Origin of the sequence: Pseudoxanthomonas suwonensis J47 (assembly GCF_000513955.1) — a bacterium.
Lineage (GTDB): Bacteria > Pseudomonadota > Gammaproteobacteria > Xanthomonadales > Xanthomonadaceae > Pseudoxanthomonas > Pseudoxanthomonas suwonensis_C.
Genome location: NZ_KI911329.1, coordinates 1 through 49,471, shown reverse-complemented (window position 1 = coordinate 49,471; position 49,471 = coordinate 1). Strand labels below are relative to the sequence as shown.

The 49,471-nt window shown below is 71.8% G+C and carries 44 protein-coding genes; 23 read left to right on the top strand and 21 right to left on the bottom strand.

The window, feature by feature from the left end; translation table 11 throughout:
• Positions 1–122 precede the first annotated feature (122 nt).
• From M503_RS16495 to def, 5 genes are all read right to left on the bottom strand, one after another.
• Positions 123–1,400: an O-antigen ligase family protein gene (locus tag M503_RS16495; protein ID WP_155952067.1), complete on the bottom strand. Its 1,278-nt coding sequence runs from the start codon at positions 1,398–1,400 to the stop codon at positions 123–125.
• 82 nt (positions 1,401–1,482) lie between these two features.
• The gene (locus tag M503_RS0112860; protein WP_028919952.1) at positions 1,483–3,201 is read right to left on the bottom strand and encodes an ArnT family glycosyltransferase; all 1,719 of its coding nucleotides are present in this window, start codon (positions 3,199–3,201) and stop codon (positions 1,483–1,485) included.
• Positions 3,202–3,222: 21 nt separating this feature from the next.
• Positions 3,223–4,587, bottom strand: coding sequence for a 16S rRNA (cytosine(967)-C(5))-methyltransferase RsmB (gene rsmB, locus M503_RS0112855; protein WP_081721045.1), 1,365 nt, complete (start codon positions 4,585–4,587; stop codon positions 3,223–3,225).
• Between the two features lie 3 nt (positions 4,588–4,590).
• Complete coding sequence (fmt, locus tag M503_RS0112850) at positions 4,591–5,514, bottom strand: methionyl-tRNA formyltransferase (RefSeq protein WP_024869865.1); 924 nt, start codon at positions 5,512–5,514, stop codon at positions 4,591–4,593.
• 118 nt (positions 5,515–5,632) lie between these two features.
• A complete protein-coding gene (gene def, locus M503_RS0112845; RefSeq protein WP_028919950.1) occupies positions 5,633–6,145 on the bottom strand; it encodes a peptide deformylase in 513 nt (170 codons plus the stop codon).
• A 132-nt stretch (positions 6,146–6,277) separates the two neighbouring features.
• On the opposite strand from def, the gene M503_RS0112840 reads away from it, so the two are divergent.
• From M503_RS0112840 to M503_RS0112800, 9 genes are all read left to right on the top strand, one after another.
• Positions 6,278–7,390, top strand: coding sequence for a LysM peptidoglycan-binding domain-containing protein (locus M503_RS0112840; RefSeq protein ID WP_028919949.1), 1,113 nt, complete (start codon positions 6,278–6,280; stop codon positions 7,388–7,390).
• Between the two features lie 75 nt (positions 7,391–7,465).
• On the top strand, positions 7,466–8,578 hold the full coding sequence (gene dprA, locus M503_RS16490) for a DNA-processing protein DprA (protein ID WP_231472373.1): 1,113 nt from the start codon (positions 7,466–7,468) through the stop codon (positions 8,576–8,578).
• A 67-nt stretch (positions 8,579–8,645) separates the two neighbouring features.
• Positions 8,646–9,119, top strand: a complete 474-nt coding sequence (locus M503_RS0112830) for a DUF494 family protein (protein ID WP_028918477.1) — start codon at positions 8,646–8,648, stop codon at positions 9,117–9,119.
• 97 nt (positions 9,120–9,216) lie between these two features.
• The gene (locus M503_RS0112825) at positions 9,217–9,876 is read left to right on the top strand and encodes a GYF domain-containing protein (protein WP_028919948.1); all 660 of its coding nucleotides are present in this window, start codon (positions 9,217–9,219) and stop codon (positions 9,874–9,876) included.
• Positions 9,877–9,916: 40 nt separating this feature from the next.
• Complete coding sequence (locus M503_RS0112820) at positions 9,917–10,873, top strand: RDD family protein (RefSeq protein WP_028919947.1); 957 nt, start codon at positions 9,917–9,919, stop codon at positions 10,871–10,873.
• Between the two features lie 213 nt (positions 10,874–11,086).
• The gene (locus M503_RS0112815) at positions 11,087–13,594 is read left to right on the top strand and encodes a DNA topoisomerase I (protein WP_028928297.1); all 2,508 of its coding nucleotides are present in this window, start codon (positions 11,087–11,089) and stop codon (positions 13,592–13,594) included.
• Positions 13,595–13,655: 61 nt separating this feature from the next.
• Positions 13,656–14,219 carry a Sua5/YciO/YrdC/YwlC family protein gene (locus tag M503_RS0112810; RefSeq protein ID WP_028919945.1) on the top strand — a complete coding sequence of 188 codons (564 nt, stop codon included), beginning with the start codon at positions 13,656–13,658 and terminating at the stop codon, positions 14,217–14,219.
• Between the two features lie 47 nt (positions 14,220–14,266).
• The gene (locus M503_RS0112805; RefSeq protein ID WP_231472372.1) at positions 14,267–15,073 is read left to right on the top strand and encodes a hypothetical protein; all 807 of its coding nucleotides are present in this window, start codon (positions 14,267–14,269) and stop codon (positions 15,071–15,073) included.
• Positions 15,073–15,837 carry a DUF4124 domain-containing protein gene (locus tag M503_RS0112800; RefSeq protein WP_051414602.1) on the top strand — a complete coding sequence of 255 codons (765 nt, stop codon included), beginning with the start codon at positions 15,073–15,075 and terminating at the stop codon, positions 15,835–15,837. Before M503_RS0112805 ends, M503_RS0112800 begins: the two co-directional genes overlap by 1 nt.
• Positions 15,838–15,880: 43 nt before the next feature.
• Here the strand turns inward: M503_RS0112800 and M503_RS0112795 are convergent, their stop codons facing one another.
• The gene (locus M503_RS0112795; RefSeq protein ID WP_231472371.1) at positions 15,881–16,687 is read right to left on the bottom strand and encodes a sulfite exporter TauE/SafE family protein; all 807 of its coding nucleotides are present in this window, start codon (positions 16,685–16,687) and stop codon (positions 15,881–15,883) included.
• An 87-nt stretch (positions 16,688–16,774) separates the two neighbouring features.
• Here M503_RS0112795 and M503_RS0112790 point away from each other — a divergent pair, with 87 nt between their 5' ends.
• The 6 genes from M503_RS0112790 (at position 16,775) to M503_RS0112765 (ending at position 23,201) form a co-directional block, all read left to right on the top strand.
• Positions 16,775–18,754: a transglycosylase SLT domain-containing protein gene (locus M503_RS0112790; RefSeq protein WP_028928295.1), complete on the top strand. Its 1,980-nt coding sequence runs from the start codon at positions 16,775–16,777 to the stop codon at positions 18,752–18,754.
• Positions 18,755–19,093: 339 nt separating this feature from the next.
• The gene (locus M503_RS0112785) at positions 19,094–20,332 is read left to right on the top strand and encodes a multifunctional CCA addition/repair protein (protein WP_028928294.1); all 1,239 of its coding nucleotides are present in this window, start codon (positions 19,094–19,096) and stop codon (positions 20,330–20,332) included.
• 169 nt (positions 20,333–20,501) lie between these two features.
• Positions 20,502–20,858 (top strand): DUF1428 domain-containing protein, encoded by a 357-nt coding sequence (locus M503_RS0112780; protein WP_028919939.1) that lies wholly within the window; start codon positions 20,502–20,504, stop codon positions 20,856–20,858.
• A 67-nt stretch (positions 20,859–20,925) separates the two neighbouring features.
• Positions 20,926–21,351, top strand: a complete 426-nt coding sequence (locus M503_RS0112775) for a YciI family protein (protein WP_028928293.1) — start codon at positions 20,926–20,928, stop codon at positions 21,349–21,351.
• Positions 21,352–21,466: 115 nt separating this feature from the next.
• Positions 21,467–21,877, top strand: a complete 411-nt coding sequence (locus M503_RS0112770) for a VOC family protein (RefSeq protein WP_028928292.1) — start codon at positions 21,467–21,469, stop codon at positions 21,875–21,877.
• A 49-nt stretch (positions 21,878–21,926) separates the two neighbouring features.
• Positions 21,927–23,201, top strand: coding sequence for an RNA polymerase sigma factor (locus M503_RS0112765; RefSeq protein WP_028928291.1), 1,275 nt, complete (start codon positions 21,927–21,929; stop codon positions 23,199–23,201).
• 9 nt (positions 23,202–23,210) lie between these two features.
• On the opposite strand, the gene M503_RS0112760 is transcribed toward M503_RS0112765, so the two are convergent.
• From M503_RS0112760 to M503_RS0112740, 5 genes are read right to left on the bottom strand one after another with little or no spacing between them, the layout of a single operon-like run.
• The gene (locus M503_RS0112760) at positions 23,211–24,293 is read right to left on the bottom strand and encodes an acyltransferase family protein (protein ID WP_037061401.1); all 1,083 of its coding nucleotides are present in this window, start codon (positions 24,291–24,293) and stop codon (positions 23,211–23,213) included.
• 22 nt (positions 24,294–24,315) lie between these two features.
• The gene (gene nagA, locus M503_RS0112755) at positions 24,316–25,467 is read right to left on the bottom strand and encodes an N-acetylglucosamine-6-phosphate deacetylase (RefSeq protein WP_028928289.1); all 1,152 of its coding nucleotides are present in this window, start codon (positions 25,465–25,467) and stop codon (positions 24,316–24,318) included.
• A complete protein-coding gene (locus tag M503_RS0112750; RefSeq protein ID WP_051414601.1) occupies positions 25,467–26,516 on the bottom strand; it encodes an SIS domain-containing protein in 1,050 nt (349 codons plus the stop codon). Before M503_RS0112750 ends, nagA begins: the two co-directional genes overlap by 1 nt.
• Positions 26,513–27,586, bottom strand: a complete 1,074-nt coding sequence (locus M503_RS0112745; RefSeq protein ID WP_024869886.1) for a LacI family DNA-binding transcriptional regulator — start codon at positions 27,584–27,586, stop codon at positions 26,513–26,515. The genes M503_RS0112750 and M503_RS0112745 overlap by 4 nt, the downstream gene beginning before the upstream one ends.
• Before the next feature lie 42 nt (positions 27,587–27,628).
• Positions 27,629–28,912 carry a sugar MFS transporter gene (locus M503_RS0112740; protein WP_028928287.1) on the bottom strand — a complete coding sequence of 428 codons (1,284 nt, stop codon included), beginning with the start codon at positions 28,910–28,912 and terminating at the stop codon, positions 27,629–27,631.
• Positions 28,913–29,289: 377 nt separating this feature from the next.
• Between M503_RS0112740 and M503_RS16485 the strand changes: the two genes are divergently transcribed.
• The 3 genes from M503_RS16485 to M503_RS0112725 all read left to right on the top strand — a co-directional run bounded on the left by M503_RS16485 (position 29,290) and on the right by M503_RS0112725 (position 35,730).
• Positions 29,290–30,336, top strand: a complete 1,047-nt coding sequence (locus M503_RS16485; RefSeq protein ID WP_051414600.1) for a glucokinase — start codon at positions 29,290–29,292, stop codon at positions 30,334–30,336.
• 120 nt (positions 30,337–30,456) lie between these two features.
• A complete protein-coding gene (locus M503_RS0112730) occupies positions 30,457–33,255 on the top strand; it encodes a TonB-dependent receptor (RefSeq protein ID WP_028919932.1) in 2,799 nt (932 codons plus the stop codon).
• 105 nt (positions 33,256–33,360) lie between these two features.
• Positions 33,361–35,730 carry a family 20 glycosylhydrolase gene (locus tag M503_RS0112725; protein WP_028919931.1) on the top strand — a complete coding sequence of 790 codons (2,370 nt, stop codon included), beginning with the start codon at positions 33,361–33,363 and terminating at the stop codon, positions 35,728–35,730.
• A gap of 48 nt (positions 35,731–35,778) precedes the next feature.
• Here M503_RS0112725 and M503_RS16480 read toward each other — a convergent pair whose 3' ends face one another.
• From M503_RS16480 to M503_RS0112710, 3 genes are read right to left on the bottom strand one after another with little or no spacing between them, the layout of a single operon-like run.
• On the bottom strand, positions 35,779–37,620 hold the full coding sequence (locus M503_RS16480; protein ID WP_051414598.1) for a glycosyltransferase family 41 protein: 1,842 nt from the start codon (positions 37,618–37,620) through the stop codon (positions 35,779–35,781).
• A complete protein-coding gene (locus M503_RS0112715; protein ID WP_428992220.1) occupies positions 37,613–38,002 on the bottom strand; it encodes a VanZ family protein in 390 nt (129 codons plus the stop codon). The genes M503_RS16480 and M503_RS0112715 overlap by 8 nt, the downstream gene beginning before the upstream one ends.
• Positions 37,999–39,183, bottom strand: coding sequence for a class I SAM-dependent methyltransferase (locus M503_RS0112710; RefSeq protein WP_028919930.1), 1,185 nt, complete (start codon positions 39,181–39,183; stop codon positions 37,999–38,001). The genes M503_RS0112715 and M503_RS0112710 overlap by 4 nt, the downstream gene beginning before the upstream one ends.
• 51 nt (positions 39,184–39,234) lie before the next feature.
• Between M503_RS0112710 and M503_RS0112705 the strand changes: the two genes are divergently transcribed.
• A complete protein-coding gene (locus M503_RS0112705) occupies positions 39,235–39,984 on the top strand; it encodes a pteridine reductase (RefSeq protein WP_028919929.1) in 750 nt (249 codons plus the stop codon).
• Between the two features lie 42 nt (positions 39,985–40,026).
• On the opposite strand, the gene folK is transcribed toward M503_RS0112705, so the two are convergent.
• From folK to tsaD, 7 genes are all read right to left on the bottom strand, one after another.
• Entirely contained in the window at positions 40,027–40,536 is a 510-nt protein-coding gene (gene folK / locus M503_RS0112700; RefSeq protein ID WP_051414596.1) for a 2-amino-4-hydroxy-6-hydroxymethyldihydropteridine diphosphokinase, read from the bottom strand.
• A gap of 12 nt (positions 40,537–40,548) precedes the next feature.
• The gene (locus M503_RS0112695; RefSeq protein ID WP_028919927.1) at positions 40,549–41,379 is read right to left on the bottom strand and encodes a 20S proteasome subunits A/B; all 831 of its coding nucleotides are present in this window, start codon (positions 41,377–41,379) and stop codon (positions 40,549–40,551) included.
• 83 nt (positions 41,380–41,462) lie between these two features.
• Positions 41,463–42,392, bottom strand: coding sequence for an alpha-E domain-containing protein (locus tag M503_RS0112690; protein ID WP_028919926.1), 930 nt, complete (start codon positions 42,390–42,392; stop codon positions 41,463–41,465).
• Entirely contained in the window at positions 42,392–43,837 is a 1,446-nt protein-coding gene (locus M503_RS0112685) for a circularly permuted type 2 ATP-grasp protein (protein ID WP_028919925.1), read from the bottom strand. The genes M503_RS0112690 and M503_RS0112685 overlap by 1 nt, the downstream gene beginning before the upstream one ends.
• 72 nt (positions 43,838–43,909) lie before the next feature.
• Positions 43,910–45,199, bottom strand: coding sequence for a mechanosensitive ion channel family protein (locus M503_RS0112680; protein ID WP_428992219.1), 1,290 nt, complete (start codon positions 45,197–45,199; stop codon positions 43,910–43,912).
• A 4-nt stretch (positions 45,200–45,203) separates the two neighbouring features.
• Positions 45,204–45,563 (bottom strand): dihydroneopterin aldolase, encoded by a 360-nt coding sequence (gene folB / locus M503_RS0112675; RefSeq protein ID WP_028919923.1) that lies wholly within the window; start codon positions 45,561–45,563, stop codon positions 45,204–45,206.
• Between the two features lie 92 nt (positions 45,564–45,655).
• Positions 45,656–46,699: a tRNA (adenosine(37)-N6)-threonylcarbamoyltransferase complex transferase subunit TsaD gene (gene tsaD, locus M503_RS0112670; protein WP_028919922.1), complete on the bottom strand. Its 1,044-nt coding sequence runs from the start codon at positions 46,697–46,699 to the stop codon at positions 45,656–45,658.
• 125 nt (positions 46,700–46,824) lie between these two features.
• On the opposite strand from tsaD, the gene rpsU reads away from it, so the two are divergent.
• From rpsU to M503_RS16475, 4 genes are all read left to right on the top strand, one after another.
• Positions 46,825–47,040: a 30S ribosomal protein S21 gene (gene rpsU, locus M503_RS0112665; RefSeq protein WP_024869901.1), complete on the top strand. Its 216-nt coding sequence runs from the start codon at positions 46,825–46,827 to the stop codon at positions 47,038–47,040.
• Between the two features lie 150 nt (positions 47,041–47,190).
• A complete protein-coding gene (locus M503_RS0112660) occupies positions 47,191–47,637 on the top strand; it encodes a GatB/YqeY domain-containing protein (protein WP_028919921.1) in 447 nt (148 codons plus the stop codon).
• A 170-nt stretch (positions 47,638–47,807) separates the two neighbouring features.
• A complete protein-coding gene (locus tag M503_RS0112655; RefSeq protein WP_028919920.1) occupies positions 47,808–48,308 on the top strand; it encodes a GNAT family N-acetyltransferase in 501 nt (166 codons plus the stop codon).
• Between the two features lie 64 nt (positions 48,309–48,372).
• Positions 48,373–49,278, top strand: a complete 906-nt coding sequence (locus M503_RS16475; RefSeq protein ID WP_037061399.1) for a YihY/virulence factor BrkB family protein — start codon at positions 48,373–48,375, stop codon at positions 49,276–49,278.
• The last annotated feature ends 193 nt before the right edge of the window (positions 49,279–49,471 follow it).

The window sequence follows — 49,471 nt, the reverse complement described above, 5'->3', positions numbered from 1 at the left end:
GCTGTTGCTTTTGGGCGTCCCACGGATCGGTTCGAAGCCAACGGCGTTGGGAATCGTGCACCGTGGCGATCCGGCCTCGTATCGGCCCCGGCCCCTCTCCCGGAGGAGAGGGGGAACTGGCATCAGCCGTTCCCGGCGCCTTCGTCAGCTGCCGGCGCGCCGCGGCCCCGGTGCGCCTCGCGCAGGGCCATGCCCAGCAGCAGGCCGCAGCCGGCGGCGTAGAGGCTGGTGGTGGTCTGGTGCGCGAACATCGACTGGGTCAGGCCGCAGAGCATGAACATCGCCACCATCATCGCCCCGGCCGCCGCCGAACCACGCAGCGGCCCCTGCCACTGGCCGCCACGCAGGCGCAGGCGCAGGAACAGGTACAGCGGCACCCCATAGAGCAGCGCCAGCGCCAACAGGCCAGGCAGGCCCATCGTCGCCGCCCACTCGGCCACGTCGTTGTGCGCATGCCCGTAGTGGCAGCGCTGCGCCTTCCGGCCTTCCTCGCCGCGGCACTCCGGCAGGCGCTGCATCGCCCGGTCGAAGCCGCCCACGCCGACCCCCGTCCACGGGTTCTCGGCGAAAGCGCTGCCCGCGACCTGCAGCCGCTCCAGCCGCGCACCGGCGGAGGAATCGTGGTCGCCACGGTCCATGCGCTCGATGTCCTGGCGCAGTTCCACCAGGCGCATCTGCTCGGTCAGCGCAGGCACCGAGGACAGCAGCACCACCACTCCGGCCACCACCGCCCCCAGCACCAGGCTGCGGCTGCGCCGGTTCCGCCAGCCACTGCCCAGCACCAGCACCAGCAGCAGCAACAGCAGGCCCGGCCAGGCGCCGCGCGTGCCGCTGAGCAGGATCGCCAGCACGCCCACGACCAGGCCCAGGCCGGTCCACTGCCAGCTGCGCGGCGGCCGGCAGAACACCACCAGCACCATCAGCACCAGCACCACGTCGGCGAAGACGATCGCGTTGAGCCAGCCGCCCGGCCGCGCCTGCCCGCCCAGCACCTGGACCAGGGCCAGCACCGCCGCGGCCAGCAACCCGGCCAGCGCGCCGCGCCACAGCATCACCCGGGATGGCTGCAACGCCCAGGCCCAGGCCATCAGCCAGGGCATCGCCAGCCACCGGTCATGGCTGCGCAGGTCGGGCTCGGCGTCGAAGAGGCGGGAGGACGTGGCGACCACCGCCAGCACCAGCGCGACCATGCCGGCCACCAGGAACCAGGGCCAGCCGATCCGGCGCACCGCACCGCCGACGCGCAGCGGCACCAGCAGGGTCGAGAGCAGGAACAGGATGCCGGCGGGCAGCAGGCCCTTGGGCATGGCCAGGACCAGCGCGGCCAACGACCAGACCGCCACCCCCGCGCAGGCGCGCGCCCAGCGCAGTCGGATCGGGTCGGTGTTGTCGCCACTCATCAGGTGCATCCGCCATCCCAATCCGGCGCCGGGAAGCGGCGCATCTTGCGTGTCCCTTCCCGAACACGCGCTGACCCTTCAGTCAGTCTGCAATCTCGCGCGCTTGACCTGCAGCGGCACGTTCCAGTTCTTCGGCGCTCGGCACACATTCGCCGGTCACCGCCCCCGGCGGCACCAGCCACCAGCGGCGCCGGTTGGAGATCCCGGCCAGCTCGATCCGCTGCGGATCCAGGCAGGACTCCAGCGCGTCCTCCTGCACCAGCAGCCAGCGGTCGGGCGCCTGCGCCTGCCAGGCCGCGGCGGCACGCAACTGCTCGTCCCAGGGCACCTTGAAGCCGAAGTTGGCCGCGGGACGGTCGGCCATCAGCAGGTTCTGCTCCTTCCACGCGACCAGGCCCAGCTCGGCGTCCGGGCCGATCCGGGCGCCGGCGGCGGCCATCACCCCGCGCGCCGAACTGGCGTCGTTGAGGATCGGGTAGCCCACCAGACCGAACGCCACCCACAACCCGCCCAGGCCAGCGAACAGCACCACCACCGGCCGCCGCCACAGCGCCAGCAGCGCCGCGGTCGCCCAGGCGCCCATCGCCAGCAGCATCCACGCCGCCGCGCGGACGCCCGCCGGGTCCAGGCCGCGCTGTTCCTGCAGGCGCACCGCCATCGACCCGGCCTCGCGCAGGGTGGAGGCGCCAAGCCCCAGGAACAGCAGCGCCAGCAGCGCGGCCAGCGCCAGCACCACGGCGCGCGCGAAGCGGCGGCGCAGCAGCCCGGGCAGCAGCGGCGCCAACGCCAGGCACATCATCGGCAGCGCCGGCATGATGTAGACGTCGCGCTTGCCGTGCGGGATCGAGAAGAACACCACCAGCAGCAGCCACCACGCCAGCGGCAGCAGGTAGCGCGGATCGCGGCGGCGCAGGCGGCGGCGCCAGGCGCCGAGCGCCCAGGGCAACGCCAGCACCGGCGGGATCCACATCGTCGCCATCACCCCCAGGTGGTACCAGGCCGGCTGGTGGTGGTCCCAGGACTGCGAATAGCGCTTGGCGGTCTGCCGGAACAGGATGTCGTCGAGGTAGGCGCGGTACTCGGGCAGGTCGCGCGACAGCGCCACCGCCACCACCGGCAGCAGCCACAGCGATACCGCCACCAGGAACGCCAGCGGGCCCAGCCAGAAGCGCGGGTCGCGCGCGTGCACGCGCACCCGCGGCCAGCCGCGCACCGAGGCGATCGCCGCCGGCAGCAGCATCAGCAGCGCCAGCGCGCCCACGCCCTTGGTGATCGTGCCCAGCCCGGCGGCGAACCAGCCGATCGTCCACCAGCGCCAGTCGCCGCCCAGCAGCAGGTGGCGCAGCAGGAGGTAGTTGGCGAAGGTGATGAAGAAGGTGACCAGCGGGTCGATCTGCGCCTTCTTCGACTGCCAGGTGAACTGGAAGGCGAACAGCAGCGCCCACGCCGCGTACAGGCCGACCCGCCGGGTCCACAGCCGCCGGCCCAGGTCCTGCACGCACCACAGCGTGCCCAGCGCGGCCAGCAGCGAGGGCAGCAGGAACGCCACCCGCCAGTTGCCGAAGATCGTGAAGAACATGGCCTGCAGCCACATCAGCATCGGCGGCTTGTCCGAGTACAGCTCGATGCCGCGATGCGGGAACAGCCAGTCGCCGCTTTCCACCATCTGCTTGGCGACCAGGGCGAAGCGTGGCTCGTCGGCCGGCCAGGGATCGCGCAGGCCCAGCCCCGCGCCGAGCACGAGCAATGCGGTGATCCAGAACAGCCAGGTGTCGCGCGTGCGCGGGTCGAAAGTCGGCATGGCCCCGATCATAGCGACCGCTCAGTCGGACTTTTGTAGGCGTGCGTGGAAGAAGCCGTCCATGCCGTCCTCGCCGGGCAGGCGCTGGCGGCCCGGGCCGGCGGCATGGCCGAAGGATTCGGGCAGCGCCACGGCGCGCGCATCGGGCGTGCGTTCAAGGAAGGCGGCGACCTGGCGGGAATTCTCCTCGGCCAGGATCGAGCAGGTCGCATACAGCAGCACGCCGCCCGGACGCAGCATCGGCCAGGTGGCGTCGAGCAGGCGCGACTGCGCCTGCGCCAGCGCGGCGATGTCCTCCTCGCGCCGGTGCAGTAGGATGTCCGGCTGGCGCCGGACCACGCCGGTGGCCGAACACGGCGCGTCGAGCAGGATCGCGTCGAAGGTGAAGCCGTCCCACCACAGCGCCGGCAGGGTCGCGTCGGCGGCGCGCACCTGCACGTTGCCGCCGGCCACGCCGGAACGCCGCAGGTTCTCCTCGATCTTCGGCAGCCGGCGCGGATCCACGTCCAGCGCCAGCAGTTCCAGGGTGGGATCGCGTTCGAGCAGGTGCGCGGCCTTGCCGCCGGGTGCGGCGCAGGCATCGAGCACGCGCGCGCCGCGGTCCGGCGCCAGCGCGTCGGCGGCCTGCTGCGCCGAGCCGTCCTGGACCGAGACCAGGCCCTCGTCGAAACCCGGCAGCGCGGCGACCGGCACCGGCGCGTCCAGGCGCAGCGCGTCAGCCAGCTGCGGCACGGCGACCGCCTCGATGCCGGCGTCGTGCAGGCGCGCGAGGTATTCGTCGCGCGCCACCCGCTGGCGGTTCACCCGCAGCCACAGTGGCGCCGGTTCGGCGCTGGCCGCGAACACCGCGGCGGCCTGTTCCGGCCAGTCGCCTTCGATGCGGCGGCGCAGCCACTGCGGCCAGGCCCCGGCCGGGTCGGCCGGCGGGAAGCCTTCGCGCTGGGCGCGGCGCAGCAGCGCGTTGACCAGGCCGGCCTGGTGCGGACGGCCCATCGCGCGCGCCGCCTCGACGGTGGCGTCCAGCGCCGCGTGCGGCGGCAGCTGCAGCGCGTCCAGCTGGGCGCAGCCGGCCAGCAGCAGGGCCAGTAGCGGGCGGTCGGCCGGGCCGGGCGGCTTCTGCATCCAGCCCTGCACCGCCGGGCCGTAGCGGTAGCGGCCGCGCAGCGCGGCGAAGGCGATCGCCTCCAGCAGCGCGCGGTCGCGCGGGTCGGCCAGGCGCGGCAGTGCGGCGGACAGCTCGGATTTCAGCGAACGGCCGCGGTGCACGACCGCGTCGAGCACCTGCGCGGCGAGCACGCGCACCTCGACGCCCGGGGCCAGCGGCCGCCGTTCCTGCGGCGGGCGCGACGGGCGCGGACGGTGGGCGGGTGGACGCGGTCCGGCCATCGGTCAGCCGGCCCGGGCGAGGTCGCGACGGGCGTTGAGCCAGTCGGCGGCGGTGATCGCGCGGCCGCCGTCGCGCTGGACCACGCGCAGGCGCAGCACGCCTTCGCCGCAGGCGATGTCGATGCCGTCGCGGCTGGCGCCCAGCAGGGTGCCGGGGGCCGCGTCGTGGACCTGGTCCAGCGCCACGGCGCCATGGATGCGCAGGCGTTCGCCGGCCACCTGGCCTTCGGCCACCGGCCAGGGATTGAAGGCGCGCACGGTGCGGGCCAGCTCGGCCGCCGGGCGGCTCCAGTCCAGCCGCGCCTCGGCCTTGTCCAGCTTGTGCGCGTAGGTGACGCCTTCGGCCGGCTGCGGCTGCGGCACCGGCAGCAGGCCGGCGCGCAGCAGGCCGAGGCCGTCGGCCAGCACCTGCGCGCCGAGCTCGGCGAGGCGGTCGTGCAGCTGGCCGCCGGTCTCCTCGGCGCCGATCGCGGTGGCCTGCGAGAGCAGCACCGGGCCGGTGTCCAGGCCGGCTTCCATGCGCATCAGGCACACGCCGGTCTGGTCGTCGCCGGCCTGGATCGCGCGCTGGATCGGCGCGGCGCCGCGCCAGCGCGGCAGCAGCGAGGCGTGCACGTTCCAGCAGCCGTGGGTCGGGATCGCCAGGACGGCCTTGGGCAGGATCAGGCCGTAGGCCACCACCACCATGAGGTCCGGTTCCAGCGCGCGCAGCTGGTCCTGCGCGGCGGGGTCGCGCAGGGTCTCCGGCTGGAACACCGGGATGCCGCGGGCGATCGCCTCCAGCTTCACCGGCGACATCGCCACGCCGCGGCCGCGCCCGGCCGGGCGGTCCGGCTGGGTGTACACGGCGACCACTTCGTTGCGCTGCGCGGCGGCGCGCAGCGAGGGCACCGCGAATTCCGGGGTGCCGGCGAACACGATCCTCATCGGGTCAAACGCTCCAGGGGCCGCGCTGCGGGCATCGCGGCCGCAGGCCGGCGCGGGCGCCGGCAGGTTCGGACGGGAAACGGTGCGTGGCCATTACCGGCAGGCGCACCGCGGCAGATCAGGCGGCGTGCCTGCGCTGCTTGGCCAGCTTCTTGCGCACCATCTCGCGCTTGAGCGGCGAGAGGTAGTCGACGAACAGCTTGCCTTCGAGGTGGTCCATCTCGTGCTGGATGCACACCGCCAGCAGGCCGCCGGTGGTCAGCTCCTGCTCGCGGCCCTCGCGGTCCAGGTAGCGCACGGTGATGGTGTCGGCGCGGGTGACGTCGGCGAAGATGCCCGGCACCGACAGGCAGCCTTCCTGGTAGACCTGCTCGCCCTGGCGGTCCTGGATCTGCGGGTTGACGAAGACCATCGGCTGGTCCTTGCCCTCGCTGACGTCGATGACCATGAAGCGGTGGTGGGCGTCCACCTGGGTCGCCGCCAGGCCGATGCCCGGGGCGGCATACATGGTCTCGAACATGTCGTCGATCAGCCGCTGGAATTCCGGGGTCGCCAGCTGGGCCGGGTCCACCGGCGCGGCCACGGTCCGCAGGCGCGGATCGGGGAATTCGAGGATGGGGAGCTGGGCCATGGGGATACTCCGGGGATGGGGGGCCAGGGCAAACCGGCCGGCCGTCGCAATTCTAGCGCGGAAGCTTGCGCCAAGGCCTGAATCCTAGGCTATAGTCCGCCAACCTGTTGGGGAATCAGGCGGATCGCAACCATGCTCACTCGCCTTCGGACGGTGCTCGCCGTCGCGATGCTGACCGTCGCCACGTACGCCACCGCGGTGGAAACGCGCGGCTCCCACCCGGAAACCTACGTCGTTGTCAGGGGCGACACGCTCTGGGACATCGCCGGACGTTTCCTCGGCAAGCCCTGGCTCTGGCCGGAAATCTGGCAGGCCAATCCGCAGGTCGCCAACCCGCACCTGATCTACCCCGGCGACGTGCTCAGCCTGGCCTACCTGGACCGCGTGGCGGTGCAGCCCGGTCCGCGCGAGGAGGCCCCGATCGGCGCCATCCCGCTGTCGGACATCGAGCCGTTCCTGAAGAACCTGCGCGTGGCCGATTCCTTCGAGCACCTGCCCTACGTGGTCGGCTTCGAGGACAACCGCCTGCGCGGCAGCGCCGGCCAGGCCGCCTACATCAAGGGCCTGGCGGGGGCGCAGGCCGGCCAGCGCTACGCGGTGCTGCGCCCGACCGTGCAGTTCGGCCACCCGCGCCCGACCCGCGACCTGCAGGCCAACGGCCGCCCGCTGGCGCTGGACGGCGCCCTGTGGCGCGAATACCTGCCGCCGAACGACCGCAGCGCCTTCCTCGGTTACGAGCTGGCCCAGGTCAACGTCGGCACCATCACCGGCGTGCCCTCGGGCGACGTCGAGGTCGCCACCCTGCAGCTGGAGGACAGCGGCCGCGAGGTGCGCGCCGGCGACCGCCTGGTCCCGGTGGAGCCGCAGCCGTACGACCTGCAGTTCTTCCCGCACGCCCCGGCCGGGCTGCCGGCCGACGTGCGCGTGCTGGCAGTGGCAGATTCGTTCACCGCCGCCGGTCCGCGCGACGTGGTCGCGCTGTCGGCCGGCCGCCTCGACGGCATCGACAACGGCACCGTGGTCTCGCTGTGGCGCCAGGGCCGCCACGTCAACGACCGCGTCACCGGGCGCGCCACCTCGCGCCAGGACGACCGCTTCAGCGGCGCCGGCGTGGTCCTGCCGGACGAGTACGCGGCCCACGCCATGGTGTTCCGCACCTTCGACAAGGTCAGCTACGCGCTGGTCATGGACGGGGTGAAGCCGGTCCGCGTCGGCTACGAGGCGCTGCATCCGGACGCGCAGTAAGCGCGGCGGTTTCCTACAGCAGCACGCGACGGCGCCCTAGGGCGCCGTCGTCGTTTCCGGGGCAGCATGCGCGGCATGGATGCCCCCTCCCCTGCGCTGGACGGACCCGAAGCGCTGCTGCGGCGCGTGCTGGCCCTGGCCGCCCCGACCCGGCCAGGCGCCGGTCCCCGCGACGGCGACACCGCCGGGCGGGAGGTGCCGGCCCAGCGCCTCGAAGACGCCCTGCGCTGGCTCGACCAGCCCGGCCACCACCTGCTCGGCCGCGATGATCCGCGCTACCCGCCGCTGCTGCACGAGACCGCCGGCGCGCCGCTGGCGCTGTTCGTCGACGGCGACCCGGACCTGCTGTGGCAGCCTTCGCTGGCGATCGTCGGCAGCCGCGGCGCCAGCGCCGGCGGCCGTGAGCATGCCCGCGCCTTCGCCACCGCGCTGTGCGGCGCCGGCATCGCGGTTGCCAGCGGCATGGCCGCCGGGATCGACGCGGCCGCGCACGAAGGCGCCCTGGCCGCACCGGGCGGGCGGACCATCGCCGTACTCGGCACCGGCCCGGACCTGGCCTACCCGCCACACCTGGCCGGCCTGCGCGACCGCATTGCCGCCACCGGCGCGGTGGTCAGCGAACACCCGCCCGGCACGCCGGGGCGGCCATGGCACTTCCCGGCGCGCAACCGGATCATCGCCGGCCTGTCGCTGGGCACCCTCGTGGTGGAGGCGGCGCTGCGTTCAGGCGCGCTGATCACCGCCCGCCAGGCGGCCGAGGCCGGGCGCGAGGTCTTCGCCATCCCCGGCTCGATCCACCACCCGCTGGCCCGCGGCTGCCACCGGCTGATCCGCGACGGCGCCCAGCTGGTCGAACACCCGGACGAGGTGCTGGCCGGGATCGCCCCGCTGGCCGGCCGCCTGGCCCTGTCGCTGGCCGCCCCGGAACCGCCCCGCGCCCGCATTCATACGGGTCATGACAGGCTCAGGAAGAGGCGTCGCGCCGGCGCCACCGACCACGACAGGTTGTGGAACGCACTGGGCCACGACCCCATCCCTATGGATGTCCTGGTCGAGCGGACCGGATTGACGCCCGCCGCCCTGTCCCCCATGCTGCTGGCCATGGAACTGGACGGGCGGGTGGTGGTCGAACATGGCCGCTACTCGCGCAGCTCCGCCGGCGGCAGGCCCGCCGGGCGCTGCGGCTGAACACGAACGTCGGCAGCGGCGGTTCCCCACCCCCACGGCGCTCCTTGCGGGGCGCAGGCCGAGGGCAATGAAAGAAAGCATTCTGGACGTACTGCTCTACCTCTTCGAACACTACATCGGCGACGATGCGGACAGCCTCCGCGACCGCGATCCCTTGCAACAGGGCCTGATCGAGGCCGGTTTCAGCCCCAGCGAGATCAGCAAGGCCTTCGACTGGCTCGACGGCCTGGCGCAGCAGCGCCCGGCGGGCGGCGAGGCGCGCGTGAACGGCCCGGTGCGGGTCTACCACGGCCCCGAACTCGACCGCCTCGACGTCGACTGCCGCGGCTTCCTCCTGTTCCTCGAGCAGCAGGGCGTGCTCGACGCCGGCCAGCGCGAGCTGGTGCTGGACCGCGCCATGGCCCTGGACCAGGACGAGCTGGACCTGGACGACCTGAAGTGGGTGGTGCTGATGGTCCTGTTCAACCAGCCTGGCGCCGAAGCGGCCTACGCCTGGATGGAAACGCAGATGTTCGGCGAGGAGCCGGAACCGGTGCACTGAGCACCACGCGAACAGCCCGCAACGACGGAAGCCGGCGCAAGCCGGCTTCCTTGCGTCAGGGGCTTCGGTTAAGTTTCACACCTGCTTGGGGGATCGAATGAATCACTGGTATTACGCCGACGCCGGCGGGCACCGCCATGGCCCGGTGACGGCGGACGGGCTGCGCGCGCTGGCCATGCGCGGGACGGTCGGGCCGCAGACGCTGGTATGGCGCGAGGGCGAGGCGCAGTGGCGCCCGCTGCACGACTTCGCCACGACGCTTGGACTGCCGCCGCCGATGCCGGCGACGCCGGCCGCGCCGCAGCCGGCGCCGCGCGGGCTGTCCGGTTGCGCCATCGCCGCCCTGGTCGGCGTCGCCGGCGTGGTCCTGCTGGGGGTGCTGGGCATCCTCGCGGCGGTCGCGCTGCCGGCCTACAACGATTACGTCCTGCGCTCGCAGGCCACCCAGGCGATCCTCGAAGCCGGCATGCACAAGGGCGCGGTGGTCGCCTTCATGGAGGCCAACGGGCGCTGCCCGGGCAACGACGACGAAGGCTTCGAAAGCGCCGGAAGCTACGCCGGCGCGCACCTGGCCTCGATCCGCTTCGGCCAGTTCGAGGAAAGCACCCTGTGCGGCCTGTCCGCCGAGATTTCCGCACCGGGCAAGGACCAGCTCGACGGCCAGCCGGTCTGGCTGGAATACAACCCGGCGGTGGATACCTGGATGTGCTCTTCCGCCGTCGAGGACCGCTACCTGCCCCACGACTGCCGCGGCTGACACCGGGGCCCCTGGCCGCCACACGACGAGGAATGGACGCATGACCCAGTGGTATTACGCCGATCGCCAGCGCCGCCAGCTCGGCCCGCTGCCCGCCACCGAGATCGCCCGCCTGTTCCACGGCGGCGAGGTCGACGCGGCCACCCTGGTCTGGCGCGACGGCATGGCCGCCTGGCAGCCGCTGGGCACGGTGCGCGCCGAACTGGGCCTGGACGAAGCCCCGCCGCCGACCCTGGACTTCCGCGCCGGTCCGGAGCCGGTGCCGGCCGTCGAGACGACGCCGGCCGACGCCATCCCGGCCGTGCCGCAGGTCCCCGCCCACGCGGCCAGCGGCGGCCATGCCGGCTACACCTACGCGGCGGCCGCGGCGACCGTGGATGCCGACGACGTGGTCCATGCCGGCCTCTGGCGCCGCTTCGCCGCCAGCGTCCTGGACGGCTTCATCACCGGCATCATCAGCTACGCCCTGCTGATCCCGCTGATGCTGGTGTTCGGCCTGAGCATGTCCAACCTGGCCAGTGGCGGTTTCGCCGAAACCGGCATGAGCGTCGGCTTCCTGACCCTGAACTATGCGATCAGCTTCGGCGTGCCCGCGCTGTACTTCGCCTGGATGCACTCCTCCAGCAGCCAGGCCAGCCTGGGCAAGATGGCGGTCGGGGTGAAGGTCGTGCGCGGCAACGGCGATCCGGTCGGCTTCGGCCGCGCGCTGCTGCGCTACGTCGCCTACCTGGTGTTCGCGATCTTCACCTGCGGCGTGGGCGTGCTGGTATCGGGCCTGATGGTCGCCTTCACACAGCGCAAGCAGGCCCTGCACGACATGCTCTGCGACACCCTGGTGGTCGACCGCTACGCCTTCACCGCCCAGCCGCAGATGCAGAAACGCGGGCTGGACACGGTGACCGTGGTGGTCCTGGTCATCTTCGGCCTGCTGATGGTGCTGGGCATCATCGCCATGGTCGCCTTCATCGGCATGCTGTCCTCGATGCGCTGGCACTGAGCCACGCGCCGGGGGGCCGTCCTGGCGGCCCCCCGCCCGGCCGGCCGGCTTGACACGGCCGGCCGCGGCGTGATTCACCTATAAAAAGGACAGTGACCGCGCCCGGGGGCCCCCTCCCGGGCGTCGGCATCTCTGGCGGGCGCGTTCTTCACGCCGCCCTCACCGCCCGCACGCGTCCCGGAAGGACGCCGCAGCAGCACAGAAACGGACCCCATGCCCAAGCACCTGCTCATCGTCGAATCGCCCGCCAAGGCCAAGACGATCAACAAATACCTCGGCAAGGACTTCACCGTCCTGGCCTCCTACGGGCACGTGCGCGACCTGGTGCCCAAGGAGGGTGCGGTCGACCCCGAGCGCGGCTTCGCCATGCGCTACGACCTGATCGAGAAGAACGAGAAGCACGTCGAGGCGATCGCCAGGGCGGCCAAGGCCGCCGACGACATCTACCTGGCGACCGACCCGGACCGCGAGGGCGAGGCGATCAGCTGGCACATCGCCGAGATCCTCAAGGAGCGCGGCCTGCTCGACGGCAAGCCGCTGCATCGCGTCGTCTTCACCGAGATCACCCCGCGCGCGATCCGCGAGGCGATGACCCAGCCGCGGCAGATCGCCGGCGAGCTGGTCGACGCGCAGCAGGCGCGCCGCGCGCTGGACTACCTGGTCGGCTTCAACCTTTCGCCCGTGCTGTGGCGCAAGGTGCAGCCGGGCCTGTCGGCCGGCCGCGTGCAGTCGCCGGCGTTGCGCATGATCGTCGAGCGCGAGGAGGAGATCGAGGCGTTCAGGGCGCGCGAGTACTGGAGCATCGGCGCCGAGCTGGCGCACGCCTCGCAGCCGTTCACCGCCAAGCTGGTGAAGCTGGACGGGCAGAAGTTCGAGCAGTTCACCATCACCGACGGCGAGACCGCCGAGGCCGCACGGCTGCGCCTGCAGCAGGCCGCCGCCGGCGCGCTGCACGTCACCGACGTGGCCAGCAAGGAACGCAAGCGCCGCCCGGCGCCGCCGTTCACCACCTCGACCCTGCAGCAGGAAGCCTCGCGCAAGCTCGGCTTCACCACGCGCAAGACCATGCAGGTGGCGCAGAAACTGTACGAAGGCGTCAGCCTGGGCGACGAGGGCACGGTCGGCCTGATCACCTACATGCGTACCGACTCGGTGAACCTGTCGCAGGAAGCGGTGGCCGAGATCCGCGACGTGATCGCCCGCGACTTCGGCACCGCCTCGGTGCCGGACAAGCCCAACGTCTACCAGACCAAGTCGAAGAACGCCCAGGAAGCGCACGAGGCGATCCGCCCGACCTCGGCGCTGCGCACCCCGGCTTCGGTCGCCCGCTACCTCACCGACGACGAGCGCAAGCTCTACGAACTGGTGTGGAAGCGCGCGGTGGCCAGCCAGATGGTGCCGGCCACGCTCAACACCGTCTCGGTCGACCTGGCCGCCGGCAGCGAGCACTCGTTCCGCGCCAGCGGCACCACCGTGGTGTTCCCGGGCTTCCTCGCCGTGTACGAGGAAGGCAAGGACACGAAGACCGCCGAGGACGACGACGAGGGCCGCAAGCTGCCGCCGCTCAAGCCCGGCGAACGCGTGCCGCTGGACCGCATCCACGCCGACCAGCACTTCACCCAGCCGCCGCCGCGCTACACCGAAGCGGCGCTGGTCAAGGCGCTGGAGGAATACGGCATCGGCCGCCCGTCGACCTATGCCTCGATCATCCAGACCCTGCTGTTCCGCAAGTACGCGGAAATGGAAGGCCGCGCGTTCAAGCCCACCGACGTGGGCCGCGCGGTCAGCAAGTTCCTGGCCGGCCACTTCACCCGCTACGTGGACTACGACTTCACCGCGCGCATGGAGGACGAGCTCGATGCCGTCTCCCGCGGCGAGGAGGAATGGGTCCCGCTGATGGAGAAGTTCTGGGGCCCGTTCAAGGAACTGGTCGAGGACAAGAAGGAATCGCTGGACCGCACCGACGCCGGCAGCTCGCGCTCGCTGGGCGTGGATCCGGAGACCGGCAAGGAAGTCAGCGCGCGCATCGGCCGCTTCGGCCCGATGGTGCAGATCGGCACCGTCGAGGACGAGGAGAAGCCGAAGTTCGCATCGCTGCAGCCGGGCCAGAGCATCTACTCCATCACCCTGGAGGAGGCGCTGAAGCTGTTCGACATGCCGCGCATCCTCGGCGAGAGCAACGGCCAGCAGGTCAGCGTCGGCATCGGCCGCTTCGGCCCGTTCGCCAAGCGCGGCAGCACCTACGCCTCGCTGAAGAAGGAGGACGATCCGTACAAGATCGACCTGGCGCGCGCGGTGTTCCTGATCGAGGAGAAGGAAGAGATCGCGCGCAACCGCGTGATCAAGGAATTCCCCGGCAGCGACATCCAGGTGCTCAACGGCCGCTTCGGCCCGTACATCAGCGACGGCAAGCTCAACGGCAAGATCCCCAAGGACCGCGAGCCGTCCTCGCTGACCCTGGAGGAGGTGCAGCAGCTGCTGGCCGAGACCGGCAAGCCGGCGCGCCGCGGCTTCGGCGCCAAGGCGGCGAAGAAAACCACCGCGAAGAAGGCGGCGGAGAAGGAAACGACGGAAAAGCCGGTGAAGAAGGCCACGGCAAAGAAGGCCGCAAAGAAGGCGACGAAGAAGACCGCGGCGAAGAAGGCGGCGAAGACCACCGCCGGCAAGACCGCGGCGAAGAAGGCCGCCCGCTCCGCCGCCGACGACGCGCCGCCGTTCTGAGACCGGCGTCACCCCGGCCCTTCATCCGCCGGCCGGATCGCTGTGGCTAACATCGCCACCCATGGCACGCACCCTCGACATCGATGACGCCGCCGCGCTGCTGCAGCGCGGCGGGCTGGTCGCCTACCCCACCGAAGCGGTGTGGGGCCTCGGCTGCGATCCGGACAACGAGACCGCGGTGCTGCGCCTGCTGCGTCTCAAGCAGCGCCCGCTCGAGAAGGGCCTGATCCTGGTCGCCGCGCACATCGATCCGCTGCGCCGCTGGCTGGACCTGGCGGCCCTGCCGGCCGAACGCCTGGCCGCGGTGCTCGCCACCTGGCCCGGCCCACACACCTGGGTGATGCCCGCCGCCGAAGGCGCGCCGCGCTGGGTCACCGGCGGCCGCGACAGCATCGCCGTGCGGATCAGCGCGCATGCGACCGTGGTGGCGCTGAGCGAGGCCTTCGGCGGCCCGCTGGTGTCGACCAGCGCCAACCTCGCCGGCAAGCCGCCGGCGCGTTCGCGCGCCCAGCTCGACCCGGCGCTGCACGATACCCTCGACGGCATCGTCGCCGGCGAGACCGGCGGCCTGGACCGGCCCACGCAGATCCGCGTGGCGCTGGACGGCAGCGTGTTGCGGGACTGAGCGGCACCGGCGATCTTCCGTCCTGGCTGCCCTGCAAGGAGATGGCCATGTCGAAGTGCCCGCTGCGCGATCCACCTGCAACCCCGGTCGCTGGCCCCATGCGCGCGACCTCCTGCCTGCGGGTGGCGTCGACCGGCGCTTCCGCCGCACTCGCGCTGCTCTGCGCCTGCCTGCCCGCGTTGGCGGCCGACGCAGCCGGGCCGGCCGCCGGCAAGGTCACCGTCTACCGCTGCCTCGACGGCAACGGCCGCCTGGTCGCGCTGCGCGATTCGCCGTGCCTGGCCGGCGAGAAGTCCGAGGTGGTGCAGATGCAGCGCCCGCAGGATCCGCCGCCGCGTCCCGCCGTTCCCGCGCCCGCGCCGACCTCCGGAGCGGAATCGCCGGTGCGCGAAGTCCATACCGTGCACCTGCAGCCGCCGCGGCCGATGTTCGAATGCACCGCGCCGGACGGCACCACCTATACCAGCGACGACGACGACGGAAACCCGCGCTGGGTGCCGCTGTGGACGCTGGGTTTTCCCGTGGCGTCGCGGCCGCCGGTGCGGCCACCGGTCGTCCCGCCGGGCGGGAGCGGGCCATCGCCACGCCCACCGCATCCGCCGGGCAACCCGCCGCGCCCGCCGCATCCACCCGGCCTTCCGCAGCATCCGGGACCGGTGCCGGTCATGGCCGGCGGCAGCTGGGTGCGCGACGCCTGCGTGCGCCTGCCGCAGGAGGACGTGTGCCGGCGCCTCTCCGACCGCCGCTACGAGATACTGCGCGTCTACCACGCCGCCATGCCCAGCGGCCGCGCCGAACTCGACCGCGAGCAGGCGCTGATCGACGAGCGCATGGCCAGCGACTGCCGCTCCTGATGGCCCTGCCGATCCGCGCCACGCTCCTGTCCTGCGGCTGGCTGTTCGCGCTGGCCGGCACCGCGCCGGGCGACGCGCGCGCCCAGGCGGTGACGCTGTACCGCTGCACCGACGCGGCCGGCAACCTCACCATCCAGAGCCAGCCCTGCCCGCCCGGGACGACCCAGCGCGAGCAGCCGGTGGCGGAGGTCCCGACCAGTCCGGGAGCCGCCGCGAAGGTGGCTGGCGCGACGCCACCACCACCGCCGCAGGCCGTGCCGCGCGCCGGGGCCGCAGGGGCCGCGCCCGTCGTCACCGCGCCGTCCGCGCGGCCGGAAATTCCGCCGGGCCTCCAGCGCTCCCGCGACGGCGGCTTCGTCACCACCAGCGTGGGCCCGGAGCCGCGCATCCTCGACAGCGCCGACCTGGTCCGCGAAGCGCCACCCGCCGATGCACCCGCGCTGCCGCCACCGCCGCCGCTGTTCCAGTGCGCCAGCCGCGAGGGCGACCGCTACCTGTCCGAGCAGGCCGAGCCGGAGCCGCGCTGCGTGCCCCTGCGCACCGTCGGCCTGGACGGCAATCCCGCCACCGGCGCCGGCACCGCCTGCGAGGTCATCCGCGACCCGTGCACGCCGGTGCCGGCCGAAGGCGCCTGCGAAGCCTGGCGGCGCCACGCGCGCGAGGCCGAAGCGCGCTGGCGCTTCGCCCATCCCGACAACGTCGAATGGCGCCGCGCCGAATACCAGCGGCGCCGCGGGATCGTGGCGCAGAGCTGCGGCGACTGAGCCTGGGTGCGCGAGGTGTGGCAGCGCGCGGCGGCCGGCACGCTCAGCCGGACCAAGGCACGCTCAGGCCCACCAGCAGCAGGAACAGCGCGAACACCTTGCGCAGCGCGTTGCCGCTGAGCCGGTGCGCCAGCCGCGTGCCCCAGGGCGCCGCCAGCACCGAGGCCACCGCCACGCCCAACGCCGCCGGCAGGTACACGTAACCGATCGCGTATTCCGGCAGCGCGCCCGCCGGCGCATGCAGCGCATAGCCGAGCGCGCTGGCCAGGCCGATCACCACGCCACAGGCGCTGGAAGTGCCCACCGCGCGCACGGGCACCACGCCATGCCAGACCAGCACCGGCACGGTCATGCTGCCGCCGCCGATGCCGACCACTGCCGACAGCGCGCCGATGCCGCCACCGGCAAGGGTCATCGGCCAGCCACGCGGCGGCGCCACCTCGCTGCCATCGGCCGGCGTGCGGGTGCGGCCGAAGCCGATCTGCCAAGCCGCCAGCAGGCAGTAGCCGGAGACGATCCAGCGCAGCACCGTGTCGTCCAGCGCCACCGCCAGGCCGCTGCCCAGCCAGCTGCCCAGCAGCAGGCCCGGCACCATCCACGCCACCGTCGGCCACAGCACGCTGCCGCGCCGCGCATGTGCGCGCGCCGAGGAGGCACCGGTGAGCACGATGCTCGCCAGCGAACTGGCCAGCGCCGCGTGCATCGCCGATTCCTGCGGCACGCCGGCCAGCGGCAGCAGCCACGCCAGCGCGGCGACCAGGACAAGTCCGCCGCCGATCCCGAGCAGGCCGGCGAGGATGCCGGCGACCACGCCGAGCACGGGGAACAGCAGCAGGATCAGCAGCGACACGGAACGCTCCAGCAGTGGGCGGCGGCCACGACGCGCCATGCCGGCCGTCGTCACGGCCGTTCAGGCCCGTTGGGTATATTCGAACGCATGTCGCGCCGCGCCACCATCTTTTCCTCGCGAAGCCTGCGCCAGCCCTGGCTGGCCCTGCTGCTCGCGCTGTCCCCGCTGTGCGCGCAGGCGCAGGTTGCCGCCCCCGGCGCCGCCAACGACGCGGCGATCCGTTCCGCCATCGCCGCCGCCCAGCGCGGCGAACCGGCCAGCGCGTCCGACGCGTCGCTGCGCCAGGATCCGCGCTGGCCATGGGTGGAATTCGCGCGCCTGTCGCGCGACCTCGACCGCGCCGATGCCGCGCAGGTGCGTGCCTTCCTGCAGCGTTACGACGGCCAGGCCGTCGCCAACGCCCTGCGTCCGCTGTGGCTGGCCTCGCTGGCGCGGCGCGAGCAGTGGAGCGATTTCCTCGCCGACTGGCGCCCGCTCGAGGATCCGGCGCTGCGCTGCTCCTGGCTCAACGCGCAGGCCGCGCTGGGCCGCACCGACCCGGACTGGAACGCGCAGGCCCAGGCACTGTGGCGCAGCGGCAAGTCGCTGCCCGACGCCTGCGACCGCACCTTCGCCAGCCTCGCCGCGCGCGGCGGGCTGGACGATGCGCTGCGCTGGGAACGCTTCGACCTGGCCGTCGCCGAGGGCGAACCCGGGGTGATGCGCGCCGCCGCGCGTGGCCTGCCGAGCCAGGCGCAGGCGCTGGCCCAGGACTACGCCGCCTTCGTGCAGTCGCCGCACGCGCGCACCGCGCAGTGGCCGCGCGACACGCGCAGCCGCCAGGTCGCCGCCGCCGGCCTCGCCCGGCTGGCGAAGAACGCCCCCGATGCCGCCGAGCGCCACCTCGCGCAACTGGCGCCGCAGCTGGGCATGACCGAAGCCGAGCGCGGCAAGGTGCTGTACCAGGTCGCGTTGTGGACGGTGGCCTCGTACCTGCCCGATTCGGCGCGGCGCCTCGCCGCGGTGCCGGCCGCGTCGTACGACGAACGCCTGCACGAATGGCGCGCGCGCGAGGCGATGGCGCGCGGCGACTGGGCCGCGGCGCTGGAGGCCATCCGCCTGATGCCGGCGAAGCAGCGCGCGGATGCGCGCTGGCGCTGGTTCGAAGGGCGCATGCTGGAGAAGACCGGCCGCGCCGCCGAAGCGCAGGCGCTGTTCCGCGCCGCCGCCACCTCGCCCAGCTTCCACGGCTTCCTCGCCGCCGACCGCCTCGGCCTGCCCTATGCGCTGTGCCCCTGGCAGCCGGGCGATCCGCCGTCGCTGCGCACCGAGGTCGCGCGCGACCCGGCGTTGCAGCGCGCCTTGGCCCTGTACCGCATCGACCAGACCGGCTGGGCGACGCGCGAGTGGAACGACGCGCTGTCGCGCTTCGACGACCCGAGGCGTCGCGCCGCGGTGGCGCTGGCACAGGAACACGGCTGGTTCGACCGCGCCGTGTTCTCGCTGGGCAAGGTGCCCGAGGAGCAGCGCCTGTACGAGCTGCGCTTCCCGCTGCACCACGACGCGGACATCCGCGCCGCCGCGAAGCGCAATGGCCTGGATCCGGCGTGGATCGCCGCCGAGATCCGCGCCGAAAGCATCTTCACCCCGACCGCGCGCTCCTCCGCGAATGCCCGCGGCCTGATGCAGCTGCTGCCCTCCACGGCCGCCGCCGTGGCGCGCCGCACCGGCCTGCCCTATTCCGGCGCGGACAGCCTGTACGACTCGTCCGTCAACATCGCCCTGGGCAGCGCCTACCTGCGCGAGATGGAGGACAAGTACGGCGCTACCTACCAGGCCATCGCCGCCTACAACGCCGGCCCCACGCCCACCGCGCGCTGGCTGTCGCAGCGTCCCGCGCACGATCCGGACCTGTGGATCGAGACGATCAGCTACAAGGAAACCCGCGACTACGTCGCCCGCGTGCTCGCCTTCAGCGCCATCTACGACTGGCGCCTCAACGGCGACGCCCTGCCGGTGAGCGACCGCATGCTCGGCCGCACCGAAGGCAAGCGCAAGGCGTTCGCCTGCCCGACACCGGCGTCGTAACTGCCAGGCGCTTCTCCCCTACGGAGAAGGGTCGGGGAAAGGGCCGGCATTCCGACGCCTCCAGGGTCCCGACCCTCACCCCCTGCCCCTCTCCCGTGGGGAGAGGGGAGATGGAACCCGCGCCCCCGACGCACCCGAAGACGCGGCAGCGCGGGGGTATGCCGCAAGCGGCTCTGGATGTGCCGGGTTCGCAGTCGCTGTGGTAGCGGTGAGGCAGCAAGCGCGTGGCGACGCGGCAGACGGCGCCAGCGCCCTGGTGCATTCCCGGCGGCGCGTGGCGACGCGCCAGAGGTTGCCAGCGCCCTGCTTCACCACCGGCGCCCACGCTACGATGCGCGCATGGAAACCTACCTGGTCGGCGGCGCGGTCCGCGATGAACTGCTGGGGCTGCCGCCCGGGGACCGCGACTGGGTCGTCGTCGGCGCCACCCCGCAACAGATGCTCGACGCCGGCTTCCGCCCCGTCGGCCGCGACTTCCCCGTGTTCCTGCATCCCGACACCGGCGAAGAACACGCCCTTGCCCGCACCGAACGCAAGAGCGGCCGCGGCCACCGCGGCTTCGTCGTCGACGCCGATCCCTCGGTGACCCTCGAAGAAGACCTGCAGCGCCGCGACTTCACCATCAACGCCATCGCGCGTGACGCCCGCGGCAACCTCATCGACCCCTACGGCGGCACCGACGACATCGAACGGCGTGTGCTGCGCCACATCGGTCCCGCCTTCGCCGAGGATCCCCTGCGCGTCCTGCGCGCCGCCCGTTTCATGGCCCGTTTCGCACCGCTGGGCTTCAGCGTCGCCCCGGAAACGATCGAGCTGATGCGGCGGATGGTCGCCGGCGGCGAACTGGAAACCCTGGTCGCCGAACGCGTGTGGCAGGAACTGCGCAAGGCGCTGGCCGCGCCGAAGCCCTCCGCCTTCCTCTCCACCCTGCGCGCCAGCGGCGCCCTGGCCGTGGTCCTGCCCGAGGTCGACGCTTTGTACGGCGTGCCGCAGCGCGCCGAGTTCCATCCCGAAGTCGACACCGGCACCCACCAGGAACTGGTCAGCGACATGGCCGCCCGCCTCGCGCCTGGCGACGACATGGTGGGCTTCGCCGCGCTCACCCACGACCTCGGCAAGGCGCTCACCCCCGCGCACGTGCTGCCGAAGCACATCGGCCACGAAAGCGCCGGACTGAAGCCACTGGCCCGGCTGTGCGAGCGCCTGCGCATCCCCACTGCGCACCGCCGCCTGGCCGAGGCGGTGTGCCGCGAGCACCTCAACGTGCATCGCCTGGCCGAACTGCGCGACGACACCGTGCTGCAGCTGCTGGAACGCTGCGACGCCTTCCGCCAGCCCGGACAGGTCGCACGCATCGCCCTGTGCTGCGAGGCCGACAAGCGCGGCCGCCTCGGCAGCGAGGACGCCGACTACCCGCAGGGCCCGGAGCTGTGCCGCCTGCATGCCGCCGCCGCGGCGGTCAACGCCCGCGACCTGGCGCTGGCCGAAGGCCTCACCGGCCCGGAGGTCGGCCGCGCCGTGCAGCGTGCACGGGTGGCGGCGATCGCCGCGGCACGCACCCTGCGTCGTCCCGGCTGACGCGGAGCGCCCGCAACGGATTGCCCCGCGGCGGGACCGGCGTCCTCGCCCGTACCGGCCCAGGCCCATGCACGGCTGCGACCTGCCAGGGACGGTGTCGATTTCCGCCCTGCGGGCCCGTCGTCGTTGCAACAGGAGAATGGATCCCTGGCAGCGAGGAGGAACGGCGATGGCTTACGTGGACGGTTTCGTGCTTCCGGTCCCGGCGGACCGGGTCGAGGACTACCGCAAGCTCGCGCGCAAGGCGGGAAAGATCTGGCTCGAGTACGGCGCGCTCGAGTACGTGGAATGCGTGGCCGACGACGTGCAGCCAGGCAAGCGCACCTCGTTCCCGCAGGCGGTGAAGCTCAAGCCCGGCGAGGTCGTGGTGTTCGCCTGGATCCGCTTCCGCTCGCGCGCCCACCGCGACCGGGTCAACGCCAGGGTGATGGCCGATCCGCGCCTGTCCAGCCTGGATCCGGCGACCCTGCCCTTCGACGGCAAGCGCATGTTCTGGGGCGGCTTCAAGCCGATCGTGCAGTTCTGAGCGAAGGCTGTCGATTGCGGCACCGGGCATCCGTCGTGGGAGGAAACGGCAACGAGGAGACAGCGACATGCGCGTGATGGTGATGGTCAAGGCGACGCCCAGCTCCGAAGCCGGGGTCATGCCCAGCGAACAGCTGCTGGCGGACATGGGCCGCTACAACGAGGAACTGGTCAAGGCCGGGGTGATGCTGGCCGGCGAAGGCCTGCACCCGAGTTCGAAGGGCGTGCGGGTGCGCTTCTCCGGCAAACAGCGCAGCGTGGTCGACGGTCCGTTCACCGAGACCAAGGAGCTGGTCGCCGGGTTCTGGCTGTGGCAGGTGCGCTCGATGGAGGAAGCCATCGAATGGGTGCGGCGCTGCCCCAACCCGATGCCCGAGGACAGCGAGATCGAGATCCGGCCGGTGTTCGAGGAAGAGGACTTCGGCGAGGAGTTCACCCCGGAACTGCGCGAGCAGGAACGGCGCCTGCGCGAGCAGATCGGCAACCGCGGCTGAGCCGCACTGCAAGGCCGGCCGGGCGCTGCGGCCGCCTCATCGACCGTTACGGCGTGTGCTGGACGGTCAACTGCTCCGGTCCGCGCCCCGGATCCTGACCGGAAAGGAACGCACCATGGCCAGCCAGATCTTCGTCAACCTGCCGGTGAAGGACCTCGACCGCTCGGTGGCGTTCTTCACCGCGCTGGGTTTCAGCTTCAACCCGCAGTTCACCGACGAGAACGCCACCTGCATGCTGGTCGGCGAGAACATCTTCGTGATGCTGCTGGTGGAGCCCTACTTCGCCACCTTCACCGGCAAGCCCGTCAGCGACGCCACCCGGCAGACCGAGGTGCTGGTCGCGCTGGCGCTGGAAAGCCGGGAGGCGGTCGATGGGATGGTGGCGAAGGTCGTCGCCGCCGGCGGTACCGTCACCCAGCCGGCGCGCGACCTCGGCTTCATGTACCAGCAGAGCTTCGCCGACCTGGACGGGCACCAGTGGGAGCCGTTCCACATGAACCCGGACGCACTGCCCCCGCAGGGATGAATGTCGCGGGACTTGCCCGCGGCGCATGCGGATGGTGTGATCGGCCGCCATGAGCCCCGCAGCCCACCACGCGGAGATCCATCGCACCATCGACGCGGTCTGGCGGATGGAGTCGGCGCGCGTCATCGCCGGCCTGACCCGGATGGTGCGCGACGTCGGCCTGGCCGAGGAGCTGGCCCAGGACGCGCTGGTCGCAGCGCTGGAGAAATGGCCGGACACCGGCGTGCCCGACAATCCGGGCGCGTGGCTGATGACCACCGCGCGCAACCGTGCGATCGACCGCCTGCGCCACCTCAAGCTGCGCGAGCAGAAGCACGTCGAGGTCGCCTACGAGCTGGAGCAGTGGCAGGAGGGGGCCGGCGAACGCGACGAGCTGCTGCTCGACGATCCGGTCGGCGACGATGTGCTGCGGCTGATGTTCATCGCCTGCCATCCGGTGCTGCCGCCGGAATCGCGGGTGGCGCTGACCCTGCGCCTGCTCGGCGGCCTGGAGACCGGCGAGATCGCCCGCGCCTTCCTCGCCAGCGAGCCAACCATCGCCCAGCGCATCGTCCGCGCCAAGCGCACCCTGGCCGAGGCCAACGTGCCGTTCGAGATCCCGCGGCGCGAGGAATTGCCCGAGCGCCTGTCGGCCGTGCTCGGCGTGATCTACCTGGTGTTCAACGAAGGCTACGCGGCCACCAGCGGCGACGACTGGGTGCGTCCGGCGCTGTGCGAGGAAGCGCTGCGCCTGGGCCGGGTGCTGGCCGGGCTGATGCCGCGCGAGCCGGAGGTGCACGGCCTGGTCGCGCTGATGGAGATCCAGGCCTCGCGCCTGCACGCACGCACCGGCCCCGACGGCGAACCGGTGCTGCTGCTGGACCAGGACCGCTCGCGCTGGGACCGCCTGCTGATCGGCCGCGGCCTGGAAGCGCTGGAACACGCGCGCCAGCTCGGCGGCACGCTGGGGCCGTATGCGCTGCAGGCCGCCATCGCCGCCTGCCACGCGCGCGCGCCCACCGCTGCCGATACCGACTGGGCGCGCATCGTCGCCCTCTACGACGCGCTGGTGCAGCTGGCGGCGTCGCCGGTGGTCGAGCTCAACCGCGCGGTCGCCGTGTCGATGGCTTCCGGCCCGGAAGCGGCGCTGGAAAGCGTGGATGCGCTGCGCGACGAACCGAAGCTGGCCAACTACCACCTGCTGCCCAGCGTCCGCGGCGACCTGCTGTTCCGGCTGGGCCGGCTGGACGAAGCACGCGTGGAATTCGAACGCGCCGCGGAGCTGGCGGGCAACGCCCGCGAGCGCACGCTGCTGCTGCAGCGCGCCGCGCAGTGCACGGCGTGAGTGCGCCGGTCAGATCCGCAGGTGCCAGCCGCGCCGGTCCATCCAGCGCACGACCAGCCACCAGAACCCGGTGAACGCCAGGGCGAAGGCCAGCGACGGCAGGTACGGCCCGAAGCGCGGCGTCATCCAGCCGGCGAAGAGCGTGGCGTAAAGCCACGACCACGCACCCGACGCCGCCAGCGCGTAGACCATCAGCGCCGATCCGGCATACGCGGCGATCGCGTTGACGCCGAAGCTGCGTCCCAGCGCCGGCCAGCCGCGGCGGTCGACGAGCACGTGCGCCGCGGCCAGCGCCAGCATCGCCCAGCCACCGGTCCAGGCCACGTAGGACGAGGTCCACAGGTTCTTGTTCCAGGGCAGCAGCAGCGACCAGGGCAGGCCGAGCAGCAGCAGTGCGAGGCCCGCCTGCCACAACCGCTGCGTGGCGCCACGACGCAGCCAGTCGCCGGCGCGCAGTCCCAGCAGCGTGGTCGCCAGGGCGCCGAGGGTGCTGGGCAGGCCTTCGGGATCGTGGCCGCGGCCGCTGGCCGGATCGTGCTGGTACAGCCACGGCCCGGCGAGCGCATCGTCGATGCGGCTGGCGAGGTTGTCCCAGGGCTCGGAGCTGCCGCCAAGCGCCAGCAGTGCCCACCCGCCCAGCAGCAGCACGGTGAGCAGGATCCACTGCGCGCGCGGCTTCAGCCACAGCGCGACCATGCCCGCGCCAAGGAAGCACAGGCCGATCCGCTGCAGCACGCCCCATGGACGGAAGTACGCCTGGTCGAGCCACCACCAGGCCGTCAGGTGCAGCAGCAGGCCCAGGCCGATGATGCGCAGCGAACGCAGCACGACCGCGCGTGCCAGCGGCGCGCGCCCGGCGCCGCGCTCCAGCCGCGGCACCACGCCCAGCGCGATCGACACGCCGACGATGAAGAGGAAGAACGGGAACACCAGGTCGGTCGGCGTGCAGCCGTGCCAGGGCGCATGCAGCAACGGCGCGTAGACGTGGCCCCAGTCGCCGGGCGTGTTCACCAGCAGCATCGCCGCCACGGTCAGCCCGCGCAGGGCGTCGACCGAGGCGAAGCGCGGCGGCGTGGCCGGACCGCCGCCCATCAGGCCGCGGCCGGCGCCGGGGTCATGCCACGTCCTCGCGCGCGCCGCCGATCCAGGTCGCGCGCACCTGCAGCGCCTCGTCGAGCAGCACCAGGTCGGCGCGGTAGCCTGCCGCGATGCGGCCCAGGCGATCATCCAGGCCGAGGAACCGTGCCGGATAGGTCGAGGCCATGCGCGCGGCCTCCTCCAGCGGCAGGCCGAGCAGGCGCACGCTGTTGCGCACGGCGGTGGCCATGTCCAGCGCCGAACCGGCCAGCGCGCCGGCGGCATTGCGGACCACGCCGTCCACCGCGGTAATCACCTCGCCGTACAGCGCGAACGAGGGATCGTCGGCGCCGACCATCGGCATCGCATCGGTGACCAGGTACAGCTTGCCGCGCGGCTTGGCCGCCAGCGCCACGCGCAGGCTGGCCGGGTGCACGTGCACGCCGTCGACGATGATCCCGCACCAGGCCTCGCGGTCCTCCAGCGCGGCGCCGACCGCGCCCGGCTCGCGTCCCTGCAGCGGCGACATGGCGTTGTACAGGTGGGTGAAGCCGCGCAGGCCGGCGTCCAGGCCCGCACGCGCCTGTTCATAGGTCGCGGCGGTGTGGCCGGCGGCGACGATGGCGCCGCGCGCGACCATGGCGCGGATGGTGTCCAGCGGCACCTGTTCCGGCGCCAGGGTAACCAGGGTGACGCCGTTGTCCAGCGAGGTGGCCATCGCCACCTCCGCCGCGTCCGGCACGCGGAACTTGCTGGCGTCGTGCGTGCCCTTGCGTGCCGGCGCGATGTACGGGCCTTCCAGGTGCACGCCCAGCACGCCGGGGACGCCGGCGGCGATCGCCTCGCGCGTGGCCGCCACCGCGCGCGCCATCACCGGCGCGTCGTCGCTGATCAGCGTGGGCAGGAAACCGGTGGTGCCGAAGCGCCGGTGCGCGCGGCCGATCGCGGCGATCGCACCGGCCGTGGTGTCGTTGTTGAACAGCACCCCGCCGCCGCCGTTGACCTGGGCATCGATGAAACCGGGGAGCAGGATGCCGCCATCGAGGTCCTGCACTTCGTCGGTCTGCACGCGCGCCTGTTCCGCCGGCAGCACGGCGGCGATGCTCCCGTCGCGGACGAGCACGGCCAGGCCGTCCTGCAGGGTTTCGCCGGCAAGCACGCGTGCGTTGAGCAGGGCGGTCGTGGCCATCACACCGTCTCCGTGACCTTGTTGAGGTGCGGTGGCAGGTCCGGGTTGTGGCCGCGGCGCAGCGCCAGCGCGTTGATCGCGCGGTAGAAGGCCTGCACGGTGAGCAACGGCGCCAGCGCCGGATGCGGCGCGGCCGGCAGCGGCAGGCGTCCATCCACCCCGCCCTGGCCTGCCACCCACACCTGCGCGCCGCGCGCGCGGAATTCGTCGGCGACCGCGACCGCGCCGGCGCCGGTTTCGTCCGGCTGGGCGAACACCAGTACCGGGAAGCCGGCGCCGACCAGGGCCATCGGCCCGTGCTTCACCTCGGCCGAGCTGTACGCCTCGGCGTGCAGGCCACAGGTTTCCTTGAACTTCAGCGCCGCTTCCTGCGCCGCGCCGAGGCCCAGGCCGCGGCCGAGCACGAACAGGTTGCGCGCCTCCACCAGCCCGTCGGCCAGCGGCGACCAGTCCTGCTGCCACGCCTCGCGCAGCGCATCGGGCAGCGCATCCAGTGCCGCCAGCAGCGCCGCGTCGCCGGACCAGTACGCGCCCAGCTGCGCGATCGCCGCCAGCGAAGCCAGGTAGCTCTTGGTCGCCGCCACGCTCCGTTCCGCACCGGCGCACAGCGGCAACACCGTGTCGGCCAGCGCCGCCAGCGGCGACTCCTCGACGTTGACCAGGGCCAGCACGTGCGCGCCCGCGACCTTCGCCGCCTCGGCATTGCGCAGCAGGTCCGGGCTCCTGCCCGACTGGGACACGGCGATGAACAGCGCCCCGCGCAGGCGCAGCGGCGCCTCGTAGACCGACCCGACGGAAGGCGACAGCGAGGCGGTGACCACGCCCAGCCGCGTCTCGAACAGGTACTTGGCGTAGGTGGCGGCATGATCGGAGCTGCCGCGCGCGCAGGTCGCCACGAACGGCGGCGGCGCATCGCGCAGGCGCGCGGCCAACGCGGCGACGGTGTCGCGGTTGCGCGCGAACTGGGCGGCGACGACGTCGGCCGCCTCGGCGGCCTCACGGTGCATCAGCGTTGCGTTCCCGGCGGGCAGTTGCGCTGGCATGGTCATGCTTCGGAAGAGGGCGTGGCGGGTCGCGGCCGCGCCTGCAGCGGCGCCGGCGCGGTGGAGCCGCGCACCACCAGCTGCGGCACGAAGCCCTGGTTGGTCACGGCCAGCGGGTGTTCGGCATAGGCGTCCTGGCGCAGGCTGCCGATCAGCAGGCGCGCGGCGTGGCGGGCGATGTCCTCGGTGGCCTGCTTGGCGGTGGTCAGCGGCGGCCACGACTGGCGCGAGAACGGGCTGTCCTCGAAGCCGGCGATCGACAGGTCGTAGGGCACGTTGAGGCCCACCGACTTGGCCGCCGCCAGCACGCCGGCGGCGATCTCGTCGTTGCTGCCGAAGATCGCGGTCGGCGGTTCGCGCAGCGCCAGCAGGCGGCGCGCGCCGCGGAAACCGTCGTCGAAGGTGTAGTCGCCCGGCACCACCAGATGCTTGTCCAGCGGGATGCCGTAGTCCTTCAGCGCCGCCTCGTAGCCGGCGTAGCGCTCGCCGGAGGAACGGTGCTGCGCCCCGCCCCAGAGGAAGCCGATGCGCTGGTGGCCGAGCTGGATCAGGTGTTCGGTGACTTCGTATGCGGCGTCGCGATCATCGATGTAGACGCAGGGACCATCGCCGGGATCCCCGGTGGCGGCGATGATCCGCACCACGCGGATGCCGCGCGCCACCAGCGCGGCGACCAGGTCGGCGCGCTCGGACATCGGCGCGGTCAGCACCAGCCCGGCCAGGCGCGAGCGTTGCACGAACTCGGCCAGTTCCTCGGCCAGCAGCGGCGAGGTGGAGTCGCAGGGCTGGATCTGCAGGCCGAAGCCGGTTTCCCGGCAGGCCGCCAGCACGCCGTTCTGCACGCCGATGATGTGGTACGGATTGGGGTTGTCGTAGACCAGCCCGATCACGAAGGGCGTGCCGCTGCGCAGGTTGCGCGCGGTGGCGTCCGGCTCGTAGTCCAGCTCGGCGATGGCGGCCAGCACCCGCGAGCGCGTCGCCTGCATCACCGACGGCTCGTTGTTGATCACCCGCGACACGGTCTTCAGCGAGACCTTGGCCCGCTCGGCGACGTCCTTGATGGTGGGCCTGCGCATCGGTTCTTCGTCCAGCTCCTGTCCGCCTTCAATGATGCGCGATCAGCGACCGCCGGTCAGCCCGGCGCGGTGGCCGCGCAACGCGTAGAACAGGATGTACAGGTAGCAGGGCACCGCCAGCCCGGCGAACACCCACTGGAAGTCGAAGTGCTGCTTCAGCACGGCGAAGGCCTGCGGGATGATCGCGCCGCCGGCAATACCCATGATCAGCAGCGCCGAACCGGTCTCGGTGAAACGGCCCAGCCCGCGGATCGCCAGCGGGAAGATCGCCGGCCACATCATCGCGTTGGCGAAGCCCAGCGCGGCGACGAAGCCGACCGAGACATAGCCGTGGGTCAGCAGCGCGCCCACCGCGAACAGCATGCCCAGCAGTGCCGACACGCTCAGCCAGCGTTCCTGCGAGACGAAGCGCGGGATCAGCACCAGCCCGGCCAGGTAGCCCAGCAGCATCGCGCCGAGGGTGAACGAGGTGAAGAACTTGGTCTGGTCCAGCGGCAGGTGGAAGCCGCGGCCGTAGGTGCCGATCGCGTCGCCGGCCAGCACTTCCACGCCCACGTAGACGAACAGGCACAGCACGCCCAGCCACAGGTGCGGGAACTGGAACACGCTGCGCCGCTGCGTCGCCGCGCCGGCCGGCACCGCGTTGGCCTCCTCGCTGCGCAGGTCCGGCAGCGGCGAGAACAGCACCGCCACGGCCACCAACAGCAGCACGCCGGCCATCACCAGGTAGGGTGCGTGGATCTTGGCGGCGAAGCCGTCGAGCAGCTGCGCGCGCGTGGCGGCGTCGGCCGCCTGCACCTGCGCCTCCAGGTCGCCGACGCCGTGCAGCACCAGCGAGCCGAGCACCACCGGCGCGAGCATGCCGGCGACCTTGTTGCAGATGCCCATCAGCGCGATGCGCCGCGCCGCGCTGTCGATAGGGCCGAGGATGGAGATGTACGGGTTCACCGCGGTCTGCAGCAGCGCCAGGCCGCCGCCGATCACGAACAGCCCGCCCAGCGCGCCGCCGAACCAGCGCTGCGTGGCGAACTGGCCGAACATCGCCGCGCCGCCGGCCATCACCGCCAGGCTCAGCGCCAGGCCCTTCTTCATGCCGGTGCGGCGCAGGATCCACGACGCCGGCAGCGCGAGGAAGAAGTACGACAGGTAGAACACCATCAGTACCAGGAACGCCGAGATCTCGCTGACGTCGAAGGCGAGCTGGACGAAGCTGATCAACGGCCCGTTGATCCAGGTGAAGAAGCCGATGATGAAGAACAGGCCGCCGACGATCGCGATCGACGTGGCCAGTCCGCTGCGCGCCTGCGCGGTGGTGGTCGCTGACATTCCTGCACTGCCTCCCCGGGTTGGGCGTGGCCCGTGGCGGGCCAATGCTGGGAACAACGTTGTCACATTTATTCGTTCGTGGCGGCCCCCTTGTCAACCTGGCGACGGCGCGACAGGCGCGGATTCCGCTGCAATGCAGCAGGCGATGGGGGCTGGCGGTTCAATCTGAATACGGCTATGTGCTTGTTTTGACGTTGCTATTGCTCGCAATCCCGGAAGGACGCCCTCCACCGTTCCAGTTTTCACCCGGATCGCCCCGGCGCAAGGTGACGCCTGCCCGGAAAGTCTTGACATCGTTGTCAAGGCAATCCCAGACTCGGCCCCGTTCCGTGCCCAGGGCAGGACGTCCGGGCACACACAGCGACGGGGAAAGACGCGTGCCAGCAGCCGCTACCGCATCACTTACGCCAGTCCATCCGCCCCGGCCGTTCATCGCGGCCGACGTCGGCGGCACCCACGTGCGCATCGGCCTGGTCGAGGCCGCCGCCGCGGGTGTGCCTCTGCAGGTCATCGCCTACAGCAAGTTCCGCTGCGCCGACTACGCCGGCCTGGACGCGATCCTGCGCGAGTTCATCGAAGGCATCGCCAAGGCCCGCGGCGAAGCCGCCGCGCCGCGCGTGGCGGTGATCGCCAGCGCCGGCTATCCGCTGGACTACGGCACGGTGATCGCCGCCAACCTGCCCTGGCCGCTGTCGCCTTCGGCGATCCGCGACGCACTGGGCCTGGACGCCGTGCATCTGGTCAACGACTTCGAAGCGGTGGCGCACGCCGTCGCCCACCTCGGCGACAGCGAGGTGCTGCAGCTGGCCGGCCCCGCCGACACCGCGCGCGGCCCGGTGCTGGTGCTGGGCCCGGGCACCGGCCTGGGCGCGGCGGTGTGGATCCCCACGCCCACCCGTCCGGTGGTGCTGGCGACGGAAGCCGGCCAGTCCGCGCTGGCGGTCGGCACCGAGCTGGAGATGGCGCTGCTGCGGCAGATGCTGGCCCAGCGCAGCCACGTGCCGGTCGAGCACGCCCTCTCCGGCCCCGGCCTGATGAACCTCTACACCGCGCTGTGCGCGCTGCGCGGCAGCGCGCCGGTGCATGCGCGCCCGGGCGACGTCACCGCCGCGGCGCTGGCCGGCACCGATCCGCTGGCGCGCGAAAGCCTGGAGGTGTTCTGCGGGCTGCTCGGCAGCACGGTCGGCGACATGGCCCTGCTGTACGGCGTGCAGGGCGTGTACCTGGCCGGCGGGATCCTGCCGCAGATCCGCGAATTCCTGGTCCACAGCGATTTCGTCGCGCGCTTCCTCAACAAGGGGCCGATGCGCGAGGCACTCGAGCGGGTGTCGGTGCGGCTGGTCGAACACGGGCAGCTGGGCGTGATCGGCGCCGCCAGCTGGTACCTGGGCTCGGGCCTCATGGAGAACGAACAACACGGCTGAACAGCGCCGGGAGCAGTGCGTCGTTGGGTTGTCCCGGTGTTTCCGGGTCGTGTCACAGAAGGCAGTCGTCGCCGGAGGCGGGGTCTCCGGTGCAATCCAGACAATGATGGGAGAGACATCATGAAGCACCGCAAGTCCATTCTTTCCGTCGCCATCGCCACCTGTATGGGCTTCGCCGTGCAGGCCAGCGCGCAGGAAGCCACTGCGCCGGCGAACGACAGCGCCACCGAACTCGATACCGTCACCGTGGTCGGCATCCGCGGCAGCCTCAAGCAGGCGCTGGACGCCAAGCGCGACGCAGACGCCATCATCGACGTGGTCACCGCCGAGGACGTGGGCAAGTTCCCGGCGACCAACGTGGCCGAGGCGATCACCATCATCCCGGGCGTGACCATCGACAAGGCCTTCGGCCAGGGCGAGAAGGTCTCGATCCTCGGCACCGACCCGGCGCTCAACCGCACCCTGCTCAACGGCCAGACCGTGGCCTCGGCCGACTGGTTCATCACCGACCAGCCCGGCCGTACCTTCAACTACTCGCTGCTGGCGCCGCAGATCGTCGGCCGCGTCGAGGTGTTCAAGTCGCCCGAGGCGCACATCGACGAAGGCTCCATCGGCGGCACCGTCAACATCGTCACCCGCAAGCCGCTGGACCTGGAGAAGACCACCATCTCCGGCCAGATCGGCTACCTGTACAACGACCGCATCGGCAGCGGCGACCCGCAGGCCTCGCTGCTGCTGGGCTGGAAGAACGACGCCGACACCTTCGGCGTGATCGTCGCCGCGCAGCGCGCGCAGGAAAGCATCCGCCGCGACGGCATCGAGTCCTACGGCACCGTCACCGGCCGCGACTACGCCTACGGCCAGGGCGGCGGCGGCTCGATCTTCAACCTGCCGGCCGACTGGTCGCAGGCGCCCAATCCGGACGGCAGCCAGCCGACCCTGCCGGCGTCCTGCACCGGCGCCTGCGCCACCACGCTGATGGCCAACCTCGACGCGGTCGGCCCGAACTCGGTCAGCGCCCACTACTTCGAGCAGCAGCGCAACCGCGACACGGTCTCCGTCGCGCTGCAGTTCAAGCCGGTGGAACAGCTGGACATCGAGTTCAACGCGCTCGACGTCCGGGCCGAGTTCGACAACATGAGCCACTCCATGTTCGCCTTCAACGGCAACGCGTGGAACGGGCTGATGAAGCTGACCGACCTCACCGTGGACGGCGGCGTCATCACCAGGGCCACCTTCGACAACGCGCTGGTGGTCTACGACCTGATCAACCGCCAGTCGACCATCGACACCGATTCGTACGACCTGAAGGCCACCTGGAACGAGGACCGCTGGTTCGCCTCGACCCACTTCGGCCGCTCCAAGGCCACCGGCGGCACCGGCCGCCAGGTCTACGGCGAATTCCTCAACTGGTCCGACTACAGCTACGACATCAGCGGCGACCGCAGCCTGACCTTCCACGCCGCCAACCCGTTCCTGGATCCGTCCGCGTTCCAGATCGACGGCGGCTGGGGCGCCGATCCGTCCAGCGCGGCGACCTGGAACCCGGGCTGGGGCGGCAACATCGTGTTCAAGCCGACCTGGGACGAGGAGAAGTACGGCCAGGTCGACTTCGGCATCCGCCTCGACTCGCCGGTATACCAGCTGCGCTTCGGCGCCAAGCGCCGCGAGCACGAGACCGGCCAGCGCATGGGCGGCGTCTCGCTGGCCACCGTCGCCGGCTACGGCAATGCCACCGCCGACCAGTTCAGCCCGCGCCCGCTGCCGGGCAACTACCTCAGCGGCTTCCCGAACACCGGCGACCTGTCCGAGCGCTTCACCATCGACGGCTGGGCGCTGGCCGACTGGATCCTCAGCGGCGAATGGCTGGCGCCGTGGCAGACCATGCCCGAGCCGAACACGTTCAACGACCCGTCCTTCGCCGCCAACACCTGGACGGTGACCGAGGACATCGACGCGTTCTACGTGCAGGCCGACTACAGCTGGAACCGCGTGCGCGGCAACTTCGGCGTGCGCTACGTGCGTACCGAGTCCGACAGCATGGGCTGGGCCTGCACCATCAACGTCAGCCCCTGCCCGGCCAACGCGTACGCGCCGACCAGCGTGCGCAAGAAGTACGACAACCTGCTGCCCAACCTGAACCTCGCCTTCGAGGCGCGCGACGACCTGATGCTGCGCTTCTCCGCGGCCAAGGTGATGGCGCGCCCGAACTACGGCGACATGTCCAGCTACCTGTGGCTGGGCGACCAGACCCTCACCGGCGGCGGCGGCAACCCGGACCTGGATCCGTACCAGTCCACCAACCTCGACTTCTCGGCCGAGTGGTACTTCAGCGAGAACTCGATCCTGGCCGGCACCCTGTTCCGCAAGGACGTCTCCGACTACATCCTGGTCACCACCCGCGAGGAGACCCACTTCAACCAGAACCAGGGCACCGACACGGTCTACAACGTGTCGCGGCCGAACAACGCCGGCGACGCCACCGTGCAGGGCTTCTCGGCCGCGTTCCAGCACACCCTGCCGATCGGCTTCGGGCTGCTCGCCAACTACACCTGGGCCGATGCCGAGGCGGACAACGGCGATCCGCTGCCGTACAACTCCGAGCACCAGGTCAACGTCAGCCCGTTCTTCGAGAACGACCGCTGGAGCGCACGCCTGACCTACTCCTGGCGTTCGAAGTACTACACCCAGGTCGACCGCGGCAATTACCTGGTCACCGACGACTACGACTCGCTCGACGGCAGCGTTTCGTTCCGGATCAACGAGTTCCTCAGCGTGAGCCTGGACGGCATGAACCTGCTGGATTCCAACTACTACACCTACGCGGAAGTCGACGGGATCGCCAACACCGACAAGCTGGTGCGCGGAGACTACCGCACCGGCCGCCGCTACCAGGCGACCCTGCGCGTGCAGTTCTGATGCCGGCGCCATGACGGCAGCATGCGCTGTCCGTCCGCGGACGGGCCCGGGTATCCCGGGCCCGTTCCATGTCCGGCGCCGCATCCGTACCCTCACGGAGTGACCATGAAGCGATCGACCCTGCTCCACCACGCCCGCCACCTCGGCGCGGCCGGCCTGCTCGCCATGCTTGCCGCCTGCGGCGGGGACCGCGATGCCGCCGCGGAACGCCAGGCCGCCACCACGGCGCCCGCGACCCCGGAGTACGACAGCCACCAGACCCTGGTCCCGGCGCCGGCCAGCGTCACGCCCGGCGAAGGCCGCCTCGCACTGGGCGCCGGGACCCGGCTGCTGGCCGAAGGCGACGCGGCACGCACCGTCGCCCTGCAGTTCGCGGCGCTGCTCGGCAAGGGCCGCGGCATCGCGCCGCAGCTGGGCGAAGGCCTGCAGGAGACCGACGGCGCGATCCGCTTCGCGACCGACCCGGCGCGCGCCGGGGCAGGCAGCGAGGCCTACCTGCTGGAAGTGACGCCCGCCGGCGCCACGGTCAGCGCCGGCGATGCCGCCGGCCTGTTCTACGGCGCGATGACCCTGCTGCAGCTGGCCACGGTCGATAGCGACGGCAGCGCCTGGCTGCCGGCGGTCCGCATCGAGGACGCACCGCGCTTCTCCTGGCGCGGTTTCATGATGGACCCGGCGCGCCACTTCTGGACCGTCGACCAGGTCAAGCAGGTCATCGACGCGATGGCCCTGCACAAGCTCAACGTCCTCCACTGGCACCTCACCGACGACCAGGGCTGGCGCGTGGAAATCCGCAAGTACCCGAAGCTCACCGAGATCGGCGGCTGCCGCATCCCGTCCGGCGACGGCGGCATCGACCCGCGCACCGGCAAGCCGCGCCCGTACTGCGGCTTCTACACCCAGGACGAAGTCCGCGAGATCGTCGCCTACGCGGCCGCGCGCCACATCACCGTGGTGCCGGAGATCAACCAGCCCGGCCACGCCACCGCGGCGATCGCCGCGTATCCGGAGCTGGGTTCGACCGACCTGCCGCTGGTGCCGTCCAGCGAATGGGGCGTGTTCCCCAACCTGTTCAACGCCGAGGAAGGCACCATCGCCTTCCTCGAGGACGTGATCGGCGAACTGGTTCCGCTGTTCCCCGGCACCTACTTCCACATCGGCGGCGACGAGGCGGTCAAGGACCAGTGGGAAGCCTCCGCGCGCGTGCAGCAGCGCATGCGCGAGGTCGGCGCGAAGACCGAGATGGAGATGCAGAGCCACATCGTGGCGCGGCTGGAGAAGTTCCTCGCCGCGCACGGCAAGCGCCTGATCGGCTGGGACGAGATCCTCGAAGGCCCGCTGCCGCCGGAGGCCACGGTGATGTCCTGGCGCGGCACCGAAGGCGGGCTGGAGGCCGCGCGCGAAGGCCATGACGTGGTGATGTCGCCGTCCGGCGACCTGTACCTCGATTACCTGCAGACCGACTCGCCGTTCGAACCGCCGGGCCGCCCGGCGACGATCACCCTGGAGCAGGTCTACGCCTTCGAACCGGTGCCGGCGGAACTGGAGGAAGACAGGCGCCACCACATCCTGGGCCTGCAGGCCAACCTGTGGACCGAGCACACCCGCACCTGGGAGCGTTTCGAACACCACGTGTTCCCGCGCCTGGCGGCGGTGGCCGAAACCGGCTGGACGCCGGCCGAGCGCAAGGACTACGCCGGCTTCGTGCGCCGCCTGCCGGCGCAGCTGGAACGCTACCGCGCCTGGGGCATCGGCTATGCGCTGACGCCGTTCCAGGTCGATGCGGTGGCCGAGGACGACCGCAAGGCCGGCACGGTGACGGTGACCCTGTCCAATCCGCTCGGCTACGCCGTGCACTACACCACCGACGGCAGCGAGCCGACGGCCAGCTCCACCGCGTACGCCGGGCCGGTCACGCTGGAGCTGCCGGCGAAGCTGCGCGCGGCGGCCTTCGCGGACGGCGTGGCGCTGGCGCCGGCCCGCGACTACCGCTGGGACGCCGCCTCGCTGCTGGTCCGTACCGACGAACAGCTGGCCACCTGTCCGGATGCCGGCCGCCTGCTGCTGCGCCTGGAGGACGATGGCCCGGCCGACGGCGAACGCGCGATCTTCAACACCACGATCTTCTACCCGTGCTGGCAGTGGAACGGCGCCGACCTCGATGGCGTGGCCGCGGTGAAGGTGCGCGCCGGGCGCATCCCGTACTACTTCCAGCTGGCCCACGACGAACCGCACCGCAAGTTCGAGCCGGCGCGCTCGGCGCATGGCGAACTGGACATCCACGCCGACGGCTGCGGCGGCGAACGCCTCGCCAGCGTGCCACTGCCGGAAGCGCCGGGCCGCGACGGCTTCATCGAGCTGGTGGCGGAACTGCCTGCAGGCGTCGCCGGACGCCGCGACCTGTGCCTGCGCTTCACCGGCGACACGCGCCCGCAGATGTGGGTGGTCGACCGGGTCGGCCTGCAGCTGCGCTGATGCGTCCACTCCGTTGTGCGGGCCGCGCGCCCGCGCAACGGGGCCGGATCAGGGATCGAGGACGATGGGCGCGTGGCGCCCGGCCAGGGCGTTGGCGTGCATCGCGCGGTACAGCCGTTCGAGGTCGGCCGCCATCGCCTTCGGATCGAACAGGCGCGCGCTGGGCAGCAGCGCCGCCAGGCGCGAACGCAAGGCCGCACGCGCCGCCGCGTCGTTGCCCAGGCGCACCGCCTCCGCGACCACCGCGGCGCGGTCGGTGCGGATGCATTCGTGCAGGCCCAGCGAGCGCAGCAGGCTGGTGGCCATGCGCCCGGCGAAGGTGTCGCCGGTGAAGGTGAGCAGCGGTACGCCCGCGCGCAACGCATCTGCGGCGGTGGTGCCGGAGTTGTAGGGCCAGGTATCCAGGGCCAGGTCGGCCAGTGCCAGCCGCGACAGGTGTTTTTCCAGCGGCAGCTGCGGGCCGAACACGATGCGCTCGCCATCGACACCACGTGCCTCGGCCTCGCGGCGCAGGTTGGCGCGTGCCACCCCGGCGCGCGGCGGCGCCAGCCACAGCACCGATCCGGGCACCGCCGCGAGGATCGCGCACCAGTCGTCCCACAGCGCCGGATGCAGCTTGTAGCCCTGGTTGAAGCTGCAGAACACCACCGCTTCCTCCGGCAGGCCAGCCTCGGCGCGCGTCGGTACCTGCATCGGTTGCAGCGCCGGATTGGGCTGGTAGCAGTGCGGCAGCAGGGCCAGGTGCTCGGCGAAGTCGTCCGCCAGCGCCAGTGGCGTGACCACCGCGTCACCGATCACGTAGTCCACCAGGCGGCCGTCGCCGAGGGTGCCGATGTAGCCCAGCCAGGTCGCACTGGTCGGTGCCGGGCGCAGGGCAAGCACGCCGATGCGCGCGTTGCCGGTATAGCCGTTGAGGTCGACCAGCACGTCGAGGCGGTCGTCGGCGACCAGGCGCGCGGCGGCCAGGTCGTCGCCGGGCAGTTCGACGAAGCGGTCGGCGGCAGCCCGTGCGCGGGCACGCCAGATGTCGCCGGGCGGCGCCGGGCCCTGCGCATAGAGGAACACCTCGCAGCTGGCGTGGTCGCGCGATTCGATCGCCTCCAGCAGCAGGTAGGACACCGCGTGCCGGCGCAGGTCCGAGGAGGTGTAGCCGACCCGCAGGCGCCGCCCTTCCAGCGGCGTGGGCGGGGCGGAGAGCGGCGGCTGGGCCAGGTGCGCGCCCCATTGGGTGGCGGCGAATTTCGCCGCGGCCATCTTCTGCAGCTGCGCGTCGGCCTCGGGCAGGGCCAGCAGTTGCAGCGGCGACAGGTCGCTGGCCGGCGCCTGGCGCCATGCGGCCAGCAGTTCGGCCGGCTGCGGACCCAGCGCCGGATCCCAGTCGGCCAGGTAGCGGCGCAGGGTGAGCGCTTCGCCCAGGCTGCGCAGGTTGCCGGGATCGAGCTGCAGTACGCAGCGGTGGCTGGCCAGCGCTTCCTCGGGCCGTCCGGTTTCCTCCTGCAGCTGGGCCAGCTTCTGCCAGGCCAGGGCCAGGCGGTCGTCGCGGCGCAGGGCCTCGCGGTAGGCGGCTTCGGCTTCGGCTGGTGCACCGCGGCGCTGTTCGGCCAGGCCGAGGTTGACCCAGGTGCCCGGGGCCGCGCCGGCGGCCAGCGCGCGCCGGTAGCAGGCGATGGCCTGCGGCAGCTCCTGGCGGCTGCCGTGGATCACGCCGGCGAGGTTCCAGGCGTCGGCATGACCGGGCGCCTGGCGCAGCAGGTGCTGGAGGATGGCGAGGGCCTGCAGGGGATCGCCCCTGCGGTAGGCGGCGAAGGCGGCGGCGTAGAGCGTGGAAGGCGTCGGGGCACCCGGCGGTGCACCCCGCTTCACGCTGCCGTCGCCGTCCGCTTCAGCCATCGCCCCCTTCCACCTTCAGCAGGGCGTCGCGCCATGGCGTCAACGCCGTCGAAAGTCCGAGAACCACGCCCACAGTGTTGGCCAGCGCGTCGGCCGGATCGGCCATGCGCGTGCTGGTCAGCGCGCCCTGCGCGAATTCCAGCAGCACGCCCATCAGCACCAGTCCCCCGCCGGCCATCCACAGCCCCCGGCCGCGGGGGAACAGCTGCACCGCGCCAGCAGCGAGTATCGCGTATGCGAGCAGATGTTCAAGCTTGTCGCTGTGCTGCGGCAGCTCCAGTGGCGGCGGCGGGACCAGGCAGACCACGATCACCGCCAGCAGCGCCGCGGCCCACAGGCCCAGCCACAGGCGCGGGCGCCTGAAGGGCTTGAGCACGCTCACAGCCGCCAGCTCAGGTCGCCGAGCAGGAAGGCGGCGTCCAGGTCCACGTCGCGGGTGAAGGCCATGGCCTGGAAGCGCTCGCCCATCTGCTCGGGCAGGGTGAGCCGCTTGAGCTCCTGGCGCAGGCGCAGCGCGCCGGCCCCGTCGGTGCGTTCCTCGGCCTCGGCCAGCAGCCGGTCGATGCCGTTGCCGAGCAGGAAGCTGGCCTGGCTGCAGTAGCCGGCCAGGTCGAAGCCGGCGCCGGTGCCGGCCTCGGCCAGCGCGGTGAAGTCGACCGAGGCGGTGAGGTCCTGCAGGCCCGGCCAGCGCAGCACGTCCTCGTGCATGCGCTGGCGGTAGAACGCGCGCAGGGTGCCGTCGGTGCGCTGCGGCAGGTAGTACTCGCGGCGCGGATAGCCGTAGTCGAGGAACAGCATCGCGCCGGAGCGCAGCCCACCGGCCACCGCCTGCACCCAGTACGGCAGCTGCGGCAGCAGTTCGGAGCGGTAGTCCTCCGGCAGCGGCGCGCCGATGGTGCGCTCGACGTGGCGCACCGCCGCGGTCAGCAGCGCGTCGGCCGGCTGGTCGACGAGGATGAAGCGGCCTTCGGCGTCCATCGCCACGTGTTCCTCGAACACCTCGCCGCCGCGCACGGCGAAGCGCGGGGTCGGCAGCGCGTCGACCACTTCGTTGGCGAACAGCACGCCGTCCCACTCGTCGTCGAACGGTCGGTCCAGCCATTCCACCAGCTCGAATACGGTCGGCGGCAGGGTGCGGGCGAGATGTTCGCGCTGGCGTTCGCGCAGGTCGGCGCTGGGTTCGAGGATGGCGTAGCGGTCCGGCAGCGCGTCCAGCTGCAGCAGGCGCTTGAGCGCGACCTCGGCGAAGGCGCCGCTGCCGCCGCCCACTTCCAGCACCCGCGACTGCGGGCCCAGCGACTGCAGCGCCATGGCCAGCACGCCGGCCACGGTGGCGGCGAACAACCGGCCCTGCTCCGGCGCGGTGACGAAGTCGCCGGCGGCGCCGAACTTGGTGCTGCCGGCGCTGTAGTAGCCGAAGCCGGGTGCGTAGAGGCACAGCTCCATGAAGCGCGAAAACGGCACGCTGCCGCCGGCCGCGGCGATTTCGGCGCGGATGTGCGCGGCCAGGGTATCGCTGTGGGCCAGGGCCTGCGGGTCAGGAAGGGGGAGTTCGGCGTGCATCGTGATCGTGGGGCGGTGACAATGGACCAGCATAGCCGAGCCCCCGTCACGATGAGCCCGACGCCCGCCACCGCACGCCCCGTCGCCCTGGTCACCGGCGCAGCCCGCCGCATCGGCGCGGCGATCGCGCGGCGGCTGCACGCGGCCGGCTACGACCTGGCCCTGCACCACCTGCATTCGGGCACGGAGATGCAGGCGCTGGCGGCGGAGCTGGAAGGCGCGCGCGCCGGCAGCGTGCATGTGCTGCAGGCCGACCTGCGCCAGTTCGACCGCGTGCCGGAACTGGTCGCAGCCACCGTCGGTCACTACGGCCGGCTCGACGCGCTGGTCAACAACGCCTCCAACTTCCATCCCACCCCGCTGGGCACGGTAACGCCGGCGCAGTGGGACGAGCTGTTCGCGGTCAACGCGCGCGCGCCGTTCTTCCTCGCCCAGGCCGCGGCACCGCACCTGCGCGCGTCCGGCGGCGCGATCGTCAACCTGGCCGATGTCTACGCCGGCCGGCCGCTGCCGCGGCACGCACCGTACTCGGCAGCAAAGGCGGCGCTGGTGTCGCTGACCCGGGCGCTGGCGCTGGAACTGGCCCCGCAGGTGCGGGTGAATGCGGTCGCGCCTGGCGCGATCCTGTGGCCCGAGCAGGAACCGGACCCCGGCGCACAGCAGGCGATCCTGCAGGCCACCGCGCTGGGCCGCGCCGGCACGCCGGAAGACATCGCCGCGGCGGTGGCCTGGCTGCTGTCGGCGAACGCGGCCTACGTCACCGGCCAGGTGCTGCACGTGGACGGCGGACGCAACCGCTGAAACCACGACGCAACGCGCGCACCGGCACGCGTGAAGCCGGCGCTACAGCGGCACGACCTCGAAGTCCTCGCCATGCTGCGGATGCGCCTGCCAGATCCCGGCGAGCGTGCGCCCGCTCAGCGGATCGATGAAATCCGGGGCGATGTCGGCCAGCGGCTTGAGCACGAAGGCGTGCTTCAGTTCCGGGCGCGGGATCCGCACCTGCCCGTCCTCGCGCACCACCTGGTCGCCGTAGAACACCACGTCGACGTCCAGGGTCCGGTCGGCCAGGCGCGGGCCGGTGCGCACGCGGCCGTGGCGGTCCTCCAGCGCGTGCAGCCAGTCCTCCAGCGCGTCCAGCGGCAGCGTGGTGTGCAGGGACACGGCATTGTTGAGGAACGGCGCGCCGTCGAAACCCACCGCAGCGGTGCGGTACGCCGGCGAGACGACGATGTCGCCGAAGCGCGCGCGCAGTTCGTCCAGCGCGGCGCGCAGGTGGCGTTCGGGTTCGAGGTTGCTGCCCAGGCTGAGCAGCACGGGAATGGCGGCCACCGCCGCCGGCTTCGGATCCATGGTCGCGATGCCTTACTGCTGCGCCGACTGGTCGCCGGGGTCCTGCCGCGAAGGACCGCGTCGCGGCGGCAGCGGCGGCAGCGGCCGCGAGTCGTCCACGGCCGGCAGCGGCGCCTCCCACGGGAAGCGCGGCAGCGTGCGCACCGCATTCTCCAGCTTGCGCGACCAGGTATCGTGGATCTCCGCGTACAGCGGCGTGTCCCCTTCCAGGCGCATCTGCTGGCTGATGCGCAGGTCGCCGGCGCGGATCAGCGCCAGGTCGATCGGCAGGCCCACCGACAGGTTCGAGCGGATGGTCGAATCCAGCGACAGCAGCGCGCAGCGCGCGGCGTCCTCCATCGCCGTTTCCGGGCGGATGATGCGGTCGAGGATCGGCTTGCCGTACTTGGACTCGCCGATCTGCAGGTACGGCGTCTCCGGCGAGGCGGCGATGCAGTTGCCCAGCGGATAGATCATGTACAGGCCGGGCCGTTCGCCGGCGATCTGGCCGCCGAGGATCAGCGTGGCCTGGGTGCTGATGCCGGCGTTGGGCCCGTGTTCGCTGGCCTGCACCTGGCTGGCCACCAGCACCTCGCCGACGTATTCGGCCACCTCGAACAGGTGGCGGAAGGTGCGCAGGCTGCGCGGCGCCTCCGGATCCTCCGCATCGCGGCGCAGCCGCGACACCGCCAGCTGCGTGGTCGCCAGGTTGCCCGCGCTCATCAGCACGAACACCCGCTCGCCCGGATACTCGAACACGTGCAGCTTGCGGTGCACGCGGACGTCGTCGAGCGAGGCGTTGGTGCGGGTGTCAGCGGCGAAGACCAGGCCTTCGTCCACTTCGATGCCGACGCAGTAAGTCATGGCGATCTGCAGGTTCCGGTGCGAGGATTCTACTACTCGGGGCCTGGGCGCGGCCGTCATGGCCGCGGCTGGAAAACGCAGGTTCAGCCCGTGAAGTAGCCTTCGGCGATGGCTTCGTGCAGGCGACCGAGGTAGACCTGCGCCTCGTCCATGAACCGTGCCGGGTCGCCCGCAGCCAGCATTCCCGGATCGGCCTGGCGCACCAGGCCGCTGACGCGGGTGAGCGCGCGCTCCACCGGCGGGCGCGGCGGCATCGCTGGCAGGATCCGCTGCAGCCGGCTCAGGCAGAACTGCACGCTGCGCGGGAATTCGGTGTCGTGCAGCAGGAAGCTCAGCGCATGCGCCGCCGAAACCCGCTGGCGCACGTGGCGGCGGTACATCTGGTAGGCGGCCAGCGCGCGCAGCACCGCCATCCACTGCATGTTCTGGAACGCCTCGCGGTCCTCCTCGTGGCGCGGGGTGACCAGGCCGGAGGCGCCGGCGTCGATGATGCGGGTGGTCATGTCGGCCTGTTCCAGCGCCGTGCCCAGGCGCAGGAAATGGAAGCCGATGTCGCGGCTGACGTTGGCCTGGAGCAGGCCGGAGACCTTGAGGCAGCCGTCGGTGATGCGGCCGATGAAGTCCATGCGATAGCGGCGGGTCAGCACGCGGCCGCCGTCGCCGTCGATATACAGGTGCAGGTCGTTGACCGCTTCCCACACTTCCTGCGGCAGCGCGTCGCGGATGCCGCGCAGGATCTCGCGGGCCTGGTCCACCGAGCTGCGCAGCGAGGACGGGTTGCGCGCGTCCAGCAGCAGGAAGTCGAGCACGTGGGCTTCGTCCGGTTCCGGATGCACGCCCAGGAACAGCTCCTCCGCGCCCACCGTGGCGATCATCGGCCGCCAGGTGAAGCGCACCGAGCGCGGCAGGTCCAGCTGCAGCAGGCTGCCCACGCCGACCAGGCGCGCGGTGTTCTCGGCGCGGCGCAGGTAGCGGCTGAACCAGTACAGCTGGTTGGCGACGCGGGAGAGCATCAGCCCATCTCCTCCAGGTCGACCACCCAGGTGTCCTTGGCGCCACCGCCCTGCGAGGAATTCACCACCAGCGAGCCTTCGGTCATCGCCACCCGGGTCAGGCCGCCGGTGGTGACGTAGGTGTCCTCGCGCGAGAGGATGAACGGGCGCAGGTCGATGTGCCGCGGCGCCGGGCCCTCGTCGCTGACGATTGGCGCGGTGGACAGCGACAGCGTCGGTTGGGCCATGTAGTTGCGCGGGTCGGCCTCGATCAGCGCGCGGAATTTCTCCCGCTCCTTTTTGCTGGCGCGCGGCCCGATCAGCATGCCGTAGCCGCCGGACTCGTTGGCCGGCTTCACCACCAGCTCGTGCAGGTGCTCGAGCACGTAGCGGCGGTCCCTGGCCTGGTGGCACAGGTAGCTGGGCACGTTCGGCAGGATCGGCTCCTCGTCCAGGTAGTAGCGGATCATCTTCGGCACGTAGGCGAACACGACCTTGTCGTCGGCCACGCCCGCGCCGGGCGCATTGGCCAGCGCGACCTTGCCGGCGCGCCAGCTGCGGATCAGCCCGGGCACGCCCAGCATCGAATCGGGATGGAACACTTCCGGATCGAGGAACAGGTCGTCCACGCGCCGGTAGATCACGTCGACCCGCTGCGGCCCGTACACGGTGCGCATGTAGGTGCAGTCGTCGTCGGCGACGAACAGGTCGCCGCCCTCGACCAGCTCGATGCCCATCGCCTGCGCCAAGTAGGCGTGCTCGAAGTAGGCGCTGTTGAAGACGCCGGGGGTGAGCAGCGCGATCACCGGGGTGTCGCCCGGCCGCGGCGACAGCGCGGCGAGGGTGTCGTAGAGCTGCGCCGGGTAGTCGTCCACCGGCAGGATCGCGCTGGTCTCGAACAGTTCCGGGAACACGCGCTTGGCGACCATCCGGTTCTCGAGCATGTACGACACGCCCGAGGGGATGCGCAGGTTGTCCTCCAGCGCGTATAGCGTGCCGTCGGCGTCGCGCACGAGGTCCGAACCGCAGATGTGCGCCCACACGTCCAGCGGTGGCCGCACGCCCACGCACTGCGGGCGGAAGTTCACCGACTGCTTCAGCAGCGAGGCCGGGAACACCTTGTCGCGGACGATCTTCTGCGCACCGTAGATGTCGCCGATGAACAGGTTGAGCGCGCGCATGCGCTGCTTCAGGCCGGCCTCGGTGCGCTGCCACTCGCGGCGGTCGATGATCCGCGGGATCAGGTCGAACGGCAGCGTGCGGTCGACGTTGCGGCCGTCGCTGTACACGGTGAAGGTGATGCCCATGACCCGGGCGGCGACGTCGGCGGCGAGCTGGCGCTCGGCCAGTTCGCGGCCGGAAAGCCCGGACAGGTACTCGACCAGGGGACGCGCGGCCGGGCGCGGCAGGCCGTCGGGCCCGATCAGCTCGTCATAGGACGGTGTCCGGTACTTCGTCCAGTCCATCGCACCCGCCTGGCATGCCGGCGCCCCCGCACCGGCTTGGGCACTGCAACATGCACGCGCCCGCGGCAGGCGTCAAGGGGCCGGCGCGCCGTTGCCAGGCGCCAGCAGGGCGCGGAAATCCGCTCCGCCGGGCTCTTGGAACACGCGCAGCCCGAACTCCGGCAGGATCGCCAGAAGGTGGTCGAAGATGTCCGCCTGGATGCCTTCGTATACCGCCCAGCGTGTGTCGTTGGTGAAGCAGTAGATCTCCAGCGGCAGGCCGGTGGCCCCCGGCTGCAGCTGGCGCACCAGCAGGGTCATCCCCTGGTGGACCTGCGGATGCCGGCGCAGGTAGCGCTCGACGTAGGCGCGGAAGGTGCCGAGGTTGGTGATGCGGCGCGCGTTGACCGGCAGCTGCCCGTCCTCGCCGAGGCCGGCGTTCCACTCGGCCAGTTCGCGCTCCTTGGTCTCCAGGTAATCGCGCAGCAGGGCGAAGCGCTTGAGCTTGTGCCGCTCCTCCGCGTCGAGGAAGCGTACGCTGCCCTGGTCCAGGTACAGCGCGCGCTTGATCCGGCGGCCGCCGGCTTCCTGCATCCCGCGCCAGTTCTTGAACGACTCGCTGATCAGCTTCTTGGTCGGGATGGTGGTGACGGTCTTGTCCCAGTTCTGCACGGTGACCGTGTGCAGGGCGATGTCGACCACGTCGCCGTCGGCGTTCTGGCTGGGCATCTCGATCCAGTCGCCCACCCGCACGCGGCCGTCGCTGCTGATCTGCACGCTGGCCACGAACGACAGGATGGTGTCCTGGAACACCAGCATCAGCACCGCGGTGGCCGCACCGAGGCCGGTGACCAGGTGCAGCATGCGCACGCCGGCCAGGGTCGCCACGATCGACAGGCCGGCGACCACGAAGATGGCGAGCTTGGCCACCTGCAGGTAACCCTTGATCGGCCGCGTGCGCGCCTCGGGGCGGCGCTCGTAGACGATGTTGAGCGCGTCCAGCGCGTGGGCCAGCGCCAGCGCGACGGTCAGCACGATCCAGACCTTGCAGGCGCCGTGGACGAAGGCCACCACCGGTTCCGGCATGCCGGGCACCCAGTCGATGCCGGCGGCGATCACCAGCGCCGGCACCACGTTGGCCAGGCGCGGGATCACCTTGAGCCGGTACGGCTCTTCCTTGTCCTCGCTGCGCGCGAGCATGCCGACCACGCGGTGCAGGCCGCGCAGCAGGATTTTCTTCGTCACCAGGTTGGCCAGCCCGGCCAGCAGCAGCAGCGCCGCCAGCACCAGCAGGGTGTAGGCCCAGGGATAGGGCTCGAGTGCGGTCCGCGCCCCTTCCAGCCAGCGCACGGTCACGGCCTCCATGCCTGCGATCACCAGCATCCGCTCAGGCCTCCCGCACGCCGCGTTCGATCACCACGCCCACCGCGCGCGCGCCACGCACCGCGCCGGGCTTGCCGAGCTTCAGCCGCAACCAGCGCACGCCGAACTCCTCCATCACGATCGCCGCGCAGCGCTCGGCCAGGGTCTCGACCAGGCCGAAGTCGGACTGCTCCACGAACTCGATCAGGCGCTTGCTGACCGCCTTGTAGTCCAGGGTGTCGGCGATGTCGTCGCTGGCCGCCGGCACGCGGTTGTCGAAGGCCATCTCCAGGTCGAAGCGCAACGGCTGGCGGATGCGCCGCTCCCAGTCGTAGATGCCGATCAGCGCCTCGATCTCGAGGCCTTCGATGAAAACCATGTCCATGGTGGGATTCATGATTGGGGATTCGGGATTGGGGATGGTAGCAACCCCATGCTGCACGCCCGCTTTCGCTACGCGCCCTCGCGAATCACCAATCACCAATCACGGGCTGCCGCCAACGGCGGCAGCCCAGCCATATCCCAGCGCGGCGTGACGTTCACCGCGGCGCCTTCGCGCTGGCCGGCTTCCAGGCGCAGCGCGCCGGCGAAGGCGATCATCGCGCCGTTGTCGGTGCACAGCGACGGACGCGGGAAACAGGCGCGGCCGCCGCGCTTCGCGCACATGGCCTGCAGTTTCGCGCGCAGGCGCTTGTTGGCGCCGACGCCGCCGGCGATCACCAGGGTGTCGCTGCCAGCCGCGTCCAGCGCGCGCTCGCACTTGATCGCGAGCGTGTCGACCACCGCGTCCTCGAAGCCGCGGGCGATGTCGGCGCGGGTCTGTTCCGACTGGTCGGACTGCTGCCAGCCCAGCAGCACCTGGGTCTTCAGCCCGCTGAAGCTGAAATCCAGGCCGGGACGGTCGGTCATCGGCCGGGCGAAGCGGAACGCCCCCGGCGTGCCCTTCTCGGCCAGCGCGGCCAGCTGCGGGCCGCCCGGATACGGCAGGCCCATCAGCTTGGCGGTCTTGTCGAAGGCCTCGCCGGCCGCGTCGTCCAGGGTCTCGCCGAGCAGGCGGTACCGGCCGATCGCCTCCACCGCCACCAGCTGGGTGTGGCCGCCGGAGACCAGCAGGGCCACGAACGGCGGCTCCGGCGGGTCCTCCTCCATCAGCGGCGCCAGCAGGTGGCCTTCCATGTGGTGGACGCCCACCGCCGGCACGTCCAGCGCCCAGGCCAGCGCCCGCGCGGTCCCGGCGCCCACCAGCAGGGCCCCGACCAGGCCCGGGCCGGCCGTATAGGCCACCCCGTCGATGTCGGAGGTCGCCAGCCCGGCCTCGGCCAGGGTCTGGCGGACCAGGGGCAGCAGCTTGCGCACGTGGTCGCGGCTGGCCAGTTCGGGGACGACGCCGCCGTACTCGGCGTGAAGGGCGATCTGGCTGTAGACCGCGTGGGCCCGCAGGCCGGCCGGGCCGGGCAGGGCCGTGTCGTAGACGGCTACGCCGGTCTCGTCGCAGGAGGTTTCGATGCCAAGGACGCGCATGGGGGGACAGATGGGAGCGGGGGAGGGAAAGAAAAAGCCCGGGCCGGCTTGCACCCGGCCGCGGGACCCCGCTATCATACGCGGCTCACCGGGCCCGGCCCGGTTATTTGTGCCCCGGAGATTCCATGCCCAGCGTCAAAGTCCGTGAGAACGAGCCTTTCGAGTTCGCTCTGCGCCGTTTCAAGCGCACCTGCGAGAAGGCCGGCGTCCTGGCCGAAACCCGCAAGCGCGAGTTCTACGAGAAGCCGACCCAGGAGCGCAAGCGCAAGGCCGCCGCGGCGGTGAAGCGCCAGATGCGCCGGATGTCGCGCGACGTCACCAAGCGCCAGCGCCTGTACTGACGTAGCGTCGCCCTGGCCGCCCATGCGGCCGGGTCGTTCCGACGAGAGGCAACCGAAAGCCGGCACGCAAGCGTGGCCGGCTTTTTGTGTTCCCTGCAGAAGCGTGCCGCGCCGCGCGGATGCCCCGCCCTCCTTCCCAAAGGTATTGCCATGAGCCTGAAGCAGCGACTGACCGACGACATGAAGGCCGCCATGAAGGGCGGCAACAAGGACACGCTGGGCGTGATCCGGCTGATCAACGCCGCGATCAAGCAGAAGGAAGTGGACGAACGCGTCGAGCTGGACGACGCCGCCGTGCTGGCCGTGCTCGACAAGATGGTCAAGCAGCGCAAGGACTCGGTGTCCCAGTACGAGGGCGCCGGCCGCGAGGACCTGGCCGCCATCGAGCGCGCCGAGATCGCGGTGATCGAGCGCTACCTGCCGGCCAAGCTGGACGAGGCTGCGATCCTGGCCGCGATCGACGCCGCCATCGCCCAGACCGGCGCCGCCGGCCCGGCCGACATGGGCAAGCTGATGGGCGTGCTCAAGCCGCAGCTGGCCGGCCAGGCCGACATGGGCCAGGTCTCGGCCCTGGTGAAGCTCCGCCTGGCGGGCTGAGCCCCTCCGCGGGTGGCCGGCTCGGCCGGCCGCCCTGCCCTGCCGGGTTCGCCCCGGCGACCCTCCGGCAAGGCCACCCATCCACGGTTGCGGCTATCGGCCACCACTCCGCCACCGCGGACGGATGGACAGGCCACAATGAGGCGTTCCGCCCTGCCTGCGAACCGCCCATGCCCACCGACGCCAATATCCAGCTGCGCCCGGCCACCCCGGCCGACATCCCGCTGATCCTCGACCTGATCCGCGGCCTGGCCGAATACGAACGCCTGGCCCACGAAGCGGTGGCCACGCCCGCGGATGTGGAAGCGGCGCTGTTCGGCACGCGCCCGGCGGCTGAAGTGGTGATCGCCGAATGCGACGGCGCCCCCGCCGGCTTCGCCCTGTTCTTCATCTCCTTCTCGACCTTCCTCGGCAAACCCGGCCTGTACCTGGAAGATCTGTTCGTGCTCCCGGAATTCCGCGGCCGCGGCATCGGCCGCCGGCTGATGGTGCACCTGGCCGCCCTGGCCGTGGCGCGCGGCTACGGCCGCTTCGAATGGTCGGTGCTGGACTGGAACACCCCGGCGATCAAGTTTTACCGCAGCCTCGGCGCCCGGCCGATGGGCGGATGGACCGTGCAGCGCCTCGACGGCGAAGCCCTGCGCGCGCTCGCCGCCAGCGCCACGGGCTGAGCGCTCACGCACCGGCTACATCGCACGCGCAAGGCTTGGGGCCGATGCCCGACCTGCCGATGCGATGAAGCGGCCCTCCCCCGCCAAGCTGCGCCGCCACCTCGAACGCCTGCAGGAAAGCCTGCCGGCGGCGCTGCTGCGGCGCTTCGTCGAAGCCGACCTGATCACCCAGGCCGCCTCGCTGTCCTTCTACACCCTGCTCTCGCTGGCCCCGCTGCTGGTGCTGCTGCTGTGGCTGACCGCCTCCCTGTACCCGCCCGCGCAGGCCTCGCTGGTCGCGCAGATCCACGACCTCGCCGGCGCCGAGGCCGCCGCCGTGGCCCAGACCGTGCTGCGCAACGCCGACCAGCAGCCGGACGTCGGCTCGCTCGCCGGCTGGTGGAGCATGGCCCTGCTGTTCATAGGCTCCACCGTGGTGTTCGCCCAGCTGCAGGGCGCGCTCAACCTGATCTTCCGCACCGGCGGCGAACAGCTCGGCGGCCTGCGCGCCTGGCTGCGCAAGCGCGTGTTCTCGCTGGGCGTGGTGCTGGCGCTGGGCTTCCTGCTGATCGTCTCGATGATCGCCACCACCGCCCTGCAGATCGTGTTCGCGCGCCTGCCCTCGGTGCTGCCCATCGTCGGCTACGTGACCACCCTGCTGCTCTACGCGGTGGGCTTCGCCTTCCTCTACCACTACCTGCCCGACCGCCGCGTCGCCTGGCGCCAGGCCCTGCTGGGCGGCGCCATCACCGCCCTCCTGTTCGCCCTGGGCCGCTACCTGATCGGCCTCTACCTGGCCCAGGCCGCCCCCGGCAGCGCCTACGGCTCGATGGGCGCCCTGGTCCTGCTGCTGATGTGGATGTACTACGCCGCCGTCGTGTTCTTTGCTGGCGCCCTGATCACCGCCGTGATCGACGAACGCGCCCATTCCCGCCAGCGGCTGCGCGAATCGGGGATCAGGAGGGTTCCGCCGCCGACGGCTGCAACCTGACGCAGTCGCGACTCGTACGGCCTCCAAGTAGCCGCACTCCGGGTGTCAGCCAGGCTCCCGGCGCCAAACGAAGCCACGTCCCCAACGCGCCCGAAGACGCGGTAGTGCGGGGGTATGCCGCAAGCAGCACATGGATGTGCTGCGCTCGCGCGTTGGAGCAGGACGCGGAACCGCGCGATGCGGCATACCCCCG

Excerpts from the sequence above, each read along its gene's own strand:
- M503_RS0112805 (WP_231472372.1), top strand. The coding sequence starts at position 14,267 with ATGTCGAAGTGCCCGCTGCGCGATCCACCTGCAACCCCGGTCGCTGGC.
- rpsU (WP_024869901.1), top strand. The coding sequence starts at position 46,825 with ATGCCCAGCGTCAAAGTCCGTGAGAACGAGCCTTTCGAGTTCGCTCTG.
- M503_RS0112680 (WP_428992219.1), bottom strand. The coding sequence starts at position 45,199 with ATGCTGGTGATCGCAGGCATGGAGGCCGTGACCGTGCGCTGGCTGGAA.
- M503_RS0112815 (WP_028928297.1), top strand. The coding sequence starts at position 11,087 with ATGCCCAAGCACCTGCTCATCGTCGAATCGCCCGCCAAGGCCAAGACG.
- fmt (WP_024869865.1), bottom strand. The coding sequence starts at position 5,514 with ATGAGGATCGTGTTCGCCGGCACCCCGGAATTCGCGGTGCCCTCGCTG.
- M503_RS16475 (WP_037061399.1), top strand. The coding sequence starts at position 48,373 with ATGAAGCGGCCCTCCCCCGCCAAGCTGCGCCGCCACCTCGAACGCCTG.
- nagA (WP_028928289.1), bottom strand. The coding sequence starts at position 25,467 with ATGGCCACGACCGCCCTGCTCAACGCACGCGTGCTTGCCGGCGAAACC.
- M503_RS0112760 (WP_037061401.1), bottom strand. The coding sequence starts at position 24,293 with ATGGGCGGCGGTCCGGCCACGCCGCCGCGCTTCGCCTCGGTCGACGCC.
- M503_RS0112765 (WP_028928291.1), top strand. The coding sequence starts at position 21,927 with ATGAGCCCCGCAGCCCACCACGCGGAGATCCATCGCACCATCGACGCG.
- M503_RS0112655 (WP_028919920.1), top strand. The coding sequence starts at position 47,808 with ATGCCCACCGACGCCAATATCCAGCTGCGCCCGGCCACCCCGGCCGAC.
- M503_RS0112690 (WP_028919926.1), bottom strand. The coding sequence starts at position 42,392 with ATGCTCTCCCGCGTCGCCAACCAGCTGTACTGGTTCAGCCGCTACCTG.
- M503_RS0112725 (WP_028919931.1), top strand. The coding sequence starts at position 33,361 with ATGAAGCGATCGACCCTGCTCCACCACGCCCGCCACCTCGGCGCGGCC.
- M503_RS0112750 (WP_051414601.1), bottom strand. The coding sequence starts at position 26,516 with ATGACCATGCCAGCGCAACTGCCCGCCGGGAACGCAACGCTGATGCAC.
- M503_RS0112825 (WP_028919948.1), top strand. The coding sequence starts at position 9,217 with ATGAATCACTGGTATTACGCCGACGCCGGCGGGCACCGCCATGGCCCG.
- M503_RS0112800 (WP_051414602.1), top strand. The coding sequence starts at position 15,073 with ATGGCCCTGCCGATCCGCGCCACGCTCCTGTCCTGCGGCTGGCTGTTC.
- folB (WP_028919923.1), bottom strand. The coding sequence starts at position 45,563 with ATGGACATGGTTTTCATCGAAGGCCTCGAGATCGAGGCGCTGATCGGC.
- folK (WP_051414596.1), bottom strand. The coding sequence starts at position 40,536 with ATGGATCCGAAGCCGGCGGCGGTGGCCGCCATTCCCGTGCTGCTCAGC.
- M503_RS0112730 (WP_028919932.1), top strand. The coding sequence starts at position 30,457 with ATGAAGCACCGCAAGTCCATTCTTTCCGTCGCCATCGCCACCTGTATG.
- M503_RS0112810 (WP_028919945.1), top strand. The coding sequence starts at position 13,656 with ATGGCACGCACCCTCGACATCGATGACGCCGCCGCGCTGCTGCAGCGC.
- M503_RS0112840 (WP_028919949.1), top strand. The coding sequence starts at position 6,278 with ATGCTCACTCGCCTTCGGACGGTGCTCGCCGTCGCGATGCTGACCGTC.
- M503_RS0112685 (WP_028919925.1), bottom strand. The coding sequence starts at position 43,837 with ATGGACTGGACGAAGTACCGGACACCGTCCTATGACGAGCTGATCGGG.
- M503_RS0112860 (WP_028919952.1), bottom strand. The coding sequence starts at position 3,201 with ATGCCGACTTTCGACCCGCGCACGCGCGACACCTGGCTGTTCTGGATC.
- dprA (WP_231472373.1), top strand. The coding sequence starts at position 7,466 with ATGGATGCCCCCTCCCCTGCGCTGGACGGACCCGAAGCGCTGCTGCGG.
- M503_RS0112780 (WP_028919939.1), top strand. The coding sequence starts at position 20,502 with ATGGCTTACGTGGACGGTTTCGTGCTTCCGGTCCCGGCGGACCGGGTC.
- M503_RS16480 (WP_051414598.1), bottom strand. The coding sequence starts at position 37,620 with ATGGCTGAAGCGGACGGCGACGGCAGCGTGAAGCGGGGTGCACCGCCG.
- M503_RS16495 (WP_155952067.1), bottom strand. The coding sequence starts at position 1,400 with ATGAGTGGCGACAACACCGACCCGATCCGACTGCGCTGGGCGCGCGCC.
- M503_RS0112745 (WP_024869886.1), bottom strand. The coding sequence starts at position 27,586 with ATGCGCAGGCCCACCATCAAGGACGTCGCCGAGCGGGCCAAGGTCTCG.
- M503_RS0112740 (WP_028928287.1), bottom strand. The coding sequence starts at position 28,912 with ATGTCAGCGACCACCACCGCGCAGGCGCGCAGCGGACTGGCCACGTCG.
- M503_RS0112770 (WP_028928292.1), top strand. The coding sequence starts at position 21,467 with ATGGCCAGCCAGATCTTCGTCAACCTGCCGGTGAAGGACCTCGACCGC.
- M503_RS0112660 (WP_028919921.1), top strand. The coding sequence starts at position 47,191 with ATGAGCCTGAAGCAGCGACTGACCGACGACATGAAGGCCGCCATGAAG.
- rsmB (WP_081721045.1), bottom strand. The coding sequence starts at position 4,587 with ATGGCCGGACCGCGTCCACCCGCCCACCGTCCGCGCCCGTCGCGCCCG.
- M503_RS0112790 (WP_028928295.1), top strand. The coding sequence starts at position 16,775 with ATGTCGCGCCGCGCCACCATCTTTTCCTCGCGAAGCCTGCGCCAGCCC.
- M503_RS0112785 (WP_028928294.1), top strand. The coding sequence starts at position 19,094 with ATGGAAACCTACCTGGTCGGCGGCGCGGTCCGCGATGAACTGCTGGGG.
- M503_RS0112695 (WP_028919927.1), bottom strand. The coding sequence starts at position 41,379 with ATGACTTACTGCGTCGGCATCGAAGTGGACGAAGGCCTGGTCTTCGCC.
- M503_RS0112705 (WP_028919929.1), top strand. The coding sequence starts at position 39,235 with ATGAGCCCGACGCCCGCCACCGCACGCCCCGTCGCCCTGGTCACCGGC.
- def (WP_028919950.1), bottom strand. The coding sequence starts at position 6,145 with ATGGCCCAGCTCCCCATCCTCGAATTCCCCGATCCGCGCCTGCGGACC.
- M503_RS0112820 (WP_028919947.1), top strand. The coding sequence starts at position 9,917 with ATGACCCAGTGGTATTACGCCGATCGCCAGCGCCGCCAGCTCGGCCCG.
- M503_RS0112710 (WP_028919930.1), bottom strand. The coding sequence starts at position 39,183 with ATGCACGCCGAACTCCCCCTTCCTGACCCGCAGGCCCTGGCCCACAGC.
- tsaD (WP_028919922.1), bottom strand. The coding sequence starts at position 46,699 with ATGCGCGTCCTTGGCATCGAAACCTCCTGCGACGAGACCGGCGTAGCC.
- M503_RS0112830 (WP_028918477.1), top strand. The coding sequence starts at position 8,646 with ATGAAAGAAAGCATTCTGGACGTACTGCTCTACCTCTTCGAACACTAC.
- M503_RS0112775 (WP_028928293.1), top strand. The coding sequence starts at position 20,926 with ATGCGCGTGATGGTGATGGTCAAGGCGACGCCCAGCTCCGAAGCCGGG.